The following is a 57,671-nucleotide window of genomic DNA, read 5'->3' as shown; positions in this document are numbered from 1 at the left end:
TTGTTTTGATGAGGTGAGTATCGACCTTGCCAAGTTACAGGGCTTTTCTCCTGCGCATAATTTAGCAAAAAAAATGCAAATGTTAGTCATTGGCTTTTTACAAGATAATGGCTTGCTACCTGAAGGATTATAATTAATTAGCGTAGAGTACAGCAAAAAAAGGCGATTTAATGACTATCTTTACAAAACAATGAGTTCTTTTATTTTGACTTTCAAAAGATGACTCATTTAACGGTATAACTGTATACAAGAGTTACCCTCAGTTAAATAAACCATCCCTTTTGAGCCCCAACACCAGGGGCTATTTTTTTATCTTGTCACTTTTCAGTTTATCTCAGTCATATTTAAGTCACTAACTAATTCATGCACTTTTTAAAGGTATGCCTAGAACCGTTGCGCGCTTGCCGAGGTATGGATTGGCGACTGAGTATTTACGGGGTAGTGAATTGGCTTGAACTGCTGTTGAGATGGTGGGTCGTGCAGGATTTAAATTCTGCGAATTTAGCCTGCGGCCTGAACCTGCAACCAGCTTGCCGAGGTATGGATTGCCGACTGAGTATTTACGGGGTAGTGAATTGGCTTGAACTGCTGTTAAGATGGTGGGTCGTGCAGGATTCGAACCTGCGACCAATTGATTAAAAGTCAACTGCTCTACCGACTGAGCTAACGACCCATCTGAATTGCTTGAATTGTTTGTTTCTTTTAGATGGTGGGTCGTGCAGGATTCGAACCTGCGACCAATTGATTAAAAGTCAACTGCTCTACCGACTGAGCTAACGACCCATCTATATAACTTTTCTAACTAATCACAGCTTCTTACCCTTCGGGTTGAACCTGCAACCATCTTAATAAAACTCAATCATCTACCGACTGAGCTAACGACCCATCTAAAACTATATTTCTTTTTGGTATCTCGAGGTTTTCGGCTAACCGTATTCTCGTATCAACGGCGGCTTATATTACTGATTTCTGACGATGGTGCAATGTTTTTTTTACTAAAATAGATTGAATGCGCACTTATCATACTGATAACCCCGAAATATTCGGCAATATTGCTTCGGGGTTAGTAATTAAAGTGTACTCAACTTTTTTTCTGCTAATTTTGAGCCTGCACTGTTTGGATATTGCTTTAACACCTGTTGGTAAACAGCCTTTGCTTTATCCTTTTGCCCTTTGTCTTGCATGATCAGCCCAACTTTATATAAAGCTTCACTGCTTTTCTGAGATTTAGGATATTGCTTAACTACAGTTGCAAAGTAAAAAGCCGCGTCATCTTTGCTGCCTTTGTTGTAGTTTAACTGCCCCAACCAATAGTTGGCGTTAGATTGATACCCAGACTTAGGGTAGGTTTTGATAAACCCTTGAAGCGCATTAATAGCCCCATCAATTTGGGCTTTTGATTTGCTTTCCATTGCAAGCTTAACTGCCGCATTATAATCATCTTTCTCATTTCCACCTGTATTAGCTGATGCAGCAGGTGTAGTTGAAGAAGATGCATTTGATGCACTAGTGTCAGGTGTTTCACCTGTATTGGCAGAATTGCCGTCACCCGAGCCATTTAATTGCATATACAAATCTTTTTGACGCTCAATAACTTGATTCAATTTATATTCACTTTCTTGAATCTGACCACGTAACATATCTATGTCGCGTTGGTTATCGGCAAGCTGTTGCTGGATTTGATACATAATTTGGCCTTGAGAATTAACCGCAGTCTCAAGTTGGGTAAGACGGTCTGTTGTTGAACCAGATCCGACATTGTTGATTGGCGCTTGGGCAATAGCGGCCCAAGGGGCCGCTACGCCAACCAATAACGACAGACCTACAATTAGATGTCTGAAGTTACTGTTCATAATAGATAATTTCTCTTATCTATTAGTATGCAATGACTGCACGACGGTTTTTCGCGTAGTCTGCTTCAGTGTGACCTAACACAGCTGGTTTTTCTTTACCGTAAGAAACCAGTGAAACTTGGTCACCAGAAACACCTTTGCTTTGCAGATACATTTTAACTGCATTAGCACGACGCTCGCCCAGCGCGATGTTATATTCTGGAGTACCGCGCTCATCCGCATGACCTTCAACAACAACACGTACAGATGGGTTGCTACGTAGGAATGCTGCATGCGCATCTAACATTTCCGCATACTCTGGAGATACGTTGTATTTATCGAAACCAAAGTAAACAGTGTTGTTTTGTTGCAGCTGTTCCATTTGCTGACGTGCCAGCTCTTCCGCAGACAGACCAGTGTTAGTTTGGTTAGTAGAAGTATCTACGCCATCTTGGTCATTGTTTTTGTTAGAGCTACAAGCTGCGACTGCCATGATTGGTAATGCGATCATCAGCCCTTTAAGCACTTTATTCAGTTGCATCGTTTTGATCCTTAATATTTTTTTGCCACACATTATTATTATGCATCACAGATACGGCGACCAGGCAGGGAATTTTACCTGTCCATCGGTAGCCGGAAGACGCGCTTTGAAACGCCCGTCGGTCGAAACTAGCTGCAATATAGTCCCCAAGCCTTGAGAGGAGCTATAAATTACCATAGTGCCGTTAGGTGCGATACTCGGCGTTTCATCTAGGAACGTTTTCGTTAAAAATTCAACGTTGTTCGTTGCCAGATCTTGTTTGGCGACATGTTGCTGACCGCCGCCGGAGCTGACCATCACTAAGAAAGTACCATCCGGACTAACATCAGCGTCCTGATTTTGTGTTCCTTCCCAAGAAACACGTTCAGGGCTGCCACCATTAATATTCATTTTATAAATCTGCGGACGTCCCGCCTGATCTGAAGTATAGACTAAAGTTTGGCTATCCGGCATCCAGCTTGGTTCAGTATTGTTGCTACGACCATCTGTTACTTGACGAATTTGCCCACTCGCTAAGTCCATAACATATAAATTCAAGCTGCCTGTTTTAGACAGTGCGAATGCCAGTTTTGTCCCATCAGGAGAGAATGCAGGTGCCCCATTGTGACGTGGGAATGATGCAACCTGACGGACTGCTCCTGTAGAAAGAGTTTGAATAACAAGCGCTGAACTACCGCTTTCAAAAGTGACATACGCGAGTTTTTCGCCATCTGGTGACCATGCTGGCGACATTAAAGGTTCTGGTGAACGATGAACTGTAAACTGGTTAAACCCATCGTAGTCAGAAACTCGTAATTCATATGGATACTGACCGCCTTTGTTAACCACAATATAAGCAATACGCGTGCGGAATGCACCACGAATACCGGTTAGTTTTTCAAAGACTTCGTCACTTGCAGTATGAGCTGCATAACGTAACCATTCTTTAGTGACTTTATATTGGTTCTGAGATAAAACAGCACCTGGGTTAGCTGCAACATCAACCAGTTGATAGCTGACAACAAAGCTACCATCTGCGGCTGGCTGCACTTGCCCTACAACCACTGCATTAATACCCAATGCAGTCCATGCTTCTGGAGTTACTTCAGAGGCTGTACCGGGTTGCTGAGGCATACGACTTGGTTCAATAGGGTTAAATTTCCCGCTATTACGTAAATCAGAACCTACGATTTGGCCTACTTCCTGTGGGGGTGCTCCAGCACCTGTCCATTTAAAGGGTACGACACCAATCGGTTGAGCTGAATTAACACCTTCAGTGATCTCAATACGTATTTCAGCCTGAGCCACTGTCGCCCATAGCATTAGGAACCCTAAAACTACTTTAAAAGCCTGCTTCATTCTTGTCTCCCTTACTACGGATTGTTTACCACCGCAATAATTCGCTGAATTTTAACAAAGGTATAATAACAAAACTAGATACCACACAAACTATTTATTCTAATGCGATAGATTTTTCAATACAGATAGCTCTGACTTACTTAAATCAAGGTTTAAAATCGACGACGATACCTTCCCTCTTAACCCTTTCAAAAATTTTATCTGAATCGGGTCTTGGCATCGAAGCTAACTTCGCAGCTCGAATTGCCGCATCACATAACGCAGCGTCGTTCGTCGGGTTATTTTTAGGTTTAATCCCCATCAAAGCGCCATCCCGTGCGAGCACCAATTGCAATTCGCAAGTCCGCCCACGATAAGTATCTGAATCATAGAACTTACTTTGGATTGCCGCTTTTACCTTACCTGCATAGTTATCAACATCTGCGTTTGAGGCCCCTGATTTTTTACCGCCACCAGTTCCAGCAGAAGCTTGGCCGCCCTGTTTACTTGGCCCAGAAGCAGTTAAATCGCCGAGTAAATCATCTACAGAAGCCGCATTTTTTGCCGCCTCTGCTTTCGCTTTCGCTGCTTTAGCTTTCGCTTCTTTATCTGCTTTCTCTTTCGCTTCTTTATCCGCTTTAGCCTTAGCTTCCTTGTCTGCTTTTATTTTAGCTTCTTTATCAGCCTTTTCTTTGGCTTCTTTTTCTGCTTTTTCTTGAGCTTCTTTCTCTGCTTTAGCTTTAGCCGCTTCGGCTTCTTTTTTAGCTTGAGCTTCAGCTTTCGCCTTTTCAGCTGCCTGCTCTTTAACTAATTTTTCCTTTTCAGCTTTCGCTTTCGCGGCAGCTTCTTCCGCTATTTTTTGCTCTTCCTTGGCTTTTTTAGCGGCTTCTAATGCTTTTTTCTGTTGCTCTTCAGCTTGTTTTTGTTGCTTAGCGGTATCTCGTTCAGTTTTGATACGCTCTTGTTCAAGCTGTTGCAGACGTTTTTGTTCCTTTTCTTGCTGCTCTCTTAGCTCAGCCTCTTGTTTTTGTTCTTGCTCTTTACGCTCTTTAGCTGCTTGTCTGACCATGTTTTGTTGTTTTTGCATTTGTTCATATTGCTCAACAACCACGCCAGGGTCGACCATCACCGCATCGATGACAGTCCCTTCTTCCCCGCCACCACCAAGTTTGACGACGGAAACTAAAGAGCCTATAACAATCAAGCCAATCAATATGATGTGCAATACAACAGACATCACTAATGAACGGTTTAGGTTATCTTTTTTCTCTTTTGACTTTCCCACTCTGGTATCCAAAAAAAGAATTGTGACTTATTCAAACCACAACAACCCAGCCTAGATAGGCTGAGTCATCAAGCCGACAGATTTTATCCCTGCACTGTGCAAAATATTCAGAGCCTTAATAACTTCTTCATAAGGCACCTCTTTTGCACCACCAATTAAGAAAATCGCTTTTGGGTTTTTCTCTAATTGTGATTTCGCTTCAGCAGCAATCTGTTCTGGTGGAAGCAATTCTAATACCTCACCATCGAGCCGCATATTATACTGCCCAACACCCGACACCTCTAAAATTATAGGTGGGTTGTCACTTGATGATACGGTTTGTGTATCTGTTGCATCCGGTAATTCAACTTCCACACTCTGGGAAATAATGGGTGCCGTTGCCATAAATATCAGTAACAGCACCAACAAAACGTCCAGCAGTGGAACGATGTTGATTTCGGATTTCAGCTCACGTCTGCGACTAGTGCGCGCCATTCGCTTATCTCCTCAACTTATTTCTTATCAGCAGAGAATGCTTGACGATGCAAGATGGCTAAAAACTCTTCCATAAAGTTATCGTAAGTTTGCTCTAACTTATTGACTCGTAAGTTCAAGCGGTTGAAAGCCATAACCGCAGGAATCGCTGCAAACAAACCTATCGCGGTTGCGATAAGTGCTTCGGCGATCCCCGGAGCAACCATCTGTAATGTTGCTTGTTTTACCGCACCCAAAGCAATAAACGCATGCATAATTCCCCATACTGTCCCGAATAAACCAATGTATGGGCTAATCGAACCAACAGTACCTAAAAATGGGATATGTGCTTCTACTGACTCTAATTCACGATTCATTGATATACGCATCGCGCGTGATGCACCAGTAACCACCGCATCTGGTGCGTGAATATTTGCCTGATGTAAACGAACGAACTCTTTAAAACCGGAGTGGAAAATTTGTTCAGCTCCGCTCAATTCATCACGGCGAGCTTGGCTTTCTTTATATAAGCGCGATAGCTCAATACCTGACCAAAACTTATCCTCAAATGCCTCCGCCTCACGGGTTGCAGCATTTAAAATTTTCGTTCTTTGAATAATAATGGCCCATGATGCAATAGAAAAACCGATCAAAACGAACATAATGAGCTGAACCAAAAGGCTCGCTTTAAGGAATAAATCCAGGATATTCATGTCAGTCACTGTTTAAACTCCGCGACAATAGACTTAGGAAGCGCAATCGGCTTCATTTTTGATGTGTCCACACAAGCAATTAGGGCATTAGCCCCACAAAGCAGGTTACCTTGTGAATCAACTAACCTTTGATGAAAAGTTAATGAGGCACGTTTCATTTCAACAATTTGCGTCTCAACCTCCAACAGATCATCTAGCTTTGCCCCTTTTACAAAATCAATTGTCATGCTACGCACAACAAAACCAAGGTTATCAGCAAGCATACTTTGTTGGTTGATTCCTTTATTTCGCAACATTTCGGTTCTTGCTCGCTCAAAAAATGCTAAATAACGTGCATGATAAACTACACCGCCCGCGTCTGTATCTTCATAGTACACGCGAACTGGCCAGCGAAATAACATAACAACCACTCCGTCTTAGGTTAAATTAACTAACGGTGCCACTATACGCAAGACAGTGCCAGTTTGGAATCACTTTGAAAGTAAAGATATCAAAAATAATTATGGGTCCATTGACCCACAATTAGCAATTAGAATTATCTAAAGACTTGTAAAAGTCCCCAAATAAGAATGATGGCAGCAGGTAATGGATGGAAAATCGCACGCCAAATGACTTTTTGGGGTTTGAAACCAACACCAAAAATCATCGCACTGCAAGTTGCCCAAATTAATAACAGCCCTTGCCAAATTTGGAATGAACTGGTTTTTGCAGCAAATAGAGATGGGTCCCACATCACTGCACCAGCTGTAACTAAAGCTAAAATAAGGATAAGGGCCCTTAACGGCCCCTTATCCAATAGCTGATAGGTTTTATCCACCAGCATTTTATTTACTCACCATCTTTAGCTGCTTTAGAGTCTTCAGAGTGCTCTAATGCTAGTGCTGCAATCACTGCAAAACTACAAGCTAACAGCGTGCCGAGAATCCAGGCGAAATACCACATAGTTATGCTCCTTAATACAGTGAATGCTTGTTGCCTTCGATGAAGTTTTTGTCCAGACGACCAAACATTTTGTAGTAACACCATGCGGTGTATGCCAGTACGATTGGAACAAAGATAGCCGCGACAACTGTCATGACTTGCAGTGTGAACAAGCTAGATGTTGCATCCCACATGGTCAAGCTTGCATTTGGCATAATGCTTGAAGGCATGATGAATGGGAACATTGCTACACCACAAGTTAAAATGATACAAGCGATAGTTAATGAAGAGCTCACAAACGCCCAACCATTTTTGTCTGCTTTACTGAACAGCATAGTCAGTAGTGGCAGCGCTAAACCCAGTGCAGGCAGAGCCCACAGGATTGGGTAAGTATTGAAGTTAGTCAACCAAGCCCCTGAAACAACCTCTACGGTTTTATTCAGTGGGTTTGATACCGCATGGTGATCAATCGCTGAAGTGATAACATAGCCATCGATACCCATTACTAACCAAACACCAGCACCCGCAAACGCTAACAGTGTGACTAACGCACAGATATAGGTTGCTTTACGTACACGTAGGTACAGCTCGCCAGTGGTACGCATTTGCAGATAAGTTGCACCTTGGGTAACAATCATCATTAAACCAACCACACCCGCTAACAGACCATATGGGTTCAGCAGACCAAACAGGTTACCTGTATAGGTTAAGTACTGTTGGTTATCAATTTGCAGTGGGACACCTAATAATAGGTTACCAAATGCAACACCGATAACTAATGGTGGAACGAAACCACCGATGAACAGACCCCAGTCCCACATGTTACGCCATTTTGGGTTCTCCAGTTTTGAACGGTAGTCGAAACCCACCGGACGGAAGAACAAAGCAGCTAACACTAAAATCATCGCGATATAGAAACCGGAGAATGATGCCGCATAGACTTGTGGCCATGCAGCAAACATCGCACCACCCGCAGTGATTAACCAAACTTGGTTACCATCCCAGTGCGGTGCAACGGCATTAATCATGATACGGCGTTCGGTATCTGTTTTACCTAAAATAGGTAATAAGAAGCCAACGCCCATGTCAAAGCCATCCGTGACAGCAAACCCAATCAGTAATACACCGATAAGGATCCACCACACAAACCGAAGAACTTCATAATCAAACATAAGTGGCTCCTATTTACTGAACGTCGTGTGCAGAAGTGTTTTTCTGTTCAAAGTGGTAGCGACCAGTTTTCAGGCTACTAGGCCCTTTACGAGCGAATTTGAACATTAAGAACATTTCAGCAATTAAGAACAGTGTGTACAGACCACAGATCAATACCATAGAGAAGATCAGGTCATGGGTCGTTAAATTAGAATGAGCAACCGACACCGGTAATACTTCACCAATTGCCCAAGGCTGACGACCATACTCTGCAACGAACCAACCTGATTCAATTGCAATCCATGGTAGTGGAATACCAAACAGTGCAATACGTAACAGCAGTTTGCTTTGACCAATTTTGTTACGGACTACTGACAGGAATGCCCAGCCAATAATTAATAACAACAGGAAGCCAACACCAACCATGATACGGAATGCCCAGAACAGAGGCCCTACGTTAGGAATACTGTCTTTTACTGCTTTTTGAATTTGCGCTTCTGTCGCATCAACAACATTTGGTGCGTATTGTTTTAACAGAAGACCATAACCGAGATCTTTTTTGCTAGCTTCAAATGCAGCACGCAATTCAGGATCTTTATTTCCAGCTAACAGTTCTTGTAATTGACCATATGCAACCATACCGTTACGGATACGAACTTCGTGTTGTTTCATTAGATCTTTCAGACCTAATACTGGCGTATCAACAGAACGAGTTGCAATGATACCCATCGCCCAAGGAATTGAGATAGCAAACTTGTTTTCTTGCTTCTCAGTATCTGGCCAAGCGATTAAGTTAAATGCAGCTGGAGGCGCATGGGTTTCCCACTCAGCTTCAACCGCAGCGAGTTTAGTTTTCTGAACGTCACCCATTTCGTAACCTGATTCATCACCAAGAACGATAACAGATAGAACCGCAGCAATACCAAAACTAGCAGCAATTGCAAAAGAACGCTTAGCAAAAGCAACATCACGACCTTTAAGTAGGTAGTAAGAGCTGATACCTAAGATAAACATTGCACCAGTACAATAACCTGCAGCCACTGTGTGGACAAACTTAACTTGCGCAACTGGGTTTAAGACTAGCTCAGAGAAGCTAACCATTTCCATACGCATTGTTTCAAAGTTGAAGTCAGCTGCGATCGGGTTTTGCATCCAACCATTCGCCACTAAAATCCACAAAGCAGAGAAGTTAGAACCTAAAGCAACTAACCATGTTACAGCAAGGTGTTGAGTTTTGCTTAAACGATCCCAACCAAAGAAGAATAAACCAACAAAAGTAGATTCTAAGAAGAACGCCATCAAACCTTCGATTGCCAGAGGCGCACCGAAGATATCTCCAACGTAATGAGCATAGTAAGACCAGTTAGTCCCGAATTGGAATTCCATGGTCAGACCCGTTGCAACACCTAGGGCGAAGTTAATACCAAATAACTTACCCCAGAACTTAGTCATATCTTTATAAATTTGCTTGCCAGACAGCACATATACCGTTTCCATGATCGCAAGCAAAAACGCCATACCGAGCGTTAATGGCACGAACAGGAAGTGATACATTGCAGTTAAGGCAAACTGTAATCGTGACAGTTCGACAATATCAAACATCTTGACTCCTTGCTCCTAGCAGGAAGACACCGACTTGCGGCAACCCAGCTTCCAGATTAAATTTCGAAGAAAGCCTCTTAACTACCAGCAAAAAATGCCTCAAAACAACAAATAATTAACAAAACCAAAAGAAAGAACAATACTATAATAATAGTACGCCTATCTTCACATACAATAAACTTCTTTTACGTGACTCAGATTTGAATTCTGAATTTACATCAATAATTATACCCTTTAATAGAAAATAGAGTATTTGATCGTGCACCAATTTAAGCAATTTCGACAAATAAAGCTAGAGGTAATAAATTGATTTACGTCAATTTTTTTCCTATTGTTAATTGATTTGCATACCAGTCAATTAATAGTTATTCACTTGTTAATGTACTGTTATTGGTATTGATATAAATGTTCTTATTTTTTCTAAAGATTAACAAAAAAATATAATCTTTTTATTAAGAAGTCTAAAAAAGAATATTTAATTTCTAATAGTATCTTATTTCAAAGCTATTATGAATTTTATTAATATACGAACTTATCTCAACTAAAATCATATATTCGGTTAATTAACTTTCCCCAATAATTATAAAATTGACCTGACACAACTTTCTCGTTTTTTGCTTAAAATGGGCTTTGTAGCCCACCAAAGCTATGGAGCATTTTCACAGATAGCCGTACCTGTACTCGTATCTTTTAATATTTTTAAGTATAGACACTCTTTGCCAGAAATCCTTATCCTCTCTCCAGAAATTACACTAACGGCTTTTAAAGCCATAAAAAAACCCGTACTCAAATAAGCACGGGCTTTCGTCTCTTACGGCTGCTAGTTACCTAGCGGATCATTTACTTATTCAGTAATGATTTCACGGCATCGCCGATGTCTGCAAGGCTACGAACGGTTTTCACGCCCGCAGCTTCTAATGCAGCAAATTTCTCATCCGCAGTACCTTTACCGCCAGCAATGATTGCACCAGCATGGCCCATACGTTTACCTTTCGGTGCCGTTACACCAGCGATATAACCAACTACTGGTTTAGTTACATGCTCTTTAATATAAGCCGCAGCTTCTTCTTCCGCGTTACCACCAATTTCACCGATCATGACAATCGCTTCAGTTTGTGGGTCAGCTTGGAACATTTTCAGGATATCAATAAAGTTTGAACCTGGGATTGGGTCACCACCGATACCAACACAAGTTGATTGGCCTAAACCTGCATCAGTAGTTTGTTTTACCGCTTCATAAGTCAGCGTACCTGAACGTGAAACGATACCGACTTTACCTGGCATATGAATGTGACCAGGTTGGATACCAATCTTACATTCACCTGGAGTGATAACGCCTGGGCAGTTAGGGCCGATCATGCGAACGCCAGCTTCATCCAGCTTCACTTTCACAGTCAGCATGTCCAGAGTTGGAATACCTTCAGTGATGGTGATAATCAGTTTAATGCCTGCATCGATAGCTTCTAAGATAGAGTCTTTACAAAATGGCGCTGGCACATAGATAACAGACGCAGTTGCACCTGTCGCTTCAACCGCTTCGCGAACTGTATTGAACACCGGCAGACCTAAGTGTGTTGTACCACCTTTGCCTGGTGTAACACCACCGACCATTTTTGTACCATAAGCAATCGCTTGTTCTGAATGGAATGTACCTTGACCACCAGTAAAACCTTGGCAAATCACTTTGGTGTTTTTATCGATTAAAATAGACATTATTTAGCCTCCGCTGCTGCTACTGCTTTTTTAGCTGCGTCAGTCAAGCTGTTAGCAGCGATAATGTTCAAGCCGCTGTCTGCCAGTTTCTTAGCACCTGATTCAGCATTGTTACCTTCTAAACGCACAACTACTGGTACATTTACGCCAACTTCTTCAACTGCACCAATGATGCCGTCTGCAATCAGGTCGCAACGAACGATACCACCAAAGATGTTAACAAAAACGGCTTTCACGTTTTCATCAGAAAGAATGATTTTAAATGCTTCAGTTACACGCTCTTTAGTTGCGCCGCCACCAACATCTAAGAAGTTTGCAGGTGCGCCACCGTGAAGTTTAACAATGTCCATAGTTCCCATTGCTAAGCCTGCACCGTTAACCATACAACCAATGTTACCATCTAATGCAACATAGTTGAGTTCCCACTGCGCTGCTTGAGCTTCGCGCGCATCTTCTTGAGATTCATCACGTAGTTCACGGATTTCTGGCTGACGATATAGCGCATTACTGTCGATGCCTAATTTGCCATCTAAGCAAACTAAATCACCCGCAGTACTGATAACCAGAGGGTTAATTTCTGCTAAAGCTAAGTCACGCTCAAGGAATAAAGTTGCTAGACCCATAAAAATTTTAGCAAATTGGCTAACTTGTTTACCTGTTAAGCCTAATTTAAATGCCAATTCACGGCCTTGGAAAGGCATTGGGCCAGTCAGTGGGTCGATAATTGCTTTATGAATTAATTCAGGCGTTTCTTCAGCAACTTTTTCAATTTCCACACCACCTTCAGTCGATGCCATGAAAACAACACGACGAGTGCTACGGTCAACAACCGCACCTAAATACAACTCTTTATCAATGTCAGTCGCTGTTTCAACAAGAATCTGGTTTACTGGTTGGCCGTTAGCGTCTGTTTGATAAGTCACTAAGTTTTTACCTAACCAGTTTTCTGCAAATGCTTTAACTTCGTTAATATCGCTAGTGACTTTAACGCCACCTGCTTTACCACGTCCGCCTGCATGTACTTGGCATTTAATTACCCATGGGCCATTGCCAATTTTTTTAGCAGCGTCTACGGTTTCAGCGACTGATGAACAGGCATAACCTGTTGGTGCAGGCATCCCATAACGTGCAAACAACTGTTTTGCCTGGTACTCGTGTAAATTCATGATGTTCTATCCATAATTGAGTCTGAAGAGGCGTTTATTCGCCTCCTGCAATTGTTACTGATTTAGCAACCCGCAAGCGGGTTGCATCGGTTACTTCAGACCGGGCAGGTTGTTCCTACCCTGTTATGTTGCTATACGTCCAGCAGTAAACGAGTTGGATCTTCCAGCATATCTTTGATAGCGACTAAGAAGCCCACTGACTCACTACCATCGATTAAACGGTGGTCATAAGACAGCGCTAAATACATCATCGGAAGAATCTCTACCTTACCATTTACAGCCATAGGGCGGTCTTTAATGGCATGCATGCCTAAAATTGCGCTCTGTGGTGGGTTAATGATAGGTGTAGACATCAGAGAACCAAATACGCCACCGTTAGTGATAGTGAAGTTACCACCACTTAAGTCTTCAACAGTTAATTTACCATCGCGACCTTTAACAGCCAGTTCTTTAATTTTTTTCTCGATATCTGCCATGCTCATTGCATCAACATCACGTAGAACTGGAGTTACCAGACCACGAGGCGTAGAGACGGCAATGCTGATATCAAAATAGTTGTGGTAAACCACATCGCTGCCATCAATAGAAGCGTTAACTTCTGGATAGCGTTTCAGTGCTTCTACCGCAGCTTTAACATAGAAGGACATAAAGCCTAAACGTACACCGTGGCGTTTTTCGAATGCTTCGCCATATTGTTTCCGTAAGTCTTTAATTGGTTGCATGTTAACTTCATTAAATGTTGTCAACATTGCAGTGGTGTTTTTCGCTTCTAACAGGCGCTCTGCGATACGTTTACGTAAACGTGTCATTGGTACACGTTTCTCGCTACGGTGTGCTAACGGCGCTTGTGGTGCAGCAGGTGCTGTTGCTGCTGGAGCTGCTGATTTATTTGCTGCTAAATGTTTTTCAACATCTTCACGAGTCAAACGACCACCAACACCCGTCCCTTTAATGTCAGCTGGGTTCAGGCTATGTTCTGCAATCAAGCGACGAATAGCTGGGCTCAGAGCGTCATTACTTTCAGTCTCTAGGCTTGCAGTTTGGCGTTGTGCTGGCGTTGCTTCCTGTGCATCTTTAACTTCAGCAGGAATACCTGAGCTATCACCTAAACGAATACGACCTAACAGTTGTTTAGATAATACCGTCGCGCCTTCTTCTTCAACGATAGCTTCTAACACACCTGCTTCACTTGCAGGCACTTCTAACACCACTTTATCTGTTTCGATCTCAACCAGGACTTCGTCACGCTGAACACTATCACCTGGTTTTTTATGCCATGTGGCAACCGTGGCATCTGCAACGGACTCAGGAAGATCGGGAACAAGAATTTCTACGCTACTCATTTTCTATCCTTTAATTATTCAATGTTCAAAGCGTCATTAACCAGGGCTTTTTGTTGTTCCTGGTGAACGGACGTATAGCCAACTGCTGGTGATGAAGAAGCAGCTCGACCTGCATAACGTAAAGTAGCCCCTGCTGGGATAGCTTCACGGAAATTATGTTGACTGCAATACCAAGCACCTTGGTTTAATGGCTCTTCTTGACACCATACAAAGTCTTTAACATCAGTAAATTGCGCCAACGCTTTTTGGATATCATCGTGTGGGAACGGATACAACTGCTCAATACGCACGATAGCAACGTCAGTTTGTTCATTCTTACGACGTTGTTCTAACAGATCGTAATAGACTTTCCCTGAACACAGAACGACGCGTTTCACATTTTTCGGATTGATTTCATCGATTTCACCGATAACTGGTTCGAATTTGCCATTCGCCAGTTCATCCATACTAGATACTGCTAATGGGTGACGGAGCAGAGACTTCGGTGACATCACAATCAGAGGACGACGCATGCCACGTAAGGCCTGACGACGTAACATGTGGTAAACCTGAGCTGGTGTTGATGGAACACATACTTGCATGTTTTGATCAGCACACAGTTGGAGATAACGCTCTAAACGTGCAGATGAGTGTTCTGGCCCCTGACCTTCATATCCATGTGGCAGTAACATTACAAGGCCACACATACGACCCCATTTTTGCTCACCAGAGCTAATGAATTGGTCGATAACAACCTGAGCACAGTTTGCGAAGTCACCAAATTGCGCTTCCCAAATCGTCAGAGCACGTGGTTCAGTCGTCGCATAACCATATTCAAATGCCAATACTGCGTTTTCTGTTAGGACAGAGTCCCAAACGTTGAATACGCCTTGACCGTTATGAATATTTTGTAATGGAACATAGACAGAACCGTTAGTTTGGTTATGAATAACCGCATGGCGGTGGAAGAATGTACCACGACCCGCATCTTCACCTGACAAACGAACAGGAACACCTTCATCAACCAATGTTGCATAAGCTAAAGTTTCAGCCGCACCCCAGTCGAGTAATTTTTCGCCTTTCGCCATTTCAGCGCGATCTGCATAAATTTTCTCAACACGAGACTGAGCAACAACACCTTCAGGAATAGTGCTAACTTTAGTTGCCAATTCAGTTAAACGTTTGATATCAACGGTCGATTTGTATGATTCATCCCATTCATGGTTCAAATACGGAGCCCATGTATAAGAATTGAGTCCCATTTCACGGTACTCTTCAACCACACAATTACCTGCATCTAAGGCATCACGGTACAGATTGACCATTTCAGTCACATCATTAGCACTCAACACGTTCTCTGCAATTAAACGATCCGCATAAATTTTACGTGGTGTTGGATGCTGTTTGATTTTTTGATACATCACAGGCTGAGTTGCACTTGGCTCATCCGCTTCGTTATGACCATGACGGCGATAACACACTAAATCGATCATCACATCACGTTTAAATGTATTACGGAAATCTAGCGCTAAGCGAGTCACAAATGAAACGGCTTCAGGATCATCAGCATTCACGTGGAAAATAGGCGCCTGCACCATTTTCACGATATCAGTACAGTATTCAGTTGAACGGGTATCTTTCGGATTTGAAGTAGTAAAACCAATTTGGTTGTTAATAACGATACGTACAGTACCGCCAACTTCATAACCACGAGCCTGAGACATGTTCAGTGTTTCTTGAACAACACCCTGACCGGTAACTGCGGAGTCACCATGAATAGTGATTGGTAACACCATGTTGCTGCGACCTTCGTCCAAGCGATCACGACGAGCACGCACTGAACCAATTACCACAGGGCTAACAATTTCAAGGTGAGATGGGTTAAATGCTAACGCTAAGTGAACACGAGAACCGGCGGTTTCAAAGTCAGACGAGAAACCTTGGTGATATTTAACGTCACCCGCACTTGAATGGTCTTTATGTTTACCCGCGAATTCATCGAATAATTCACCAGGTTTTTTACCTAGGATATTCACAAGAACGTTTAAACGACCACGGTGAGCCATCCCCAGAACAACTTCACGAGTATCCTGTTTGCCTGCGTGGTGAATTAAATCTTTCAGCATTGGGATCAGGGCATCACCGCCTTCCAATGAGAAACGTTTAGCCCCTGGGAATTTAGCCCCGATATAGCGCTCAAGGCCTTCAGCGGCGGTGAGTTCCGCTAAGAAACGTAATTTTTCTTCTTTAGAGAAAACTTTTGCAACATCAACTGACTCAAGACGTTGTTGAATCCAACGTTTTTCTTCAGTATTTGTGATATGCATATATTCAGCACCAATCGAACCGCAATAAATGCGTTTCAAGTGCTCATATAGCTCACTGAGTTTCATGGTTTCTTTGCCAATAGCAAATGAACCCACGTTAAAGGTTTCGTCGAAATCTTCTTTCGTCAGATTATGGAATGCTGGGTCTAAATCTGGAACAGATTCGCGTTTCCAAAGCCCTAACGGGTCAAGATTCGCATTCTGGTGCCCGCGGAAGCGGAATGCATTTATTAACTGCAAAACTTTGACTTGTTTTGCATCGATAGCTGGATCGCTAACAGAAGTGTGATAACGCGTAGAGTCTTTTGCTAAGCGGCGGAAGTAATCGCGCGCTTGGGAGTGGAATTGTTCACCACTAGTACCTAAAGTAGCACCAGGAAGTTGCTCAAAAATGGCTTTCCACTCGGCATCTACAGAGTTAGGGTCAGTCAGATAATCTTCATAAAGCTGTTCTATATATGTCTGGTTCGCGCCTGCCAGAAAGCTTGAATCCAGCCAGTCCTTCATTACGCCGTTCTGCATTGTGATCCCTTAAGCTTTAAAAGCTTTAGTTTTCGCCGTGGTTAACTAATTACCGCATTTAAGCGGCCTCGATAAAGGTTCTCTTGGACGTGCTTTATGCATGTTCTCTCTTTGGGAGGCCCTTTATCAGTAAGGGTTTCCCTTTTAAGGAACCTTTAAAAACTGGCTACGGTTTTTAAAGGCCCCTATGCTTGGGCTGTCGTCTTCATCTTTTTTTGCAGTTGGCTATTTTTTCTACTTTTTACTGTTACTTTCTTTGCTTTCACTTTTTTGCGCTTTTGTTATGACAACGTTTTATTAAGTGCTACATTTTATATATGACAATGTTACTTTCTGATGCTCGTTGTGGGTATTTCGTTTTCGCGCTTTTGTGACCTTAAGCGCTATTTAAATTAAAAACCCTACTTTACTTTACGCCCTATTTTTAAGTTATGTATTTATTTTGTGCTATTCCCATTTTAACCCGTAGCACTTAAGCACTACGGGTTAAATATTCACTATCAGGCAGTATGTTTTAGCAACATAGATTTAATATGACCGATAGCTTTTGTTGGATTTAGCCCTTTAGGGCATACATTGACACAATTCATGATGCTATGACAGCGGAAAACACTAAAAGCGTCGTTCAGATCATCTAATCTTGAATCCGTTTCAGTATCGCGGCTATCGATCAGGAAGCGGTATGCTGCCAGCAAGCCCGCAGGCCCAATAAACTTATCTGGATTCCACCAGAAAGATGGGCAAGAAGTCGAACAACAAGCACATAAGATACACTCGTATAAACCATCAAGTTTTTCACGTTGTGCAGGAGTTTGTAAATTCTCACGAGCAGGTGGGTTCTTATTATCATTAATAAGATATGGGCGGATTTTCTCGTATTGGGTATAAAACTGAGTCATGTCGATAATCAGGTCGCGCACAACAGGCAAACCTGGTAACGGACGGATAACAATTTTTTTCCCACCACGGATTAAAGCGGACAATGGTGTGATACACGCCAGCCCGTTTTTACCGTTCATATTGACACCATCAGAACCACAGACACCTTCACGACAAGAACGACGGAATGACAGTGTTGGATCCTGTTCTTTAATTTGGATCAACGCATCCAACAGCATCATGTCACGCCCTTCTGGCACTTCGAGGGTGTAATCTTGCATGCGTGGGGCGTTGTCCACATCTGGATTATAACGATAAATCGAAAATTGTAGTTTCATAGTTTATTTCTCCGCAACTGGATTAACACCACGCATTAGTAGGTACGAATTTTCGGTGGGAAGGCTTCACGCAATTTTGGCTGCATGTTGACTTCACGACGCGTCATCGTTTCAGATTGCGGTAAATATAATGAGTGACATAACCAATTCGCATCATCACGCTCTGGATAGTCAAAGCGGCTATGCGCCCCACGACTTTCTGTACGGAAGTTCGCTGCTTGTGCTGTCGCATAAGCGGTTTCCATCAGGTTATCCAGTTCTAAACACTCAATACGCTGAGTGTTGAACTCTGTTGAGGTATCATCAAGACGTGCATTTTGCAGGCGTTCACGGATCACTTTTAGCTCTTCCAGACCTTTCGCCATCGCATCACCTTCACGGAATACCGAGAAGTTATGCTGCATACAGGTTTGCAGTGCCTTGCGGATCTCAGTTGGATCTTCGCCAGTACGAGCCCCTTCCCAACGGTTAAAGCGTGTCATCGCCGCATCAATATCGGATTCAGAAGCATCACGCATTGAACCTTGTTCCATGATGGACTCTTTTAGGTGTAGACCCGCAGAACGACCAAATACGACTAAGTCGAGCAATGAGTTACCGCCTAAACGGTTAGCGCCGTGTACAGATACACACGCAATTTCACCCACAGCAAACAGACCTGGGATAACTTCGTCTTCGCCTTTTTCGTTATAGCGAATCGCTTGGCCAGTCACTTTTGTTGGAATACCACCCATCATATAGTGACAAGTTGGAATAACTGGGATTGGCTCTTTGATTGGGTCAACGTGAGCAAAGGTACGGGATAATTCAAGGATACCCGGTAAACGAGACTCGAGAACTTCTTTCCCTAAATGATCCAATTTCAGTTTGGCATGCGGACCCCAAGGACCATCACAACCACGGCCTTCACGGATTTCAATCATGATTGAACGTGCAACAACATCACGACCGGCCAAATCTTTCGCATTTGGCGCATAACGTTCCATGAAGCGCTCACCGTCTTTATTCAGCAAATAACCACCTTCACCACGGCAACCTTCTGTCACAAGAACCCCTGCGCCAGCGATACCCGTCGGGTGGAATTGCCACATTTCCATATCTTGTAAAGGAACACCAGCACGAGCTGCCATCCCAACACCATCACCGGTATTGATATGCGCATTGGTGGTCGATTGATAAATACGCCCTGCACCACCCGTAGCTAAAATGGTCGCTTTAGCTTTGAAGTAAACTAATTCGCCAGTTTCCATACAAATTGCAGTACAGCCCACCACATCGCCGTCTTGATTTTTAACTAAATCAAGGGCATACCACTCTGAAAAGATGGTTGTGTGATTTTTTAAGTTTTGCTGATACAAAGTATGTAACAGTGCGTGACCAGTCCGGTCAGCCGCAGCCGCAGTACGTGCCGCTTGCTCGCCACCGAAATTCTTAGACTGACCACCAAATGGACGCTGATAAATACTGCCATCGTCTAAGCGAGAAAAAGGTAACCCCATATGCTCTAATTCTAGGATAGCCTCGGGCCCTGTTTTACACATGTATTCGATTGCATCTTGGTCACCGATATAGTCGGAACCTTTCACGGTATCATACATATGCCATTCCCAGTTATCAGGGTGAGTGTTGCCTAAAGCAACAGTGATACCACCTTGCGCTGATACTGTATGAGAACGGGTTGGAAATACTTTTGACAGCAGAGCACAAGACAGGCCCAACTGTGAAATTTGAAGTGCTGCACGCATACCTGCGCCACCAGCACCAATAACGATAGCGTCAAACTCTCTGATTGGCAGATTCATTTATGCACCCCACACAACAATTGTTCCGTAAATTAAATAAGCCAACAGACCAACAACGATAGCCAGTTGCAGCACTAAACGAATTGCTAGCGGCTTGACATAGTCAGTTAGCACTTGCCACATGCCAATCCACGCATGCACAAGAATCGAGAACAATGTGAGGATAGTAAATACTTTCGTCACAGAAGAAGCGAAGAAACCACGCCATACTTCATAAGTAATATCATTGATAGCAACAAAACCAACAATGTAGATTACGTATAATACGATAATAATCGCAGAAGCACGGATTAACAGCCAGTCCTGGATACCAGTACGGCCTAAAGCAGAAGCATTACTTACCATACTAAGATCCCCGCCAGAATTGCCAGAATTACGGTGATAACAAATGTAATTTTTGCAGATGAGTTACCAGCAGCAAGGGTTTCATCAACACAGCCAAAATCCATCAGCATATGACGAATACCACCACAAATGTGGTAAGCCAATGCCGTTAGAATGCCCCAAAGAATGAACTTAGCAAAAAAGCCAGTCATTATTTCAGACGCGTATTGAAAACCTTCTGGAGAGGAGAGAGATGTCCCTAGCAACCAAAGCAGAATACCAACTGCGATGAGAGTAATGACGCCAGAGACACGGTGCAAGATCGAAGATATTGCAGTGATCGGGAAATGAATCGTCTGCAAATCAAGGTTGACAGGTCTTTGTTTTTTCACAATTTTGCCCACACAGCTCTTTATTATTTTCCATCCTCCGGACCTGGGGTGGAAATCAGACAGCGACAGGGGGTACAAAATGCAACTTAACACAAACTCTAATCCATCATGTTTAAATAAAGTTGCATACTGATCACGCTGGGAACTCCTACTACAGGGTAATCCGGAGACCTGCCGCTAGTATAAAGTCTTCACAATGCCATTACAATTCCCACACAAAATGTTTGGGTACATTTAGCCCGAACAGTGAGAAGGATCACGATTTAAACATTTTGTATAAATGTGCTTATCTTATTTGACAATGATTCAACATTTATCTTACATATAGGTCTAGCAGAATTATCTTAAGGTGTGGGCGTTCCCTCACTGAAAAATAAAAAACATGAATGTTGCAATGTTAAGTACCTTCCAATTTGAACTGTGACAGGTATTACTAACAAAAGTTATGAAAGTTGTTCCTCTTACCACAAATAATGATATTGTAAGTAAAACAACAAAAAGAACATAACATCTACACACTCATAAACAACCTAATTACATTGTCGTCGGTCGTCAGATTTCAGGTTTTATGTGATAGCTAGCTGATTTTCTAATCATACCGGTAGAACAATGCACGAAGAAACAGTATAACGCTGAGCTTCTGGGTTGTTGGGTGTCGATTATCAAGCGCTAAGGAGACCGTAAATGGCTGATAACAAAGCTAAGCTAACGACTGGTAGTAAGGGTGATATTGACCTCGATATTTTAAGCCCTACCATTGGTCAAGACGTTATCGATGTCCGAACTTTAGGTTCAAAAGGGTTCTTTACCTATGACCCTGGTTTTACTTCTACTGCATCCTGTGAATCAAAAATCACCTATATCGATGGTGATAAAGGCATTCTGCTGCATCGTGGTTTCCCGATCGATCAACTCGCTACCGAAGCTTCTTACCTCGAAGTTTGTTATATCCTGTTATACGGCGAAGCACCGACTCAAGAGCAATACGACACATTTAAAAATACGGTAACTCGCCACACGATGATCCACGAGCAAATCACTCGCATGCTGAATGGCTTCCGTCGTGACTCACACCCAATGGCAGTGTTATGTGGTGTAACAGGTGCACTGGCTGCGTTCTACCATGATGCATTGGACGTGAACAACCCGCGCCACCGTGAAATTACAGCTTATCGTCTGCTGTCAAAAATGCCAACTGTTGCGGCAATGTGTTATAAATACTCCATTGGCCAGCCTTTTGTTTATCCACGTAATGAACTGTCGTACGCGGGTAACTTCTTGCATATGATGTTCTCTACACCATGTGAAGAATATGTGGTAAATCCAGTTCTCGAACGTGCAATGGATCGGATTTTAATCCTACATGCTGACCACGAACAGAACGCTTCAACATCAACCGTACGTACTGCTGGGTCATCAGGTGCAAACCCATTTGCTTGTATTGCTGCGGGTATTGCGTCTCTGTGGGGGCCAGCTCACGGTGGGGCTAACGAAGCCTGTTTACGCATGTTGGAAGAAATTCAAACCGTTGAGCATATCCCTGCATTTATCGAACGTGCGAAAGACAAAAATGACTCTTTCCGCTTAATGGGCTTTGGTCACCGTGTTTATAAAAACCATGACCCACGTGCAACTGTGATGCGTGAAACTTGCCACGAAGTACTTAATGAGTTGGGCTTAAACGATAGCTTACTCGAAGTCGCTATGGAGCTAGAACGTATTGCCCTGAATGACCCGTACTTCATTAAGAAAAAACTGTATCCAAACGTTGACTTCTATTCAGGTATCATATTGAAGGCAATGGGAATTCCATCTTCAATGTTTACTGTTATTTTTGCTATTGCACGTACAATTGGTTGGATAGCCCATTGGAATGAAATGCATGATGACGGTCTGAAAATTGCTCGTCCTCGTCAGCTGTATACGGGTTACAGCCAACGTAAATTCAACTCTGGATTAGCAAAAAAATAATATTCAATTAAATCTATCCCCCTACAAATACTCAAGCCTCGGTTTATCGAGGCTTTTTCTCTTTTACTGTTGATATTCCCGCGGTGTTACCCCACTCATTTTGCGAAAAAAACTGATAAAAGCACTATCACTGGCTAAGCCAAGCTCTTGAGTAATAAAGTGATATGGGTGATTTTGTGCCAATAACTCAATCGCTTTAATAAACCGCCATTGTTGCCGCCATGTTTGATAAGTCATTCCGGTTTCTTTTAAGAAAACCCGTGTAATGGTTTTTTCACTTGCGCCAATCGTTTGAGCAAGTTGGTTTAAATTAGGTGGTAATTGCTCGATATCGAGGCCTTTAAAGCGCCTATCTTGAGGAAGTGCAAGTAATGTTGGCTCAGTCGTTGCACTTTGTAGTTCATCGATAAATACTGGTAATAAATTTGCTAAGCGCCCTTGTTGCCAATCACTGTCAAACGGGGCAATTGCAATCCGTTCAAGTACCTCTCTTAGCAGAGGTGAAATGCTCAAAATGACGACTTCATTCGCTATTTTTTTAGCATATTGTTCACTTAAATACACCGAACGATAGCCCACAGATGCGCGCATTTGTGCTCGGTGACAAACAAATGGAGGTATCCATGCCACCCTTCCAGGAGGTAATAGAGAAATTCGGTTCTCAAGTGAAATTCGTATACACCCTTGTTGTGTAAACAAAAGCTGCCCCATTTCATGGCTATGTAAACCAGAATCATGTTGCCCCATTTGAGCTGCTATTCCCAATACTGGCGCTGTATACCAGTGAGTTTGAAATTCATCTGTTTGTTCTAGCCAAGCCATAATGTCCCTTTTTTGATATTTATAGTCTTTATTTTTGTAATGGGACACTAAAAATACCATTAAACTGCTTGTCATTGAATAGTTGTATTCATCTTCACCATCTATTTTTTATTAATATAAGCAGGATAATTGGTATGAAACACCCTCTTTCATTATGGCTTGCTGTTGCCTTAATGATGTTTCCACAAATCGTGGAAACCATATACAGCCCAGCATTGACCAACATTGCTAGCGCATTTAATGTCGATGCTGAACAAGCATCACAAACATTATCATTCTATTTCTTTGCTTTTGCGCTAGGTGTCGTATTGTGGGGAAGAATGTGTGACACGCTAGGCCGCCGCCCGACTATCCTGGCAGGTCTGTTGATCTACGGTATCGCCTCTATCTGCGCGTTGTTTATCACACACTTTTATTTATTACTGTTAATGAGAATGCTTGCCGCATTTGGTGCCGCCGTCGGTTCAATTGGAACACAAACAGCAATGCGTGATAGCTATCAAGGGCATGAATTAGCTAAAGTTTTTTCAATTATGGGTATTGCCCTAGCCATTAGTCCTGCATTAGGGATGTTATTCGGTGCGGGGTTAGTTAGTTTTGGCGGATATATCGCCGTTTTTACTGGCTTGGCATTTCTCGCGGTCGTGCTTTTTATTTGGTCTACTTGCCGTTTACCAGAAACACGCCCTGAAAATGTGATCAAAGTCCCATTTATGGCGACATTTTTACGAATGATCACAGATAAAGAAATTGTTAGAAATGTGATCTTGATAGCATTTTTCAACATTAATTTATTTAGCTATTATCAGCTGGCACCTTTCAGTTTTGAACGATTAATGCTCACTCAGCAACAATTTGGTTTAACTGGAATTTTATTAGCACTTGGAGTGGGCTTAGGGTCAATCATTAATCGTCATTTATTGGCTAAAAAACACACATCTGAGCAACTTGTTAAGCTCTCTAGCATCATATCTTTGATAAGTGGTTGCTTGGTTTTTGCTCTGATGGATTCTATTTGGTTCATTTTACCGGTGATTGGTGTAGTTATTGGATATGGAATTGCTATTCCTAATATCCTTGCACATGCTTTAAATCGCTATAGTGATAGAAAAGGTACTGCTGGGGCTATTTTAGGTTTGTTTTACTATATCGGACTCGCCATTGGTTTGATGGTCGCAGGCTGGAGCCAACACTTAGGCTTGGTATTAACCATTTCAGGGTTGGTTCTTGTTCTTTCATCATTACGCTATCGAATTTATACGAGTTAACTTTTTATTTTACTAATTACACATAATTTTCTACGTATTTTATATCACAAGTATGTGACTAGGGGTCGCGAGTGTAGCCAACACCGCCAAGGTTAGAATTAGAAACTCAATGAAGATTAGCTTGAAAATTTAATTCTCTAAATAGTTCGAGTTGTGGCTAGGCGGCAAATGAGCGACTCCCTAGGAGCATAGCCAACACTGCCGAGGTTAGAATTAGAAAATCAATGAAGATTAGCTTGAAAATTTAATTCTCTAAATAGTTCGAGTTGTGGCTAGGCGGCAAATGAGCGACTCCCTAAGAGTATAGCCAACACCGCCGAGGTTAGATTTAGAAAATCAATGAAGATTAGCTTGAAAATTTAATTCTCTAAATAGTTCGAGTTGTGGCTAGGCGGCAAATGAGCGACTCCCTAAGAGCATAGCCAACACTGCCGAGGTTAGAATTAGAAAATCAATGAAGATTAGCTTGAAAATTTAATTCTCTAAATAGTTCGAGTTGTAGCTAGGCGGCAAATGAGCGACTCCCTAGGAGCATACACAAGTATGTGACTAGGGGTCGCGAGTGTAGCCAACACCGCCGAGGTTAGATTTAGAAAATCAATGAAGATTAGCTTGAAGATTTAATTCTCTAAATAGTTCGAGTTGTGGCTAGGCGGCAAATGAGCGACTCCCTAGGAGCATACACAAGTATGTGACTAGGGGTCGCGAGTGTAGCCAACACCGCCACAGCTCGAAATATGACGAGAATTAGGCTGGGTTATCGATATCGATAAACTCTGCGTCTAACCCATGGTGATCAACTAGCCACTTAGTCAGCGCTTTAATCCCATAACGCTCTGTCGCATGATGCCCTGCACTGTAGAAATGGATACCCATTTCTCTTGCTATATGGATTGTTTGCTCTGAAACTTCACCTGTCACAAATGCATCTACGCCAAACTCGGCGGCTTGTAAGATAAAGCCTTGTCCGCCCCCTGTGCACCATGCAATTTGGCGAATTTCATCTTTAGCATTGTCACCACAATGCAACACTTTGCGACCAAGGCGGGACTCTAAGCGCTGGGTTAATTCCTGTGGTGTAATCGGTTGATCAAAGAAACCGAATGGCATTAATGGATCAATTTGGCCATTTACTTGCACACCCATGATATACGCAAGCTGAGTATTATTACCTAATTGATGATGAGCATCTAAAGGAAGATGGTAACCATAAAGGTTAATATCATTCGCTAATAATGTTTTTAAGCGATTTTTTTTCATACCTTTAATAATTGCGGGCTCATTTTTCCAAAAATAGCCATGGTGAACAATCACAGCATCCGCTTTCTTTTCAACTGCCACGTCCAGTAGTGCTTGGCAGGCTGTTACACCGGTGATGATTTTATGCACATGAGGGCGCCCCTCAACCTGCAATCCATTTGGTGCAAAATCTTGGAATTCACTAATTTTCAGCTCATCATTAATGATTTCTTCTAATCTTAAATTATGCATTATGTGGTCCTTTTTACTACACCGCTATAGGGTCAACCCCATCATTTTGAATGTAATTTACTGATAATCAATAAGCATAAACGGAAACATGCTTTTTTTCTGTGTTATTTTCTGTAAATAAGGATGCTAACCAAAAAGAAAGGCAATAAGGAAAAGAAAAACAGGATGAGGGATAAAAAAAACAATATCCCCACAATAGGTCATTGCAGGGATATGGCATTACCACTTAAAAGCAAAGCAATTATTAATGATGGCTTTCAAACGTGGCTTCTGAACGCTCTAACCAAACGGGCTTATCGCTGGTTTTAGCCCATACTTTGTGTAAATGGCTATAAAATTTTGCTCGTTGCGGATGAAAAACCATAACCGGAAACGCAATAATGCCAGCTGTAACAGCAGCAGTGCGGCGTGCAAGTACCTGATTACGGGAATATTCGCGATATGTGGACATCGGTATCCTCCTTCAGTTGCCACTCTATTTGTCGATTCCAGAATTGCTCTAAAACCCCAAATAATGACTGTTTAGAAGAGCGACTAAAACCGAACAGATAATATAAAAATTAACTGTCAATATCATAGCTCAAACTGTGTAATAAAACTACTCATCTGACCACTATAAATTAAAATTTACATAATAAAATGATAAATTCCGTTGTTTTATTACATTATTTAACCTGGTTGCGTCAAAAACAAACAAATCAGCAACATTTACATAACAATTATTCGCTTTAACTCGCCATCTCTGTTTTATTTTATTCCCTCGTATAAAAATACATTTTTATACTTTTTTTACACCGAAGGTCTATTTTTTATCAGCTTCTTTACAACGGAAGTTTTAGCCTTATTGCATGGAAATAATAAGGAGAAAATACTGTGTCATTACTTTCCATTATTGGGGCAGTTCTCGTTGTGTTACTGCTGGTTTATCTGGTCTATGCCCTGCTAAGCGCGGAGGATTTTTAATATGACCACTACCACAATTTTAATTATCGGTAGCTTTTTACTCGTGCTGTTTATTTTGGCAAAACCATTAGGCAATGGTATTGCTCGGTTAATTGATAGCGATATACCGAGTACGCTAATAAAAAGCGAAGCCCTTCTTTGGCGCTTAGGCGGCGTAAAAAAGCCAGGGCGAGAAATGGCGGAAATGACTTGGCTACAATATGCCTTATCGATTTTACTGTTCAATATTTTAGGCTTTATATTGCTGTTTTCTATATTAATATTCCAAGGTCATTTGCCCCTTAACCCACAACAATTTCCGGGAATGAGTTGGGATTTAGCCTTTAACACCGCAATTAGCTTTGTCACAAATACTAATTGGCAATCCTATAGCGGTGAAAACACATTAAGTTATCTAAGCCAGATGTCTGGGTTAACAGTACAAAATTTCCTTTCCGCTGCAACAGGGATTGCCGTTGTTTTCGCCCTTATCCGAGCATTTTCACGCCATGGTCGTAAAACGGTTGGTAATGCATGGGTGGATATCTACCGTATTACTGTGTATCTACTTTTCCCATTAGCGATTATTTTTGCTCTATTTTTTGTTAGCCAAGGTGTTATCCAAAACTTCTCAGATTACCTATTAGTTAATAACCTAAATAATAGCAACCAGTTATTACCAATGGGGCCTGTCGCCTCTCAAGAAGCAATTAAGCTACTCGGTACTAACGGAGGCGGTTTCTTTGGAGCTAATTCTTCACACCCATTTGAAAACCCAACGGCATTAAGCAATTTCGTACAAATGTTAGCCATTTTTCTAATTCCAACAGCGTTATGTTTTGCTTTTGGGCGTGTCGTTGGCAACAACAAGCAAGGTCACACTCTGCTATGGGTGATGGGGATTATTTTTGTCGTTGCTGCCATAGCGGTTATCAAAGCAGAGTATGTTGGTAATCCATTTTTAAGTGAATTCCATGCGACTACCACTGCCAATATGGAAGGAAAAGAAAGCCGCTTTGGTATCTTAGGCTCCGCATTATTCGCTGTTGTAACAACAGCTGCCTCTTGTGGTGCTGTTAATGCGATGCATGATTCCTTTACTGCGATGGGTGGCATGGTGCCGATGTGGTTAATGCAAATCGGTGAAGTGGTTTTCGGCGGTGTGGGATCTGGCTTATATGGCATGTTGCTATTTGTTTTACTCGCCGTATTCCTTGCTGGGCTAATGATTGGTCGTACTCCTGAATATCTCGGTAAAAAAATCGAGGTGCGCGAAATGAAAATGGTTGCACTCGCTATTTTAGTGACTCCCACTTTAGTACTACTGGGTACCACACTTTCATTAATGACTGAAGCAGGGCGTGCAGGGATCTTAAACCCAGGCGCTCACGGGTTTAGTGAAGTGTTATACGCTTTTTCCTCCGCAGCGAATAATAACGGTAGCGCGTTTGCTGGACTTAGCGCAAATACACCGTTTTACAACCTGCTATTGGCGGTCACCATGTTCTTAGGACGTTTTGGCGTCATTCTGCCAGTTCTCGCCATTGCAGGTTCGATGGCAAGCAAGAAACCTCAAGCGCAAAGTAATGCAACATTACCCACAACAGGTCCGTTATTTATTGGTCTGCTTGTATTCACTGTACTTCTCATTGGTGCGCTGACCTTTGTACCTGCCCTTGCGTTAGGTCCAATTGCAGAGCAACTACACATCGGTTTCGCGGGATAATGAGGGGAAGAAAATGAAAAGTAATAACATCAAATTATTTGATAATAAATTAATCAAACAATCTATCTTTGAAGCATTCAAAAAATGCACACCGCAAGCACAATGGCGAAATCCCGTGATGTTCGTGGTGTATATCGGCAGTATTATCACCACCCTTTTATGGTTAGCAATGGTAACTCATTACACTGAGGGTAACGCTTGGTTTAGTGGAATGGTGACACTATGGCTATGGTTTACACTGCTCTTTGCTAATTTTGCCGAGGCGCTAGCTGAAGGGCGAAGTAAGGCACAAGCCCAAAGTTTAAAAGGGGTAAAACAGCAAAGTAACGCAACTCGTTTGGCTTCTGCATCAATGGATGCGGCTCAAGAAATCGTGGTTTCAAGCCAGTTACGTAAAGGGGATATCGTGCTTATCCATGCTGGAGAAACAATCCCTTGCGATGGTGAAGTGCTTGAAGGTGGTGCATCTGTCGATGAAAGTGCAATTACTGGTGAGTCAGCTCCTGTGATCCGTGAATCCGGTGGTGACTTTTCCTCAGTCACCGGAGGGACTCGCGTTCTTTCTGATTGGTTAATTGTTGAATGTACCGTAAACCCCGGTGAAACATTCTTAGACCGAATGATTTCAATGGTTGAAGGCGCACAACGTCGTAAAACCCCCAATGAAATCGCTTTAACGATCCTGTTAACCGCCCTGACGATTATTTTCGTGTTGGTATGCGCCACCTTGTACCCATTCACGGTTTTTGCTGCCGATTATGCAGGCGCAGGTAGTGCGGTCTCTATTCTAGTCCTTATAGCTTTATTAATTTGCTTAATTCCAACCACTATTGGCGGGTTACTCTCTTCTATTGGTGTGGCAGGGATGAGCCGTATGTTAGGTGCAAATGTGATTGCCACCAGCGGTCGTGCAGTGGAGGCTGCGGGTGATGTCGACGTCTTATTACTCGATAAAACCGGTACTATCACCCTTGGTAACCGACAAGCATCTGAGTTTTTGCCTTTAACGGGTGTGACTGAACAGCAACTAGCAGATGCTGCTCAACTTTCTTCTTTAGCCGATGAAACCCCTGAAGGGCGTAGTATTGTCGTGTTGGCGAAACAAAAGTTTAATTTACGTGAAAGAGATATTCATGGCCTGAATGCTACCTTTGTTCCGTTCTCTGCAATGACTCGTATGAGCGGTGTCAACATTGGAGAAAGAATGATCCGCAAAGGTTCTGCGGATGCGATACGCCGCTACGTTGAAGCAAACCACAGTAAATTCCCGATAGAAGCCGACCAATTAGTTGAAAAAGTCGCTCATTTAGGGGGAACCCCTCTTGTTGTTGTGGACGACCAAACAGTACTCGGTGTTGTAGCATTAAAAGATATTGTTAAAGGGGGAATGAAAGAGCGATTTGCTCAAATGCGTAGCATGGGGATCAAAACAGTTATGATCACCGGAGATAACCACTTAACAGCCGCCGCTATTGCTGCAGAAGCCGGTGTCGATGACTTCCTCGCTGAGGCAACCCCCGAAGCCAAGCTCGCATTAATCCGCCAATATCAATCAGAAGGCCGACTAGTTGCCATGACGGGTGATGGTACCAACGATGCCCCAGCATTAGCGCAAGCGGATGTGGCTGTAGCGATGAACTCAGGGACACAAGCGGCCAAAGAAGCAGGTAACATGGTTGATTTAGACTCTAACCCAACCAAATTAATTGAGGTCGTCCATATTGGTAAACAAATGTTGATGACACGAGGCTCATTAACAACCTTTAGTATAGCCAATGATATTGCAAAATACTTTGCCATCATTCCAGCCGCTTTTGCTGTCACTTGGCCTCAACTTAATGCATTAAATATTATGCAGTTACATTCACCTGCATCTGCGATTCTCTCAGCGGTGATCTTTAACGCTTTAATTATAATTTTCTTGATCCCATTGGCGATTAAAGGGGTCAATTATCGCCCTATGAGCTCCCAATCATTGTTGCAACGTAACTTAAGCCTCTATGGTTTAGGTGGGTTAATAGTGCCATTTGTTGGGATTAAATTAATTGATATGTTTATTCGCTTATTTGGGATATAAGGAATTGATAATGAACATGATCCGCTCTTCTATTATTATGTTAATAATTCTCACTTTATTCACAGGGATCGCCTACCCATTGATGGTGACAGGGCTTGCTAATGTCTTTTTCCCTTGGCAAGCTCATGGCTCCTTACTCACTCAAGATGATCAGGTTATCGGTTCTGAACTGATTGGACAAAATATACAAAGTGAAAATTACTTTCATGGGCGTCCCTCTGCAACCGCTGAAGCCCCTTATAATACATTAGCATCTGGCGGTAGTAATTTAGCCGTTAGCAACCCATTACTATTACAAACAATGGAACAACGAAGTGCCCAACTTCGCTCAGAAAACCCAGCGGCTGACAAGAGCATCCCTGTTGATTTATTAACAGCCTCTGCCAGTGGATTAGACCCCAATATTTCTGTTGATGCGGCGTTATATCAAGCCCCGCGAATTGCTAAACACAGACAGATCCCACTAGAAGAGGTAAAATCATTAATTAATACTCATACTGAAAATAGTGTATTCGCTTTTTTAGGCGAGCCTGTTATTAATGTCTTAAAGTTAAACCTTGCTCTTGATGAATATCAGCAACAAGCCAATAGCCAAACTCACTAAGGCCTATTATGAAAAATCAGGAACCTAGTCGCCCTAATCCCGACGATTTATTGGTAAAGGCCAATGAAACAGGCCGTGGCAAATTAAAAATTTTTTTCGGCGCCTGTGCTGGCGTCGGGAAAACCTATGCCATGCTTCAAGAAGCCCAAAGACTAAGGTCACAAGGATTAGATGTGCTTATTGGTGTAGTAGAAACCCATGAACGCGAAGAAACAGCTGCGTTACTTGAAGGTCTCTCACAGTTACCACCAAAGCGTATCCAACATAGGGGACGCCGTTTAACTGCTTTTGATATTGACGCCGCAATTGCTAGGCACCCAGCCATTATTTTAATGGATGAATTAGCATTTAGTAATCCTAATGGCAGCCTACACCCTAAACGCTGGCAGGATGTCGAAGAGCTATTAAATGCTGGTATTGATGTCCTTACGACCATTAACGTTCAACATATTGAAAGTTTAAATGATATCGTCGGAAGCATTACTGGTATTCGAGTGCGTGAAACGGTTCCTGATCATATTTTTGATGCCGCAGATGAAGTCGTATTAGTTGACTTGCCTCCTGATGACTTACGGCAACGCCTAAAAGAAGGCAAAGTTTATATCTCTGGGCAAGCAGAGCGAGCAATCGAACATTTTTTCCGTAAAGGGAATCTCATCGCGCTACGTGAGCTGGCTCTACGTCGAACTGCCGATCGCGTTGATGACCAGATGCGGGAATTTCGTGATGGTAAGGGGCAAGCCCCTGTCTGGCATACCCGGGATGGCCTTCTATTATGTATTGGTCATAATATGGGTAATGAAAAGTTGGTTCGCACCGCGGCTCGCCTTGCCGCAAAGTTTGGCAGTGTATGGCATGCTGTATATGTGGAAACTCCTGCGCTCCATCAATTACCCGAGGCTCGGCGCAGAGCCATTTTAAAGGCATTACGTCTTGCTCAAGATTTAGGCGCTGAAACCGCCACGTTATCTGACCCTTCTGAAGAAAAAGCCATATTACGTTATGCTCGAGAACATAATTTGGGCAAAATACTGATTGGTCGTCGCGATAAGCAACGTAAATGGCCCATATTTAATTTACGTCCTGGCTTTGCTGACCGTCTTGGCAAATTAGGGCCAGACCTTGACTTGGTGATCGTCGCGCTAGAAGAAAAAAGCGAATGGGATAAAGAACCAGAGAGAAAACCTTTCTCTGAAAAATGGCGTTCAGACATGAACGGTTATTTGATGGCGATTGTGATGTGTGCTGCAATTACCGTGTTCTCACGCACATTTTTGTTAGCGTTAGATAAAGCCAACTTAGTCACGCTCTATCTACTCGGCGTGGTACTTATCGCGCTATTTTATGGCAGGCGCCCTTCTGTCTTTGCGGCACTAATTAATGTTATTAGCTTTGATTTATTCTTTGTTCAGCCCCATTTTTCCCTTGCTATCATGGATATGCAATATTTAGTCACCTTTACGGTTATGCTAATTGTTGGCGTCGTTGTGGGGAATTTAACTGCTGGCATGCGCTATCAAGCCCGAATTGCCCGTTATCGTGAACAACGAACGCGACATTTATATGAAATGACAAAAGAATTAGGGCAAGCACTCAGCACCGATGACATCGGCAGAACAGGCTATCACTTCCTTAATAACGCGTTCCAAGCCAAAAGCTGTTTATTAATACCCAATGCTGAGGGGCAATTATTGCCCTTAAAATGTGAGGGGCACAGTGCAATGCAAATTGATAATGCAATTGCCAAATGGAGCTTTGATAAACGCCAACCCGCAGGAGCTGGCACCGATACTCTTCCCAGCGTCCCCTATCAATTGCAACCTATAACAACCGCAGATCAAACACTTGCCGTCTTAGCGATTGAACCTAGAAATATGCGCCAGTTGTTGATCCCAGAACAACAACGTATGTTACAAACCTTCACTGGGTTAATTGCCAGTGCCCTTGCTCGGTTAGAGCTAACCAAACAAGCCGAATCCGCAAAATTAGATATTGAACGTGAGCAATTGCGTAATTCATTACTCGCGGCCCTTTCACACGACCTAAAAACACCATTAACCGTTTTATTTGGGCAAACTGAAATATTAATGTTGAATTTGTCTGCTGAAAACTCACCACTTACTGAGCAAGTTAATAAAATGCGCCAACAAGTTCTGAGTACTTCGCGATTAGTCAATAATTTACTTGATATGGCACGGCTGCAATCTGGTGGTATTCAACCTAATTTAGAGTGGCAATCACTACAAGAAATTACCAGTAGCGCTGTCAGAACATTAGACTATACTTTACATAGTCATCCTTTAGATATTGATATCCCAGCTGATTTATTACTCTATTGTGATGCCAATTTGATAGAGCGGGTGCTTATCAACCTATTAGAAAATGCCGTAAAATATAGCCATGAAGATACCCCAATTGGTATTAAGGCGAGGGTTGAAAGGCAAAAAATTCATATTGAAATTTGGGATGCCAGCAATGCAATCCCTGATGGACAAGAAAAAACTATTTTCGATAAATTCTCTCGAGCGCAAAAAGAATCAGCCATTCCCGGAGTTGGCTTAGGCCTTGCTATTTGTCGTGCCATTATTCAATTACATGAAGGGGAAATATGGGCTCAGAACAATAATAAAGGTGGAGCCAGCTTCCACTTTGTTTTACCTTTAAAACAACTACCTGATATTGAAACCGAAATTTAGGAGAACAACCACTATTGTGAGTACTCATCAAATCCTGATCGTTGAAGATGAAAAAGAGATCCGCCGCTTTGTTCGCCTTGCGCTGGAAGGTGAAGGCTGGAAAGTTTTTGAAGCAGAAAACTACCAACGCGGGTTGATTGAATCTGGGACACGGCAACCCGACTTGCTTATCTTAGACCTTGGGTTGCCTGATGGCGATGGGCTTGATTTAATTCATGATTTACGCAAATGGAGCAGTATTCCTATCATCGTTTTATCCGCTCGAGAAGACGAATCTCAAAAGGTTGCCGCCCTTGATGCAGGTGCTGATGATTATCTGACTAAGCCTTTTGGCATCAGCGAATTACTCGCACGAGTCCGTGTCGCCTTGCGTCGTTTTGGCAAAGCGGCACAAGAAAACTCACAATTTCAATTTGGTGATATTACGGTCGATTTTATTAATCGGGTTGTCACTAAGCAAAATGAAGAATTACACCTTACTCCCATTGAATTCCGCTTGCTCAGCGAGTTAGTTGCTAACAGCGGCAAAGTATTAACCCAACGGCATTTATTATTACAAGTATGGGGGCCGAGCTATATTGAGCATAACCATTATTTGCGAATTTATATGGGCCATTTGCGGCAAAAATTAGAAAATGACCCAACTCGCCCAATTCATTTACTTACAGAAACAGGTATTGGTTATCGCTTTATGCCTTAAATTGAATTCTAGGAATCTTACCGATAGTTTAAATTAAACGGCTGCTTATAATTTACTCACCTTTTTTCTATGGAGAGAAATTCGTGCAATCACTTACAGCCCAACTATCAAACCGCTTTTCCTCTGCTTTAGTGCTTTTTTTAAGTGTTTTTGTCACCACTCAAGCTCTAGCATTAAGCCCTGAAGAAAAAATTCGTACTGAATCATTATTAGCAGAACTCGGTAAACAACAAAACCTGACTTTTACTCGTAATGGTACGGAGCATTCTGCAACTGATGCTGAATCTCACTTGAGATTAAAACTGCGTAAAACTGAGAAACGCCTCAATACTACTGAACAATTTATCGATAACGTTGCTTCAAAATCATCGGTTACAGGGGAAGAATACCAAGTCAAGGATGCACAAGGTAATGTTTTCTCTGCCAATCAATATTTACATGATTTATTGAAAAACAGTGTGGATAAAAATTAAGAAGTCACAGTAGGTGTTTTTAACCATAAATAAAAACACCTACTGGATGATTGACTAGTTTGCTATCATCTCCCCGACTTTAACAGCCACCCAACCTGCTGGTGTTGTTGCCCCACCGACAATGTTTGTCATTTCAGAAATACCTTCTGGGACAGGGATATTTGAATTAACTGCCGCCTGTGTATACCCTTTAGAAATATCTGTCCCAACATAATAAATAGATGTAAGGACAAGTGTTCCACAAATAAACATTCTAAACATATTACGCTTACAGAAAGGCGTAACCATTGCTAATAAAAACATTAATGAAGCAAGGTCAACGAAAGGTAATACTTTATTACCCGGTAAAATAAATGCGAGCACAATTGCCATTGGGATGAGTAAAAGCCCTGTCGCTAATACTGATGGCTCCCCAATTAATAAAGCGGTATCCATTCCTATATAGAAGTCTCGATTAGGAAATACTTTTTTCAATTTAGCTTCAACGGCATCTCGTACAATTAATAAACCTTGAACTAATATTTCGATCATTTTAGGTAGCAATAACATTGCAGCAGATACAGTAACGGCCAACGCAACAGACTCACTAATGCTATAACCTGCCATTAATGCTAAAACTAAACCAAGAATAAACCCGAGTGTTAATGGCTCGCCAAAAACACCAAATTTTTTATTGATCGTTTCGGGTTCTAAATTAATTTTAGAAACCCCCGGTATTTTTTCAATAATATAATTAGTTGCTATTCCAAAGGGAACATACATGATACAAGTTAAATGCGGGAACGAAATTCCTTTTAAATTATAGTTTCGCTGTAAATAAGGCGCAGTAATATCCGCAGCAACTAATGTTAAAATAAAAATAACATAGGTGATACCAATTGAGAGCCAATAACTTTCAGTACCTGCGTAAACGACTGAACCAACAAGTAAGAAGATCCAATAATTAAAAATATCGATATTAATGGTTTTTGTCATTTTAAAAACAACCATTAATAGGTTTATCACAATAAAGCCTACGACTACCGGTAACATAATCGGAGAGCCCCACCCAATCGTTGATGCCGTAGGCCAACCTGTATCAACAACCGTTAGGTTTAATCCCATTTTCTCTACCATTGATTGCGATGCAGGGCCAAGATTAGATAATAATAAATTAATTACCAATCCAACGCCGACGAAGCCAATTCCCACAAGCATCCCTGCTTTAAATGCTGTACCTACTCTTACGCCAAAACATAATGCAATAATAAAGAAAATAATGGGCATCATGACAGATGCACCAAGGCCTATAATACTATTGATAATATCCATAGCATTTTCTCACGTAAAAGGATTTGAAATAGAATGCATGGTAATAGCACGCATTCTATCGTTTAATATTAAATTTTTATTTTAATTTAATAACTCTATTTTATTTCCTTCAGAAATAACTCTGAAAATAATTTTGGTGTATTGCTAAATGCATCAAGAGTACTCCCCGCCATATGAGGTGTGATAGTGATATTGTCTAATAAATAAAATTCACTATTATCTTTTAGTGGTTCATCATCAAAGGTATCAATTGCCGCCCCCATGATTCTTCCATTCTTTAATGCTTCAATCAAATCACTTTCATTAATTAAACCTGACCGCGCCGTATTAATAATAGTGGTGGTCTTTTTCATTAAATCAAAATGTTTTTTATTAATTAAATTTTGTGTTTCGCTGGATAGCCTTGCATGTAAGGAAATAATATCCGCTTGGGAAACTAATTCTTCTAAGGTTTCAACTTTAGTAAACCCAGCAATATCGCTCACATATTTATCATAATATAAAATTGTACACCCAAAACCGGATAAAAATTTAGCAACTAACTGTGCAATATGCCCAAAACCGACTAACCCTATTATTTTCCCGCCTATTTCGGGAATAACATCTGCATTAGGAAAATCTTTACGCCAATGCTTATCTTTAAGTGCGTCATGTGCTCGGGCAATATTACGCGTCTCAGATAACATTAACCCGACAGTAAACTCAGCGACACTACGCGCATTACGCCCTGGTGTATTGAACACCTTAATTCCCTTGCTTTTCGCATATTCAACATTAATATTTTCAATACCTCCACGCAGTACCCCGATATATTTTAGTTTTGGCAAACTATCAATCACCGCTTTATTTATTGGCGCAAATTGGGTGACCACTAATTCAGCATCTTGTGCACTTGTATACAGTTCAACGGGTAAAATTACCGCTTCTGAACCATGCTGCTCAATTTGTAAGTTATCTTCTTGAAGCTTTTCGATGGAGCTGTGTGTCCACTGATTAACCGTCACATCAATACCGTTATTACGTAATTTCTCTAAGCCTAAATCCATCGTATTCTTTTTAATGAATAAATCGGCAATCGCAAGGCATTTCATTTTCTTTCCCCTTTTACTTAACGCATTAACATGCCACCGGTCACATCAATGGTTGCACCAGTCATATAACTCGCTTTTTGTGAAACTAAAAATACCCCGATATCTGCAATTTCGGATGGAGAAGCGACGCGACCATTTGGTATACGATTAAGATAATATTCCGCATTATTGCGCAAATTCTCACGGATCATCTCCGTATCCATAATGCCTACTGCAATGTTATTCACATTAATATTTTGTTTTGCCACTTCTCTAGCTAATGAGATTGAAAAAGCCACTAACCCTGCTTTACTGGCCGCATAATGAGAATGCCCAGTTGTTGAGCCATGAAAAGCTGCTTGTGAGGTGATATTCAAAATCGAACCTGTTATTTCCTTAGCTAAACATTGGTTAACAAATAGCTTGCTTAGATGAAAAACTGATTTCAAATTCACATTCATCACCTTATCCCAATCCTCCAATGAGATTTCGCTCACTTTACCTGATAGCCAGACAGCCGCATTATTGACCAAAATATTAAACTGCCCGAACTCACTTAACCCACTATCGAATAGGGTATCGATAGCTTCGCTATCACTTAAGTCGGTTCTAATGGCTTGGACTTTTACACCACTTTTCCCATTGATTTCTTTCACTAATGACTCTGCATCGTCAGGATGACTGCGGTAAGTAAAACAGACATTAACGCCTTCTTGTGCTAATGAACGAACAAACTCACGTCCAAGCCCTGTCGCCCCACCTGTCACTAATGCGTTTTTTCCTTGTAAGTGAAGTTTCATAATTAATTCCTTTTATTATTCAGTAGCTAGCATATGCATTGGTGAACGACTATGGGATTTCCATGTAGCTTGCATATCATCAAGCATGCATTTATACAGTGCGTACTTTTGCTGATAAACGGTTTTATTCGCTGTATCCGGCTTGATGATATCGGCTACTTTGACCATCACTTCACAGGCAGCAAATACATCTGGGAAATGCCCTTCCATCACGGCCGCTGTCATGGCCGCACCCAGTGTGCCGTGTTCTTGAACATCTACAATTTCAAGCTGGCACTGGAAGATATCAGCAAAAATTTGTAGCCAAACTGGGGAATGCGTTATCCCTCCAGCAATACGAACCACATCACTGAGTTGTGGGTTAATCTTTCTTAACCTTTCAACGTGATAAAGATGACTAAACGCGACCCCTTCATAGATAGCACGCAAAAAGTGCCCACGATGATGAAAACTAGTGACACCAACAAACCCTGCTGTTGCATCTGGAATGGTATTGGAACCAAAAACAAAAGGAAAAAACATGAGTTGGCTTTCGCTTGGTGTTGTTGCAGCAACGAGTTGATTACAAAGCTCATAAACTGAACCGCCCTTCGATTCTTCGAGTTGTTTGTCCGCTGCCATAAAATGTGTAATAAACCACTCTAAATTACTGGCAGAGGTTGGGCTGGCTTCTGTAATTTGCCATCTATTTTCCATTGGATAAATAGATGTCATAAATAGGTTTTTATCAACGACTGGCTTGTCTGTTACGTATTCATTAATACTCCACGTCCCCGCCACAATCGCTAATTTATTAATTTGGTTAACACCCGATGCTAAAGATGATGCTGAAATATCAAATATCCCCCCTGATACAGGAGTACCCGCACTTAGCCCCGTCAACTCAGCAATTTCGGGGGTGATATACCCACAACAATCCGTTGATAATTTGATTGGTGGCAGCTTGTCTTTCCACTCTAAACCGCCCCAAAATTCAAGAATTTCATCGTCATAACAACGGTCACGTACATTAATTAAGTTAGTCCCTGAAATATCTGTCAGCTCTTGGTATGCCTCACCTGTTAAATAAAAACGGATCAGGTCTTTGACCATAAAAATATAACGGGCTTTTTGTAAGCTCTCAGGTTCATGATCACGCAACCATGCAAGCAACGCAACAGGCTGCCCTGCCCAGATGGACTGCATCGTTTTTGGCAAAATATCACTTTCAAATCGAGGTGACCGATACCAGTTTTCGACATATTGTTTTGCTCGATTATCTGTGGATACGATACCATTACGCGTCGCATTTCCCTGTTCATCAACGAGGTACAACCCATTTCCGTGACCTGTCACAGATATACCAATAATATCCTCAGCATCTATAGCGGATTTTTTTAGCACCTCTTTAATAACTAAAAGATTTGATTGCCAAAGTTCTGCAATATCCCTTTCAGTGAAAAAAGGTTTTGGAGTGATCATTCGTGTCGTATTTGAAGCAATAGAGACGACCTGGCCTTCTAGGTTATAGATAGCTGCTTTGGTGACGGTTCCACCATTATCAATGCCCATGACATATTGTGTTTTCATTATGAGCCTCTTTGTAATCGGATTTTTATAATTGTTGTTTACCAAAGGGTATGTTCACTGGTTGTAATTCCGTTAAAGCCGGTATAGAAAATTTTATCGACAATATATTTTCTTTTTACAAATCCACCTGCAATGAATGGTTTATTACTTTGATTAAAGCTTCTTTTTAATAAATCAAAACAACTACAGGCATATTCAGCTGGTAATAATTCAATAGCATCAACATCAACTGAATTGTTTTTAACCATATTACTTGCTTGCTCTAATGAACGAGAATCCACTAGTAATACTCTGAATATTGTGTCTAACCCTTCTTTTTTTGCATAACGTAGAGCTGTAAAATTTGAAGAAATAACACCGTCAACTTTATAAAAGTTTTTAAGCACCGTAATACCTGATTGGTCAGGTTTAAATCCACCTAATAATTCTAAATGGACTAAAACTTTTTTCCCTGCCTTATGGCATTTTCCAATCATAGATTGCAAATTACCAATATCGGCATCTGGTAATAAAATATATTCAGAACGACAATTTAATGCCTTCTCAAAATATTTGTAATTTCTGACTGATGGAATAACGGTGTTATTTAAATTCATTATTTAATTCCAATTATTTTGTATTTTGATATAGAGCATAAGCTTCTTCAGGTGATGCCCCTTGGTGAATAATGGCATTTAAACCTGCAACCATTGCGATAGGTTTAGGGTCTTGTGTAATGTTACGCCCAACCGCAACACCTTTAGCCCCCATATTCATGCAATGCTCTACAAATTTAAAGTAGCCAAGTGTATCTGTTTTTGGTCCACCCAAAGCTAAAACAGGGACCATCGAAGCTTCAACAATCAGATAGTCGTCTTCGGTACCTGAAAAACGCGTTTTGATCACATCTGCACCCAGCTCTACGGCAATACGGGCGGCATCCGCAATAACTTTGGCTTCATTGGATTCTGGACTAGTCACTGGGTAACCATAAGGCAATGATTCTACAATGAAAGGCATATTCCATTGTTCTGCTTCTTTTACCAATCTAGCGACCATAGCGTGGGTTTTTTCTTCATTAAATGCGCCAGGAAAGGTCATACAAACCATGCCATCAGCATCTATTTTTAGTGCGTCCTCTGTCGTAAATACCTGTTGCGTGTCAGGTACACTGTTATCATATACATTCACCGTTGAATCAACACGCAGCACAATCGAAATGTCTTTAAACTCCTTCTGGTAATTCCTTGCCATACCGTAAGTTACCAGCGCACAATCCAACCCATTAGCGACTAATTCTGGCATTTGTTTTATTGTATTATCGATACCTTCTGTTTTTGTCGAGAAAAAATAACCATCTAATGCTAGCGTAACGGATTTCCCATCCTGAGCAAAAATCTTAGATAAACGACGTTGTTTTGACATAATATTTCCTTAGAATAAAAACAAAAAAAGCCCTCAGAGATCTGATTAAGATCTCTGAGGGCTTTCAGTTCACTGACCCTGTTATTTATATTTTTAATTATTAAAACCAAGTAATAGATTATTTGATCTTTTTTAAAAATATAAATTTAATTTATATTTAACCTAACTAATGGTTTTTCAATTTAACCTGAAAAAACATTAGTTATTAAGATTAATAAAAACAAATTAATCACTTTGTGTGTTATATATCTTTATTAATCTTAACTGGAGTATATCTTTATCATACAATCTTTCAAACTGTCTAACCGATTTTATTGTTTTGTGATTTAAATCCCGTAATCAATTTTTGATTTCAGTATTTTCAGATATTATTGGTTAATAACCACAAGAAACCATAATTAATTTAGCGTAGTTCTTTCTATACAGCAATAAACCACTTTATTTACAAGGGTAATAACTGATTAAATAACCTCATTTTCTGTTGATTATTTTTTATTATTCTCTATTCAATATCACAGAGAAAACAAAAAATCCCCCCTAGAAATATACATATGTATGTGACTAGGGTTAGAGGGTAAAGCCAATGCACCTAATGTGCATTGGCTTACAACATTTTTTAGTTAGACTCTATTTTAGCCCAAGTATCACGCAACCCTACCGTCCTATTAAAGACCAAGTTATCCGCGCTACTTAAACGGTTATCTGCACAAAAATACCCTTCACGCTCAAACTGATATGCTTTTTCAGGGGCAGCATCTTTTAAGCTTGGTTCAACAAACCCTTGGCGAATAACCAATGACTCTGGGTTGATTACCGACAGGAAATCCTCTTCTGCACCTGGGTTTGGTACTGTAAATAAGCGGTCGTACAAACGAATTTCCGCTGGCAGTGCGTGTGCTACGCTAACCCAGTGAATAACCCCTCTGACTTTACGCCCATCCGCAGGGTCTTTATTTAATGTACCTGCATCGTAGGTACAATAAATAGTCGTGATATTGCCCTCTGCGTCTTTCTCAACACGCTCAGCTTTGATGATATAAGCGTTACGTAAGCGAACTTCTTTACCTAAAACTAAACGTTTATATTGACGATTTGCTTCCTCGCGAAAATCTGCACGGTCAATATAAATTTCATTGCTAAATGGCACTTGGCGAGTGCCCATCTCAGGTTTATTTGGGTGATTTGGTGCCGTTAAGATTTCTTCACCAGCAGGCATGTTTTCAATCACCACACGCACTGGATCAATAACCGCCATTGCACGCGGAGCTGACTCATTCAGGTCATCACGAATACAGGACTCTAATGATGCCATTTCAACGTTGTTGTCTTGCTTAGTGACACCAATACGTTGGCAGAACTCGCGGATAGAAGCTGCGGTATAACCACGACGGCGCAAACCTGAAATGGTTAACATGCGTGGATCGTCCCAACCATTGACATGTTTTTCTGTCACTAATTGGTTCAGTTTACGCTTAGACATCACCGTATATTCCAAATTCAGACGAGAAAACTCGTACTGACGTGGATGACAATCAATCGTGATGTTATCTAATACCCAATCATATAAACGACGGTTATCTTGGAACTCAAGTGTACATAAAGAATGTGTAATACCTTCTAACGCATCAGAAATACAATGTGTGAAGTCATACATCGGATAAATGCACCACTTATTACCAGATTGGTGATGTTCCGCAAACTTAATACGATATAAAACCGGGTCGCGCATCACCATAAATGGGGATGCCATGTCAATTTTAGCACGTAAACACGCTTTACCTTCCTCAAAGCCACCTGCACGCATTTTTTCAAATAATGCTAAGTTATCTTCAATTAAACGCTCACGGTATGGGCTATTTTTACCCGGCTCTTTCAAAGTCCCGCGATATTCACGGATTTCATCAGGGCTGAGCTCATCAACATAAGCAAGACCTTTGTTGATCAGTTCAATTGCGTATTGATACAAAGTATCAAAATAATCAGAGGAATAACGAACATTCCCCGTCCATTCAAAACCTAGCCATTTAACGTCTTCTTGAATGGAGTTAACGTATTCGACATCTTCTTTTACAGGGTTGGTATCATCAAAACGTAAATTACATTGTCCCTGATAGTCCTTGGCAATGCCAAAATTCAAGCAGATTGATTTCGCATGACCAATATGTAAATAGCCATTCGGTTCTGGTGGAAAACGTGTATGCACTGATGTGTGTTTTCCGCTCGCCAGATCTTCATCTATGATCTGACGGATAAAATTTGTTGGGCGAGCATCTGCCTCATTCATTGTCATCATTCCTCAATGCCAAAAGCGCGCTAAAAGCGTGTAGTATCTGAATATATTCTATCATAATCAATCAGGAAACAACCGTTTGATTGCGCTTAGCCACCAAAAGGTGCAACAAACTGGAATTTAGGGCAAAAAACTCCCGACATCAGCCCAATTCATTTTTAAGTGAACAACATCACCATTAACACCACTAGCAATAATAGCGGATAACTTTGTGCATGACGTTTATCACTAAGATAAGGCATTAGTAAACCAGCAAAGCGAATTCCCAGCCATGATGCTGCGATTAAAATCAATGCACCTTTAATGTAGATCATCCCAAGGAAACCCGCGCCAAGGTCAATGTGTTGGTCGATAGCAAAAAAGAAGTACGTCAATGTTCCTGTAATCGCCATTGGTAATGTCAATGGATTGGCAAATGCAGCCGCTTGGATCATACTCGCGCCTCTACGTCGCATTAAAGGGACTGTCATCACGCTCCCACCGACCCCAAGAAATGCAGCCACAGCACCAATCACCACCCCAATGGGGGTATCTGCAAAAATGCCCCCTTGTGATGCGGTTACACCATTTGCCTGTGTATTCATAAAACCAGGGCGGATAAAGCAATCTAAAATAGTAATAACTAAGTAACCTATAAATATCCAACGGATCAACGCACTATCTATTGATAGCGCCACTATTGCCCCTAAAATTCCACCAATTGAAATAGGGATAACAAAGGGACGTATAATCGGCCAACTCAGGTTGCCTTTAAGGTAATGAGCACGGCTAGAAAGCGCCGATGAAAAGATCATTACACAGGTTGATGTTGCTACCGCAATTTGCATTGCTACACTGCTTGCCTCGCTTTGCGGCCCCCACACTAAAGTAATCAAAGCATATAACAGTGGAACCGTAATAAAACCGCCACCAAAACCGAATAATGCCGTTGTTATTCCTGAAATAAATCCAAACAAACACAGTAGCCAATCCACAGATAAGTCCTCATGAGTCATTGAAAAGTTATCTTATCGATGAAAAAAGCCCCTTGCTTATGCAAATTAGACAACCTAGTTTGAGATTTCGCCAAAATAATTAACAAATTTAATTTTTTAACACGAAAAAAAATAGAGTATTTTTATTACTCTATTTTAGGGTATTATTCACAGTTACCTTTCATACTAGTCATAAATTAACCAATCGCATTTTTCTGATTATCTCTATATTTTTTTAGGTATGCCTTTATTTGTTTTTCTACTTTATCATTACATTCATTTACCCAAGTGCGGTTATTAGGATTTTGTTGCTTACATTTATCGCCCTCATTTGATATTTTGAGTAAATCAACATAAGTATCAAAATTCTTGAGGTAATATGCATCTTGCCCCTTTGGATTATCTCTTGCTACCATTTCTAAGTAGTACTTAGCTTTATTAAAGTCCTGAGGGACCCCTCCGAGTCCATGTAAATAAATCGTCGAAAGGTTTTTACCTGCGGTAAGTACCTTATTACCATAAAGGTGGTAAGCTTATTCATAATATAAAATTGCTTCTGGCATATTTATTTCCCCCCCATTACCATGCTGATAGTTTACCCCTGTAAATAACAGAGCTAATCCATTGTTAGAATTAATTTCTAGCACCCTCTTCAAAAAGAAATTTGCCAGTGCACACTCTTCTTTTGTAACTTTCACATTATGTAAATGCTTAAAATCGGTGCAACCAATTCTGAAAAAAGAAAACAAAGCATAGTTATCATCTTCCTTATTAGATTTTAATGCCCGATGATATAATTCAACCACTTGTTGTTGATTTTTGGGATAAGGTACTCGTTTAGGTAGATCTGAGTCATAACGTAGCTCTGTTTCATTATACCCAATGGTATATAGACGATCCCTTACAGTTGGAATTAAAGGAGGGGTTGTATTTCCTCCCCACGTTGGAGTCCCCATCATGAACGCTCCTATAACGATAGACCATGAAATCAACCTCACGAAATTTCTCCTAAATCAATGGTAGGGAGTGAAACTGTATGAGAATAGCTTGTTATGGTACCTGCTATTAAAGAATGACTAAAAAACTGTTGATTATTTGATGTAATCGTCAATGTAGAAGCACTTTTATAGCGAACATGGTCATTAAAAGACAAATTATCTTTTGATGTGCCCCAATCTTCCCCTAGACTAAGCCCCATGCTAATCTGTTCATAATTATGTGTCACTGGGCTAACGCCTCGAATACTAATATAGGTGTGTCCCCATTGAGATGTATTCCCTATATCTTCTCCTAAATGATTGTAAATTGGACTTCCTTTAGGCGCGACATGAATGGTTATACTGGGTGGCCCTATCTGCATCGGGTTATGACTTGCACCTAAGTTTCTGTGTATATTCATATCTTCTAGCTTATGAATCTGTAGATGCTTCACTGATTCCGTCATATTACATATTCCTTATGTTATTACTTTAAATAAATCCCTAACATTGCCACAATCTTTTACTTTTATTTTAAATAATAACAATGAATTATTTACCACTTATTTTATTATTTTTTTAAATAGTTAATCCATCTTTATAGAAAAATATTAATCTGTATAAAAAAAAGTGAATTATATTATTAATAATATAATTAATTATCATCCATCTAGATAATCGAATGAAACTTGGCAATCATATTTACTAAAATCAATTTTACGTTTTATATAATATTGAAGATTAGAACCCCAATCAGAAACCACATCAAAACAACCATTAATTAATAATGTTTTTCAGGGTTAATAGTTGCTTCTATAATGCTACCGTCATTCTCTAAGTCAATAGAATACTCTTCACCAACATATTCTTCTGTTTGTTTATCAAACCAGATGAGTTTTAACCCCATAATTTTCTCCTTATAGACACCTTCTTATATTGCTTTTAGATGCTTTGATTTTAATTATTCGCGTATTTCAGCCCCAAAAAAGCTAAAAATTAATTATGTTTTTTTATAAACCAAACTCAATTAATACTGATTATCATTATTTGTTATACCCTGTATGGTTCTCTTTTCCTTATTAAATATCATAAAAAAGGGTGGCCTAAGCCACCCTTTTACTAACTTATAATATTAAACTGAATTATTTCAGCACATTATAAATAACCGTTTCGCCTGCTTTCACGTCGCCTTCAACTAAAATCTCGACACCCGCGAAATCATCGATATTGCTGATGATAACTGGGCTAATCATTGATTTAGCATTAGCTTCAAGGAACGGTAAATCTAATTTCAGGATAGGTGTACCCGCAGTCACTTCTGCACCTTCTTCCACTAAACGAGCACAACCTTCGCCTTTCAGTGCAACCGTATCAATCCCCATATGAACGATGAGTTCGACACCGTTTTCTGTTTCAAGGCAGAATGCGTGGTTAGTTTCGAAAATTTTCACCACCGTACCTGATGCCGGCGCTAACACTTCGCTGCTTGTTGGTTTGATAGCAATACCATCACCCACAATGCGGCTAGAGAATGCTTCATCTGGTACGTCGTCAAGGGAGAAAACTTGACCACTTACTGGCGCAACTAAGGATAGAATCGCATTACCTTTTGCTTTCTCAGGCTCTGCGGCTTTTTTCTCTTCTGCTGCTGCAACTGGCGCAGAACCTGCAATTGGGCCTTTTGCAATCACTTCAGTCATTGCTTTTGCGACCAATTCAGCTCGAGTCCCCACAATCACTTGAACATTCTGTTTGCTTAAACGGATAACACCTGAAGCGCCCAAACGTTTGGTCATGGCATCATTAACAACTGCTGAATCTTTAACGCCTAAACGTAAACGCGTAATACAGGCATCAATACTGACGATATTGTCGCTACCACCTACTGCGGCAACATATTGGCGCGCTTCTTTTTGGATATCGCTGTCACTGCTATCAGCAGGGCTAATGCTTTCGTCATAACCGTCAATGGTTTCGTCACCCGCACTTTCTTCACGACCTGGCGTTAACAGGTTAAATTTGCGGATCATAAAGCGGAAAATGACATAGTAAATACAGAAGAATACTAAACCTTGGACAATCAACATATACCACTGAACAGCTAATGGGTTACGTGATTGCAACAGCATATCGACTAAACCTGCACTGAAACCGAACCCAGAAATCCACTCCATGGTGGCTGCGATATATACCGAAATACCCGTTAATAATGCATGAACAACATACAGTATTGGCGCCACGAACATAAATGAGAATTCAAGAGGTTCAGTGATACCAGTAAAGAATGCCGCGAATGCACCCGCGATCATGATACCCGCTACTTTTGCTTTGTTTTCTGGACGTGCACAGTGGTAAATCGCTAATGCTGCACCCGGCAAACCGAACATCATGATTGGGAAGAAACCAGCTTGGTAGCGGCCAGTAATACCCACAGTTGCAAGACCTGCTTCAATAGACTTAGCACCGCCTAAGAAGTTTGGAATATCATTGATCCCTGCAACGTCAAACCAGAACACAGAGTTAAGTGCATGGTGCAAACCAACAGGAATTAATAAACGGTTGAAGAAGGCATAAATACCGGCACCAACTGAGCCTAAATCTTTAATGCTTTCACCGAAAGACACTAAACCGTTATACACCACCGGCCAAACATACATCAGTATGAAGGCTAAGATGATCATTAAGAAAGAAGTTAAAATCGGGACAAGGCGACGACCACTGAAAAACGACAATGCTTTCGGTAGCTCAACACCACTGTAACGATTGTACAATTCAGCAGACAGTACCCCAACTAAGATACCGACGAACTGGTTATTAATTTTACCAAATGCCGCAGGAACCGTTTCCAACGGAACATTCATAATCATGGAATAAGATGCAGGAGAACACAGTGTTGTCACCACTAAGAAGCCGACAAAACCGGTCAGTGCAGCTGCACCATCCTTATCTTTTGACATTCCATAAGCAACACCAATTGCAAACAGTACGGACATATTATCAATAATTGCCGCACCAGATTTAATCAGTAACGCCGCGATTGCACTATTCGCTCCCCAACCATCTGGGTCGATCCAATAGCCAATCCCCATAAGGATTGCTGCGGCTGGTAGTACAGCAACTGGCACCATAAGTGCCCTACCAATCCGCTGTAAGTAGCTAAGAATATTCACAAACTCCCCCTTTATCGCCCTATTTTTGCCCCATTTACGGGATCTTCTTGTTCACACACCTAAATCATAATTTAGGTTATTGAGAGTATCAATTTCATAGTCTAAATTAATTGTTTCGCGATGCAAAATAAATAGGTGTGATTTGTGATAAATGTCAACGAAAGAGTTCCTGATATGACTAAATTAGTAGCTATTATTGAAAACTTATTTTATGATTAAAAATAACTTATTTAAGCCATTAACCTGTATATTCTCAGCACACTTGAAACGATGTTATGAGATAAAAATAACATGGCAACCAAGTGATAACGCACAATAAATTTGAAGTATAACGAGTATTCCTATATCTAATGAATAACATCAGGGATACATATATACATGAAGGATTTCACAGACTTATTAGAGGTAATAGAGACATGAGGCTAATCCCACTTAACAATGCACATGATGTCGGAATCTGGTCCGCACAGTACATCGCTGATAAAATCAATGCATTCAACCCAACTGCAGAGAAACCTTTTGTACTTGGGTTGCCAACAGGTGGTACCCCCCTAGCAACATATAAGGCACTGATTGCTTTATACAAAGCGGGTAAAGTGAGTTTTAAGCACGTAGTAACATTCAATATGGATGAATATATTGGTATTCCAGCTAATCATCCTCAAAGCTACCATACCTTTATGCATGAAAATTTTTTCAATCATATTGATATCCAAGCTGAAAATATCAACTTACTTAATGGCAATGCCCCTGATGTTGATGCCGAATGTCAACGCTACGAAGATAAAATTAAATCTTTTGGTAAAATAAACCTGTTTATGGGCGGCGTTGGCAATGATGGCCACATTGCTTTTAATGAACCCGGTTCATCTTTGAATTCTCGCACGCGAATTAAAACGTTAACACCAGAAACTCGCCAAGCAAATTCGCGCTTTTTTGACAATGATATTAACCAAGTACCTAAGTTTGCATTAACCGTAGGTGTTGCCACATTAATGGATGCCCAAGAACTGATGGTCTTAGCTACTGGTGCCAATAAAGCGAATGCCGTACACGCTGCCGTTGAGGGCTCTGTTAACCATATGTGGACAATCAGTTGTGTGCAAATGCACCCGAAAGCACTGATTGTTTGTGATGAACCCGCAACACTCGAATTGAAAGTCAAAACACTTAAATATTTCAAACAGCTAGAATCTGAAATCCTTGAGAAGTTTAACTAAGATTATATTTATCAATCACCCGATCAGCGAAAGCTGGTCGGTGACCCAAATCCCCAGAGGTCAGGAGTTTTAAGCCATGTATGCACTAACTAATTGCATTATTTATACAGGTCATGAAAGACTGGATAACCATGCTGTCATCATTGATGGTGAAATCATCAAGGATGTTTGTCCTGTCGCTGAACTGCCTGCCAATATTCCACAGCATGATTTACAAGGGGCTATTCTCTCCCCTGGTTTTATTGACTTGCAGGTCAATGGCTGTGGCGGTGTCCAATTCAATGATAATAAAGAAAATGTTACATTGAAAAACTTGGATATCATGCAAAAAGCCAACGAGCGCACAGGCTGCACAAGTTATTTACCGACATTGATCACTTGTTCCGATGAGCTAATGAAACATGGCGTTGAAGTCATGACTGAATACTTAAAAGAACATAAAAACCAAGCGCTTGGGCTTCATTTAGAAGGCCCTTACATTAATGTCATCAAAAAAGGCACACATAACCCCGAGTTTATTCGTCAACCAACAGCACAAATGATTGATTACTTAGCTTCTCACGCAGACGCTATCACTAAAATCACCTTAGCACCTGAAATGGTTGAACAGGGTTATATCCGTCAATTAAAAAACGCGGGTATCGTTATTTCAGCGGGGCACTCTAATGCCACATATGAAGAAGCCAGACTAGGCTTTAAAGCGGGTATAAATTTCTCAACCCACCTTTTCAATGCTATGCCATATATTTCAGGCCGAGGACCAGGGTTAGTCGGTGCCATTTATGACACACCGGAAGTGTATGCTGGAATTATTGCTGACGGTTTACATGTACAATGGGCAAATATTCGCAACAGTAAGCATTTAAAAGGTGATAAATTAATTTTAGTCACAGATGCAACTGCACCAGCAGGGATTGATCCGCAAACTGGTGAAATGGATCATTTTATCTTTGCAGGTAAAACCATATACTACCGTAATGGATTATGTGTGGATGAAAATGGCACACTCAGCGGTTCATCACTGACTATGATTGATGCAGTCAAAAACAGTGTAGAACACGTCGGCATTGCATTGGATGAAACACTTAGAATGGCAACGCTCTACCCCGCAAGAGCCATTGGAGTTGATAACACCTTAGGGTCGATTGCTCCTGGTAAAATTGCGAATTTGACCGCGTTTAACCACGACTTCAACGTCCTCGCAACCTACGTTAACGGAGACGAAGTCTACAAAAAATGAGTAACTAGCTAATGAATCAAAGCCACTCGCTAAAGCAAATTGGTAATATTGATCTCGTCAAACAATTAAATAGTGCCGTCGTTTATAGCTTGATTGACCAACAAGGTCCGATATCAAGAATTCAAATAGCGGAGCAAAGCCAGCTTGCCCCAGCCAGTGTCACTAAGATCACTCGCCAACTACTCGAACGTGGTTTAATCAAGGAAGTTGACCAGCAGGCCTCCACTGGGGGCCGCCGTGCCATTTCAATTGTTTCTGAACATAAAAATTTCCATACTATTGGTGTCCGTTTAGGGCGCTATGATGCCACCATAGCCTTATACGACTTAGGTGGTAAAATGATTATTGATGGTCATTATCCTATTACAGCGCCTTCTCAGCAGGCTGTCGAAGAAAAGTTAATTGCTGCCCTTGAAGACTTTATTGATAAAAACCATCGTCGCCTTAAAGAGTTAATCGCAATTTCTGTTATCCTTCCGGGGTTGGTTAACCCTCACAGCGGTATTGTCTATTACATGCCGCATATTAAAGTTGATAACTGGCACCTTATTGATAATTTACAATCACATTTTAATATCACTTGCTATGCTGGCCACGATATTCGCAGCCTAGCCCTTGCTGAGAGCTATTTTGGTGCAACCCGTGATTGTGAGGACTCACTTCTAGTACGTATCCACAGAGGCGCTGGAGCAGGCTTAGTTATTAACAAAGAAATCCTGCTCAATCACCGTGGGAACTTAGGGGAGATTGGTCACATCCAAGTAGACCCACTGGGTGAACTATGCCACTGTGGTAATTTTGGTTGCTTAGAAACCATTGCCTCAAACCAAGCTATCGAAGCCCGCGTAAGACAGCGCCTAGAACAAGGTTATTCAAGTTCTCTGACCGCAGAAACCTGTACAATTTCTCATATCTGCCAAGCGGCCAACAAAAGTGACCCGCTAGCGACTGAAGTCATCCAACATGTCGGTCGTCAGATCGGTAAAGCCATTGCTATTTCAATAAACCTCTTCAACCCTGAAAAAGTGGTTATTGCAGGTGACATCACAGAAGCCGAACTGGTTCTTATTCCGGCGATCCAAAGCTGCATTGACACTCAAGCCCTTAAAGGGTTTAGAGAAAACTTACCTATTGTCACATCACAACTTGTCCATAACTCAGCAATAGGCGCATTTGCCCTCACCAAACGAGCTATGCTTAATGGTGAGTTACTGCAAAAATTATTTGAAAATTAATTTCTCCGTTTATTTTTCATAAAAGCAGGTTTTATGCCTGCTTTTTTGTTTTCCCCTAACGCGAAAACTCAGCAATTCATTGGATTGATTAAACTTAAATAACTTAAATTTTAAAGCTGGGTTCCACTCTGTTTTCACTAAGTATACGTTTTCAACGCTGCTATCATTCGAATAATTCCCCTTCCATCTTGATCCTCCCGAAAAAGATTTTTTCAAATATGGGCTTGTTTTTTGCTGGCTTTATCGACAAAATGATTATTCATCAGACAAACAGACGCATTTTCTGAAAAATAGTGCAAAAAGCTGTTGACTGTCGTGTCTGTAATTAGCATAATGCGCCCCGCAACGCCGACGAAGGTTATGCAAAAAAAGATGGCTATGTAGCTCAGCTGGTTAGAGCACAACACTCATAATGTTGGGGTCACAGGTTCGAATCCCGTCATAGCCACCATTATTTGCGGGAGTGGCGAAATTGGTAGACGCACCAGATTTAGGTTCTGGCGCCGCAAGGTGTGCAAGTTCAAGTCTTGTCTCCCGCACCATTTTCCTTCTCGGTAGCATTGAATTTAAGATTGGGGTATCGCCAAGCGGTAAGGCACCAGGTTTTGATCCTGGCATTCCCAGGTTCGAATCCTGGTACCCCAGCCATCTTAATACAATCTGTAGTAGAATTCCCGGATGGGGTATCGCCAAGCGGTAAGGCACCAGGTTTTGATCCTGGCATTCCCAGGTTCGAATCCTGGTACCCCAGCCATCTACTACCCTATCTAGATTGTCGAAAACTTCATTTTGAAAAACATAAAATGGCTATGTAGCTCAGCTGGTTAGAGCACAACACTCATAATGTTGGGGTCACAGGTTCGAATCCCGTCATAGCCACCATTGTTTGCGGGAGTGGCGAAATTGGTAGACGCACCAGATTTAGGTTCTGGCGCCGCAAGGTGTGCAAGTTCAAGTCTTGTCTCCCGCACCATCTACCTTCTTGGTAGAACAAAATTTAAGATTGGGGTATCGCCAAGCGGTAAGGCACCAGGTTTTGATCCTGGCATTCCCAGGTTCGAATCCTGGTACCCCAGCCATCTTTCTTCACTTCCTTCTTTCATTTTTCCTATCTCAGTTTACTGATTGATTTTCTCCTATAATATCAACGCGATGCCATGCTATTTTGGTTTATTATTTTTATTAAAAACTTAAATAGAAACAATTTGGCATTCCACGAATAAATCCATACATCTCTCTCTACACGCGCTATTTTTATAAATTTTCCATATTTTCATGCTGGTTATTAGCTGAAAAATTTCTTTTCATTGCCTGCCTTTTACAAATCATCATTATCCGACAAATAACAAATTTAGCTCCTTACAGTTAAAATAGGTCAACATTTAACGCATAAAATTTACCTTTGTTTAACTTTTATATCAGATATGTGACTTAAGTCGTTTTTTATTAACCAGTGAAAGTGGTAATCTTCCGACGAATTGTAGTTAGGTGTGATTAATGGCGGGTAAGATCCTTTCTAGCTGCGGTCATTAGTACATTCAATCCCATCTTCCATTCCAATTGATTAGCTCTCAAAAACTCTAATAAAAGTTTTAAAACCTAATAATTATAAATTGCCAAACGTAACATTTTTACAGAGAAAATTTATGCGAAACATGATAAAGCAACCAATATATAAGATTTTATATGTTCAAGTGATCGTAGCCATCTTGCTCGGTATTGCACTTGGTCACTTTTTCCCTGAGGCCGGAGAATCATTAAAACCACTTGGTGATGGGTTCATCAAAATCGTAAAAATGATCATCGCACCTGTCATCTTTTTAACCGTAGTAACCGGTATTTCAGGGATGTCTAATATGAAAGCGGTCGGCAGTGTCGCAGGTAAAGCTATGCTGTACTTTCTGACTTTCTCAACCATTGCATTATTTATCGGCCTTATTGTCGCGAATGTCATCCGCCCAGGTTCTGGGCTTAATATCGACCCAGCAACGCTCGATAGCACAAAAGTTGCTAGCTATGTCGAAAAAGCCCATGAGTCTTCCATTGTTGGCTTTTTGATGAACATCATTCCAGATACGGTCATTAGCCCATTAGTGAATGGTAATATCCTACAAGTCTTATTTATTGCGATTATTTTCGGGTTAGCATTAGCCGCAACAGGTAAACATGGTGAGCCAATAGTTAAATTGCTGCAAAACTTTTCTGAACCTGTGTTCAAAATGGTTGCGATGCTAATGAAACTAGCACCTATCGGGGCATTTGGGGCAATGGCATTTACCATTGGTAAATATGGTATTTCATCTATCGGTAACTTAATGATGCTGATAGTAACTTTCTACATTACCTCCCTGCTCTTTGTCTTAGTTGTTCTTGGCGCTGTCGCAAAATACAACGGCTTCTCAATCATCGAACTCATTAAATACATCAAGGATGAACTTTGGCTCGTTTTAGGGACTTCTTCTTCTGAAGCTGCACTACCAAGTTTGATGAGAAAAATGGAACGGGCTGGCTGTGAAAAATCAGTTGTAGGTTTAGTGATCCCAACAGGTTATTCATTCAACCTTGATGGTACCAATATCTATATGACCATGGCTGCACTGTTTATTGCCCAAGCCACTAATATTGAACTCACAATTTGGCAGCAACTTTCTATACTGCTTGTCGCAATGATCAGCTCAAAAGGAGCTGCAGGGGTGACTGGCGCAGGGTTTATTACTCTCGCAGCAACATTAATGGTAGTACCAAGCATCCCTGTTGCAGGTATGGCATTAATCCTCGGTATCGACCGTTTTATGTCAGAATGCCGTGCTTTAACTAATTTAGTTGGTAACGCATGCGCCTGTATTGTCGTCGCCCGTTGGGAAAAAGAATTAGATACCGAAAAGTTAGCACATGCATTTTCAGATAAAAATGCGACATTTGACCCAGAGGTAACTGAAGGTGATAGCATTATCAATATCAATAAATCAAATGATATACAACCTATTGATCTAGTTAACAATAAACCACATTTATTACCTTAAATAAAATAGGCCGCTGGTAGCGGCCTATTTTATTGTCCATTTCACATCAACGTTATAACCCTAAGGCATATTTCAATGCCAGTTTTTTAGCTTCTCCAGCGCGCTGAGCTGCCATTAACCCGAGGTTTCTTAACATTTTCAACCCCGGTAAACTTTCACTAAATGCCATATAGAAAACATCCATCCCTGCTTGCATAACTAAGTTGTCAGGTAAACGACGACGCTGATAACGTTTTAATACCTCAATGGAGCACCAAGGCTGTAGATATTCACGTGCATAAATGACTTCTTTTAACAACGCATCTACATCACGGTACCCAAGATTGACGCCTTGCCCCGCTAATGGATTAATGGTGTGCGCCGCATCGCCAATCAGTGCTAGACCATCAAGAACATAGCGGTTCGCGTGATGACGTGTTAATGGGAAAGCCCCTGAAGCCACTGCGGTTATTGGCCCTAAACGTTCAGGGAAGGCCTCTGAAACCGCCCCTGTTAACTGTTCCATCGACATCCCTTGCAGACGCCTAATTTTGTCAGGGCTATCATACCAAACCAAAGAAGCCCAGTGATCATATAAAGGCAAAAATGCTCTAGGGCCCGATGGAAAAAACTGTTGCCATGTTTTATCTTGCTGAGGTTGCTGTGTTTGAATAGTAATTAACATACATGATTGGCGATATTGCCAACCACGGTTGCCAATCCCCGCCATTTTACGCACTTGGGAGTTAGCGCCATCGGCTCCCACAACAAGTTGCGCTTCTATAGTTCGGTTATCATCTAATTCAATACACCACGTTTTTTGGTTCTGAGGCCGATATAAATTAACCAACTGCGCAGGGCAAACCAATTCTAAATTGTCGTATTTTTCACACTCACGCCATAGTGCAAGTTGCAGTACGCGGTTTTCAACCATAAACCCGAGTTCTGGCAACCCAAGGCTTTGAGCGTCAAAAAGAACATTGCTACCCGGTTCTTCCCATGTTTCTAGCTGCCTGTAAGGGGCACTCCTCATGGCCTCTACATGCTGCCAAGCACCTAATTGTTGCAATAATTCAACGGATGCACGGCTAATCGCAGAAATACGGACATCAGGTGCGCTTTGTGGATCGAATGCCGCTGGTTTTGCCTTTTCAAGCAAAGCGACTCGCATGCCTTCTTGGGCAAAGCCCAATGCTGCCGCGGCACCCGTCATACCGGCTCCCACCACGACAACATCATAAGATTCGATTAATTTATTCATCACATTAGCTACACTATTCATTGTTTGATGGGATTATTATTTGATTAAGCTATTGTACCCAATATTTGCGGCTCTCACAGAAAATATCCATGTTAGAAACCCATAAGAGTGCTACATTGAGTGAATACCGCGACGCCATAAGTGGCCTGTTTTGCTTAAAAGCCGTTAATTTGCATAAAAATTAACCACAAATACTCAACATCCTCTAGTCACTGATGCCTCAAATGAATACAATACGCCCTAACTTTAAAACAATAGGCAAATTGCCTGCCCTTAAATTTGGTGTAGTGATATTATTTTAAATATCTTTGCATTTATCCCATCATACAATGATGTTCTTCATCAAAATGCATGCAAGTTCCCAAAAAGAGGGTAGGACTTTGGATTTACAACGCGTTTCGAGGTCCATTACACTAGCCGCTTCGAAAACACCGGATATACGACATGTCGACGAATAAAAAGCTATACATTAAAACTTGGGGTTGCCAAATGAATGAGTATGACTCATCCAAAATGGTTTCTTTATTGGAAAATACCCATGGTTACCAACTCACTGAAGTTGCAGAAGAAGCTGATTTATTACTGCTAAATACCTGCTCAATTCGTGAAAAAGCGCAAGAAAAGGTTTTCCATCAACTCGGGCGTTGGAAAACGTTTAAGGATAAAAACCCAGATATCATTATTGGTGTCGGCGGTTGCGTAGCCTCACAAGAAGGGGACTTTATCCGTCAGCGTGCACCAAGTGTTGATATTGTTTTCGGTCCACAGACCTTACAC

52 protein-coding genes and 9 tRNA genes (2 of these 61 cut by a window edge) are annotated in these 57,671 nt (G+C 41.3%); 22 read left to right on the top strand and 39 right to left on the bottom strand.

What is annotated here, in order from left to right; translation table 11 throughout:
• A protein-coding gene (locus ACPEH5_RS04325) for an aminoglycoside 6-adenylyltransferase (protein ID WP_129466779.1) crosses the window boundary here: on the top strand, positions 1 to 133 show its end. The gene continues 737 nt to the left of window position 1, outside the view; the window shows 133 of its 870 coding nt (coding positions 738-870); its start codon lies beyond the left edge, outside the window; its stop codon occupies positions 131 to 133.
• A gap of 464 nt (positions 134 to 597) precedes the next feature.
• Here ACPEH5_RS04325 and ACPEH5_RS04320 read toward each other — a convergent pair.
• From ACPEH5_RS04320 to sdhC, 21 genes are all read right to left on the bottom strand, one after another.
• Positions 598 to 673 (bottom strand) — tRNA-Lys (locus ACPEH5_RS04320).
• A gap of 34 nt (positions 674 to 707) precedes the next feature.
• A tRNA-Lys gene (locus ACPEH5_RS04315) sits at positions 708 to 783 on the bottom strand.
• A 287-nt stretch (positions 784 to 1,070) separates the two neighbouring features.
• The gene (gene cpoB / locus ACPEH5_RS04310) at positions 1,071 to 1,853 is read right to left on the bottom strand and encodes a cell division protein CpoB (protein WP_042848272.1); all 783 of its coding nucleotides are present in this window, start codon (positions 1,851 to 1,853) and stop codon (positions 1,071 to 1,073) included.
• A 22-nt stretch (positions 1,854 to 1,875) separates the two neighbouring features.
• Complete coding sequence (gene pal / locus ACPEH5_RS04305) at positions 1,876 to 2,373, bottom strand: peptidoglycan-associated lipoprotein Pal (RefSeq protein WP_004909091.1); 498 nt, start codon at positions 2,371 to 2,373, stop codon at positions 1,876 to 1,878.
• 45 nt (positions 2,374 to 2,418) lie between these two features.
• Positions 2,419 to 3,711, bottom strand: coding sequence for a Tol-Pal system beta propeller repeat protein TolB (gene tolB / locus ACPEH5_RS04300; protein WP_042848275.1), 1,293 nt, complete (start codon positions 3,709 to 3,711; stop codon positions 2,419 to 2,421).
• Positions 3,712 to 3,856: 145 nt separating this feature from the next.
• Entirely contained in the window at positions 3,857 to 4,975 is a 1,119-nt protein-coding gene (gene tolA / locus ACPEH5_RS04295; RefSeq protein WP_042848278.1) for a cell envelope integrity protein TolA, read from the bottom strand.
• A gap of 51 nt (positions 4,976 to 5,026) precedes the next feature.
• Positions 5,027 to 5,449: a colicin uptake protein TolR gene (gene tolR / locus ACPEH5_RS04290; RefSeq protein ID WP_004256786.1), complete on the bottom strand. Its 423-nt coding sequence runs from the start codon at positions 5,447 to 5,449 to the stop codon at positions 5,027 to 5,029.
• Between the two features lie 17 nt (positions 5,450 to 5,466).
• A complete protein-coding gene (gene tolQ / locus ACPEH5_RS04285; RefSeq protein WP_042848280.1) occupies positions 5,467 to 6,150 on the bottom strand; it encodes a Tol-Pal system protein TolQ in 684 nt (227 codons plus the stop codon).
• A complete protein-coding gene (ybgC, locus tag ACPEH5_RS04280; protein WP_042848281.1) occupies positions 6,147 to 6,542 on the bottom strand; it encodes a tol-pal system-associated acyl-CoA thioesterase in 396 nt (131 codons plus the stop codon). The genes tolQ and ybgC overlap by 4 nt, the downstream gene beginning before the upstream one ends.
• Before the next feature lie 134 nt (positions 6,543 to 6,676).
• A complete protein-coding gene (gene ybgE, locus ACPEH5_RS04275) occupies positions 6,677 to 6,964 on the bottom strand; it encodes a cyd operon protein YbgE (protein ID WP_042848283.1) in 288 nt (95 codons plus the stop codon).
• Between the two features lie 5 nt (positions 6,965 to 6,969).
• Positions 6,970 to 7,083, bottom strand: coding sequence for a cytochrome bd-I oxidase subunit CydX (gene cydX / locus ACPEH5_RS04270; protein WP_004909083.1), 114 nt, complete (start codon positions 7,081 to 7,083; stop codon positions 6,970 to 6,972).
• 11 nt (positions 7,084 to 7,094) lie between these two features.
• Positions 7,095 to 8,234: a cytochrome d ubiquinol oxidase subunit II gene (cydB, locus tag ACPEH5_RS04265; RefSeq protein WP_042848285.1), complete on the bottom strand. Its 1,140-nt coding sequence runs from the start codon at positions 8,232 to 8,234 to the stop codon at positions 7,095 to 7,097.
• A 13-nt stretch (positions 8,235 to 8,247) separates the two neighbouring features.
• Positions 8,248 to 9,816, bottom strand: a complete 1,569-nt coding sequence (gene cydA, locus ACPEH5_RS04260; RefSeq protein WP_042848286.1) for a cytochrome ubiquinol oxidase subunit I — start codon at positions 9,814 to 9,816, stop codon at positions 8,248 to 8,250.
• Positions 9,817 to 10,656: 840 nt separating this feature from the next.
• A complete protein-coding gene (sucD, locus tag ACPEH5_RS04255) occupies positions 10,657 to 11,529 on the bottom strand; it encodes a succinate--CoA ligase subunit alpha (protein ID WP_042848287.1) in 873 nt (290 codons plus the stop codon).
• Complete coding sequence (gene sucC / locus ACPEH5_RS04250; protein WP_281110671.1) at positions 11,529 to 12,695, bottom strand: ADP-forming succinate--CoA ligase subunit beta; 1,167 nt, start codon at positions 12,693 to 12,695, stop codon at positions 11,529 to 11,531. The genes sucD and sucC overlap by 1 nt, the downstream gene beginning before the upstream one ends.
• A 131-nt stretch (positions 12,696 to 12,826) precedes the next feature.
• Entirely contained in the window at positions 12,827 to 14,038 is a 1,212-nt protein-coding gene (gene odhB / locus ACPEH5_RS04245; protein ID WP_042848291.1) for a 2-oxoglutarate dehydrogenase complex dihydrolipoyllysine-residue succinyltransferase, read from the bottom strand.
• A gap of 14 nt (positions 14,039 to 14,052) precedes the next feature.
• A complete protein-coding gene (gene sucA, locus ACPEH5_RS04240) occupies positions 14,053 to 16,866 on the bottom strand; it encodes a 2-oxoglutarate dehydrogenase E1 component (RefSeq protein WP_042848293.1) in 2,814 nt (937 codons plus the stop codon).
• A gap of 500 nt (positions 16,867 to 17,366) precedes the next feature.
• Positions 17,367 to 18,083, bottom strand: coding sequence for a succinate dehydrogenase iron-sulfur subunit (locus tag ACPEH5_RS04235; RefSeq protein ID WP_042848294.1), 717 nt, complete (start codon positions 18,081 to 18,083; stop codon positions 17,367 to 17,369).
• 35 nt (positions 18,084 to 18,118) lie between these two features.
• Positions 18,119 to 19,885: a succinate dehydrogenase flavoprotein subunit gene (gene sdhA, locus ACPEH5_RS04230; protein WP_042848296.1), complete on the bottom strand. Its 1,767-nt coding sequence runs from the start codon at positions 19,883 to 19,885 to the stop codon at positions 18,119 to 18,121.
• Positions 19,886 to 20,230 (bottom strand): succinate dehydrogenase membrane anchor subunit, encoded by a 345-nt coding sequence (gene sdhD / locus ACPEH5_RS04225; RefSeq protein ID WP_042848297.1) that lies wholly within the window; start codon positions 20,228 to 20,230, stop codon positions 19,886 to 19,888.
• On the bottom strand, positions 20,224 to 20,613 hold the full coding sequence (sdhC, locus tag ACPEH5_RS04220; RefSeq protein ID WP_004909059.1) for a succinate dehydrogenase cytochrome b556 subunit: 390 nt from the start codon (positions 20,611 to 20,613) through the stop codon (positions 20,224 to 20,226). Before sdhC ends, sdhD begins: the two co-directional genes overlap by 7 nt.
• A 672-nt stretch (positions 20,614 to 21,285) precedes the next feature.
• Here sdhC and ACPEH5_RS04215 point away from each other — a divergent pair.
• Positions 21,286 to 22,572, top strand: a complete 1,287-nt coding sequence (locus ACPEH5_RS04215; RefSeq protein WP_281110673.1) for a citrate synthase — start codon at positions 21,286 to 21,288, stop codon at positions 22,570 to 22,572.
• Positions 22,573 to 22,635: 63 nt separating this feature from the next.
• Here the strand turns inward: ACPEH5_RS04215 and ACPEH5_RS04210 are convergent, their stop codons facing one another.
• Positions 22,636 to 23,394 carry an AraC family transcriptional regulator gene (locus ACPEH5_RS04210; protein WP_129466784.1) on the bottom strand — a complete coding sequence of 253 codons (759 nt, stop codon included), beginning with the start codon at positions 23,392 to 23,394 and terminating at the stop codon, positions 22,636 to 22,638.
• Between the two features lie 134 nt (positions 23,395 to 23,528).
• Between ACPEH5_RS04210 and ACPEH5_RS04205 the strand changes: the two genes are divergently transcribed.
• Complete coding sequence (locus tag ACPEH5_RS04205) at positions 23,529 to 24,662, top strand: multidrug effflux MFS transporter (RefSeq protein ID WP_166696855.1); 1,134 nt, start codon at positions 23,529 to 23,531, stop codon at positions 24,660 to 24,662.
• Between the two features lie 747 nt (positions 24,663 to 25,409).
• Here the strand turns inward: ACPEH5_RS04205 and ACPEH5_RS04200 are convergent.
• Together ACPEH5_RS04200 and ACPEH5_RS04195 are read right to left on the bottom strand one after the other, a co-directional pair.
• Positions 25,410 to 26,153, bottom strand: a complete 744-nt coding sequence (locus ACPEH5_RS04200; protein ID WP_042848301.1) for a type 2 GTP cyclohydrolase I — start codon at positions 26,151 to 26,153, stop codon at positions 25,410 to 25,412.
• 244 nt (positions 26,154 to 26,397) lie between these two features.
• Complete coding sequence (locus ACPEH5_RS04195) at positions 26,398 to 26,604, bottom strand: YbfA family protein (RefSeq protein ID WP_042848302.1); 207 nt, start codon at positions 26,602 to 26,604, stop codon at positions 26,398 to 26,400.
• Between the two features lie 422 nt (positions 26,605 to 27,026).
• Between ACPEH5_RS04195 and kdpF the strand changes: the two genes are divergently transcribed.
• The 7 genes from kdpF to ACPEH5_RS04160 all read left to right on the top strand — a co-directional run bounded on the left by kdpF (position 27,027) and on the right by ACPEH5_RS04160 (position 35,371).
• Positions 27,027 to 27,116: a K(+)-transporting ATPase subunit F gene (kdpF, locus tag ACPEH5_RS04190; RefSeq protein ID WP_042848304.1), complete on the top strand. Its 90-nt coding sequence runs from the start codon at positions 27,027 to 27,029 to the stop codon at positions 27,114 to 27,116.
• Position 27,117: 1 nt separating this feature from the next.
• Positions 27,118 to 28,821, top strand: coding sequence for a potassium-transporting ATPase subunit KdpA (gene kdpA, locus ACPEH5_RS04185; protein ID WP_042848305.1), 1,704 nt, complete (start codon positions 27,118 to 27,120; stop codon positions 28,819 to 28,821).
• A gap of 13 nt (positions 28,822 to 28,834) precedes the next feature.
• Positions 28,835 to 30,898 carry a potassium-transporting ATPase subunit KdpB gene (gene kdpB / locus ACPEH5_RS04180; protein ID WP_071547833.1) on the top strand — a complete coding sequence of 688 codons (2,064 nt, stop codon included), beginning with the start codon at positions 28,835 to 28,837 and terminating at the stop codon, positions 30,896 to 30,898.
• Between the two features lie 10 nt (positions 30,899 to 30,908).
• On the top strand, positions 30,909 to 31,502 hold the full coding sequence (kdpC, locus tag ACPEH5_RS04175; RefSeq protein WP_042848309.1) for a potassium-transporting ATPase subunit KdpC: 594 nt from the start codon (positions 30,909 to 30,911) through the stop codon (positions 31,500 to 31,502).
• A gap of 8 nt (positions 31,503 to 31,510) precedes the next feature.
• Entirely contained in the window at positions 31,511 to 34,198 is a 2,688-nt protein-coding gene (gene kdpD / locus ACPEH5_RS04170; RefSeq protein WP_166696858.1) for a two-component system sensor histidine kinase KdpD, read from the top strand.
• Positions 34,199 to 34,214: 16 nt separating this feature from the next.
• The gene (gene kdpE, locus ACPEH5_RS04165) at positions 34,215 to 34,898 is read left to right on the top strand and encodes a two-component system response regulator KdpE (RefSeq protein WP_166687360.1); all 684 of its coding nucleotides are present in this window, start codon (positions 34,215 to 34,217) and stop codon (positions 34,896 to 34,898) included.
• A gap of 83 nt (positions 34,899 to 34,981) precedes the next feature.
• On the top strand, positions 34,982 to 35,371 hold the full coding sequence (locus ACPEH5_RS04160; RefSeq protein WP_042848315.1) for a DUF5329 family protein: 390 nt from the start codon (positions 34,982 to 34,984) through the stop codon (positions 35,369 to 35,371).
• A 54-nt stretch (positions 35,372 to 35,425) separates the two neighbouring features.
• Here ACPEH5_RS04160 and ACPEH5_RS04155 read toward each other — a convergent pair whose 3' ends face one another.
• The 14 genes from ACPEH5_RS04155 to nagE all read right to left on the bottom strand — a co-directional run bounded on the left by ACPEH5_RS04155 (position 35,426) and on the right by nagE (position 48,936).
• On the bottom strand, positions 35,426 to 36,682 hold the full coding sequence (locus ACPEH5_RS04155; RefSeq protein WP_240133387.1) for a PTS galactitol transporter subunit IIC: 1,257 nt from the start codon (positions 36,680 to 36,682) through the stop codon (positions 35,426 to 35,428).
• Positions 36,683 to 36,777: 95 nt separating this feature from the next.
• The gene (locus ACPEH5_RS04150) at positions 36,778 to 37,773 is read right to left on the bottom strand and encodes a 2-hydroxyacid dehydrogenase (protein ID WP_129466787.1); all 996 of its coding nucleotides are present in this window, start codon (positions 37,771 to 37,773) and stop codon (positions 36,778 to 36,780) included.
• A gap of 17 nt (positions 37,774 to 37,790) precedes the next feature.
• The gene (locus ACPEH5_RS04145; RefSeq protein ID WP_281110674.1) at positions 37,791 to 38,552 is read right to left on the bottom strand and encodes an SDR family NAD(P)-dependent oxidoreductase; all 762 of its coding nucleotides are present in this window, start codon (positions 38,550 to 38,552) and stop codon (positions 37,791 to 37,793) included.
• A gap of 15 nt (positions 38,553 to 38,567) precedes the next feature.
• A complete protein-coding gene (locus tag ACPEH5_RS04140) occupies positions 38,568 to 40,121 on the bottom strand; it encodes an FGGY-family carbohydrate kinase (RefSeq protein WP_166696859.1) in 1,554 nt (517 codons plus the stop codon).
• A 38-nt stretch (positions 40,122 to 40,159) separates the two neighbouring features.
• Positions 40,160 to 40,717 (bottom strand): glycerol-3-phosphate responsive antiterminator, encoded by a 558-nt coding sequence (locus ACPEH5_RS04135; protein ID WP_042848322.1) that lies wholly within the window; start codon positions 40,715 to 40,717, stop codon positions 40,160 to 40,162.
• A 13-nt stretch (positions 40,718 to 40,730) separates the two neighbouring features.
• On the bottom strand, positions 40,731 to 41,525 hold the full coding sequence (locus ACPEH5_RS04130) for a class I fructose-bisphosphate aldolase (protein ID WP_042848324.1): 795 nt from the start codon (positions 41,523 to 41,525) through the stop codon (positions 40,731 to 40,733).
• Between the two features lie 616 nt (positions 41,526 to 42,141).
• The gene (gene glnS, locus ACPEH5_RS04125; protein ID WP_042848325.1) at positions 42,142 to 43,809 is read right to left on the bottom strand and encodes a glutamine--tRNA ligase; all 1,668 of its coding nucleotides are present in this window, start codon (positions 43,807 to 43,809) and stop codon (positions 42,142 to 42,144) included.
• A gap of 164 nt (positions 43,810 to 43,973) precedes the next feature.
• The gene (locus tag ACPEH5_RS04120; RefSeq protein ID WP_129466803.1) at positions 43,974 to 44,789 is read right to left on the bottom strand and encodes a sulfite exporter TauE/SafE family protein; all 816 of its coding nucleotides are present in this window, start codon (positions 44,787 to 44,789) and stop codon (positions 43,974 to 43,976) included.
• Between the two features lie 197 nt (positions 44,790 to 44,986).
• Positions 44,987 to 45,205, bottom strand: a complete 219-nt coding sequence (locus ACPEH5_RS04115; RefSeq protein ID WP_247606828.1) for a hypothetical protein — start codon at positions 45,203 to 45,205, stop codon at positions 44,987 to 44,989.
• 117 nt (positions 45,206 to 45,322) lie between these two features.
• Positions 45,323 to 45,748: a hypothetical protein gene (locus ACPEH5_RS04110; protein WP_272663764.1), complete on the bottom strand. Its 426-nt coding sequence runs from the start codon at positions 45,746 to 45,748 to the stop codon at positions 45,323 to 45,325.
• 35 nt (positions 45,749 to 45,783) lie between these two features.
• Positions 45,784 to 46,233, bottom strand: coding sequence for a hypothetical protein (locus ACPEH5_RS04105; protein WP_166686084.1), 450 nt, complete (start codon positions 46,231 to 46,233; stop codon positions 45,784 to 45,786).
• A gap of 195 nt (positions 46,234 to 46,428) precedes the next feature.
• Complete coding sequence (locus ACPEH5_RS04100; RefSeq protein WP_370661215.1) at positions 46,429 to 46,530, bottom strand: hypothetical protein; 102 nt, start codon at positions 46,528 to 46,530, stop codon at positions 46,429 to 46,431.
• 17 nt (positions 46,531 to 46,547) lie between these two features.
• Positions 46,548 to 46,673, bottom strand: a complete 126-nt coding sequence (locus ACPEH5_RS04095) for a colicin E3-like toxin immunity protein (RefSeq protein ID WP_210845989.1) — start codon at positions 46,671 to 46,673, stop codon at positions 46,548 to 46,550.
• A gap of 235 nt (positions 46,674 to 46,908) precedes the next feature.
• The gene (gene nagE, locus ACPEH5_RS04090; protein WP_048606367.1) at positions 46,909 to 48,936 is read right to left on the bottom strand and encodes an N-acetylglucosamine-specific PTS transporter subunit IIBC; all 2,028 of its coding nucleotides are present in this window, start codon (positions 48,934 to 48,936) and stop codon (positions 46,909 to 46,911) included.
• Between the two features lie 416 nt (positions 48,937 to 49,352).
• On the opposite strand from nagE, the gene nagB reads away from it, so the two are divergent.
• The 11 genes from nagB to ACPEH5_RS04035 all read left to right on the top strand — a co-directional run bounded on the left by nagB (position 49,353) and on the right by ACPEH5_RS04035 (position 55,654).
• On the top strand, positions 49,353 to 50,156 hold the full coding sequence (nagB, locus tag ACPEH5_RS04085) for a glucosamine-6-phosphate deaminase (RefSeq protein WP_042848332.1): 804 nt from the start codon (positions 49,353 to 49,355) through the stop codon (positions 50,154 to 50,156).
• Positions 50,157 to 50,232: 76 nt separating this feature from the next.
• Positions 50,233 to 51,396: an N-acetylglucosamine-6-phosphate deacetylase gene (nagA, locus tag ACPEH5_RS04080; protein WP_042848333.1), complete on the top strand. Its 1,164-nt coding sequence runs from the start codon at positions 50,233 to 50,235 to the stop codon at positions 51,394 to 51,396.
• Positions 51,397 to 51,407: 11 nt separating this feature from the next.
• Positions 51,408 to 52,631, top strand: coding sequence for a DNA-binding transcriptional regulator NagC (nagC, locus tag ACPEH5_RS04075; RefSeq protein ID WP_042848335.1), 1,224 nt, complete (start codon positions 51,408 to 51,410; stop codon positions 52,629 to 52,631).
• Between the two features lie 374 nt (positions 52,632 to 53,005).
• Positions 53,006 to 53,082, top strand: a tRNA-Met gene (locus ACPEH5_RS04070).
• Positions 53,083 to 53,088: 6 nt separating this feature from the next.
• Positions 53,089 to 53,173 (top strand) — tRNA-Leu (locus ACPEH5_RS04065).
• 31 nt (positions 53,174 to 53,204) lie between these two features.
• A tRNA-Gln gene (locus tag ACPEH5_RS04060) sits at positions 53,205 to 53,279 on the top strand.
• Positions 53,280 to 53,310: 31 nt separating this feature from the next.
• Positions 53,311 to 53,385, top strand: a tRNA-Gln gene (locus tag ACPEH5_RS04055).
• A gap of 51 nt (positions 53,386 to 53,436) precedes the next feature.
• A tRNA-Met gene (locus tag ACPEH5_RS04050) sits at positions 53,437 to 53,513 on the top strand.
• A gap of 6 nt (positions 53,514 to 53,519) precedes the next feature.
• Positions 53,520 to 53,604: transfer RNA gene (locus ACPEH5_RS04045), tRNA-Leu, on the top strand.
• Between the two features lie 31 nt (positions 53,605 to 53,635).
• Positions 53,636 to 53,710, top strand: a tRNA-Gln gene (locus tag ACPEH5_RS04040).
• A 567-nt stretch (positions 53,711 to 54,277) separates the two neighbouring features.
• A complete protein-coding gene (locus ACPEH5_RS04035; RefSeq protein WP_071547829.1) occupies positions 54,278 to 55,654 on the top strand; it encodes a dicarboxylate/amino acid:cation symporter in 1,377 nt (458 codons plus the stop codon).
• 52 nt (positions 55,655 to 55,706) lie between these two features.
• Here ACPEH5_RS04035 and ubiF read toward each other — a convergent pair whose 3' ends face one another.
• On the bottom strand, positions 55,707 to 56,894 hold the full coding sequence (gene ubiF, locus ACPEH5_RS04030; protein ID WP_042848339.1) for a 3-demethoxyubiquinol 3-hydroxylase: 1,188 nt from the start codon (positions 56,892 to 56,894) through the stop codon (positions 55,707 to 55,709).
• Between the two features lie 444 nt (positions 56,895 to 57,338).
• Here ubiF and miaB point away from each other — a divergent pair, with 444 nt between their 5' ends.
• Positions 57,339 to 57,671 carry the 5' end (the start) of a tRNA (N6-isopentenyl adenosine(37)-C2)-methylthiotransferase MiaB gene (gene miaB, locus ACPEH5_RS04025; protein ID WP_042848340.1) on the top strand. The gene runs 1,098 nt beyond the window's last position, so only the first 333 of its 1,431 coding nucleotides appear in the window; its start codon is at positions 57,339 to 57,341; its stop codon lies beyond the right edge, outside the window.

It is taken from the genome of Providencia sp. NPDC089933 (assembly GCF_049545585.1).
GTDB lineage: Bacteria > Pseudomonadota > Gammaproteobacteria > Enterobacterales > Enterobacteriaceae > Providencia > Providencia huashanensis.
The sequence above is the reverse complement of the archived record's forward strand: the minus strand, read 5'-3'. Positions and strand labels throughout refer to the sequence as shown.

Coding starts and splice junctions, on each gene's coding strand:
- cpoB (WP_042848272.1), bottom strand. CDS start 1,853: ATGAACAGTAACTTCAGACATCTAATTGTAGGTCTGTCGTTATTGGTT.
- pal (WP_004909091.1), bottom strand. CDS start 2,373: ATGCAACTGAATAAAGTGCTTAAAGGGCTGATGATCGCATTACCAATC.
- tolB (WP_042848275.1), bottom strand. CDS start 3,711: ATGAAGCAGGCTTTTAAAGTAGTTTTAGGGTTCCTAATGCTATGGGCG.
- tolR (WP_004256786.1), bottom strand. CDS start 5,449: ATGGCGCGCACTAGTCGCAGACGTGAGCTGAAATCCGAAATCAACATC.
- ybgC (WP_042848281.1), bottom strand. CDS start 6,542: ATGTTATTTCGCTGGCCAGTTCGCGTGTACTATGAAGATACAGACGCG.
- ybgE (WP_042848283.1), bottom strand. CDS start 6,964: ATGCTGGTGGATAAAACCTATCAGCTATTGGATAAGGGGCCGTTAAGG.
- cydX (WP_004909083.1), bottom strand. CDS start 7,083: ATGTGGTATTTCGCCTGGATTCTCGGCACGCTGTTAGCTTGTAGTTTT.
- cydB (WP_042848285.1), bottom strand. CDS start 8,234: ATGTTTGATTATGAAGTTCTTCGGTTTGTGTGGTGGATCCTTATCGGT.
- cydA (WP_042848286.1), bottom strand. CDS start 9,816: ATGTTTGATATTGTCGAACTGTCACGATTACAGTTTGCCTTAACTGCA.
- sucD (WP_042848287.1), bottom strand. CDS start 11,529: ATGTCTATTTTAATCGATAAAAACACCAAAGTGATTTGCCAAGGTTTT.
- sucC (WP_281110671.1), bottom strand. CDS start 12,695: ATGAATTTACACGAGTACCAGGCAAAACAGTTGTTTGCACGTTATGGG.
- odhB (WP_042848291.1), bottom strand. CDS start 14,038: ATGAGTAGCGTAGAAATTCTTGTTCCCGATCTTCCTGAGTCCGTTGCA.
- sucA (WP_042848293.1), bottom strand. CDS start 16,866: ATGCAGAACGGCGTAATGAAGGACTGGCTGGATTCAAGCTTTCTGGCA.
- ACPEH5_RS04235 (WP_042848294.1), bottom strand. CDS start 18,083: ATGAAACTACAATTTTCGATTTATCGTTATAATCCAGATGTGGACAAC.
- sdhA (WP_042848296.1), bottom strand. CDS start 19,885: ATGAATCTGCCAATCAGAGAGTTTGACGCTATCGTTATTGGTGCTGGT.
- sdhD (WP_042848297.1), bottom strand. CDS start 20,230: ATGGTAAGTAATGCTTCTGCTTTAGGCCGTACTGGTATCCAGGACTGG.
- ACPEH5_RS04215 (WP_281110673.1), top strand. CDS start 21,286: ATGGCTGATAACAAAGCTAAGCTAACGACTGGTAGTAAGGGTGATATT.
- ACPEH5_RS04210 (WP_129466784.1), bottom strand. CDS start 23,394: ATGGCTTGGCTAGAACAAACAGATGAATTTCAAACTCACTGGTATACA.
- ACPEH5_RS04205 (WP_166696855.1), top strand. CDS start 23,529: ATGAAACACCCTCTTTCATTATGGCTTGCTGTTGCCTTAATGATGTTT.
- ACPEH5_RS04200 (WP_042848301.1), bottom strand. CDS start 26,153: ATGCATAATTTAAGATTAGAAGAAATCATTAATGATGAGCTGAAAATT.
- ACPEH5_RS04195 (WP_042848302.1), bottom strand. CDS start 26,604: ATGTCCACATATCGCGAATATTCCCGTAATCAGGTACTTGCACGCCGC.
- kdpA (WP_042848305.1), top strand. CDS start 27,118: ATGACCACTACCACAATTTTAATTATCGGTAGCTTTTTACTCGTGCTG.
- kdpB (WP_071547833.1), top strand. CDS start 28,835: ATGAAAAGTAATAACATCAAATTATTTGATAATAAATTAATCAAACAA.
- kdpC (WP_042848309.1), top strand. CDS start 30,909: ATGAACATGATCCGCTCTTCTATTATTATGTTAATAATTCTCACTTTA.
- kdpD (WP_166696858.1), top strand. CDS start 31,511: ATGAAAAATCAGGAACCTAGTCGCCCTAATCCCGACGATTTATTGGTA.
- ACPEH5_RS04155 (WP_240133387.1), bottom strand. CDS start 36,682: ATGGATATTATCAATAGTATTATAGGCCTTGGTGCATCTGTCATGATG.
- ACPEH5_RS04150 (WP_129466787.1), bottom strand. CDS start 37,773: ATGAAATGCCTTGCGATTGCCGATTTATTCATTAAAAAGAATACGATG.
- ACPEH5_RS04145 (WP_281110674.1), bottom strand. CDS start 38,552: ATGAAACTTCACTTACAAGGAAAAAACGCATTAGTGACAGGTGGGGCG.
- ACPEH5_RS04140 (WP_166696859.1), bottom strand. CDS start 40,121: ATGAAAACACAATATGTCATGGGCATTGATAATGGTGGAACCGTCACC.
- ACPEH5_RS04135 (WP_042848322.1), bottom strand. CDS start 40,717: ATGAATTTAAATAACACCGTTATTCCATCAGTCAGAAATTACAAATAT.
- ACPEH5_RS04130 (WP_042848324.1), bottom strand. CDS start 41,525: ATGTCAAAACAACGTCGTTTATCTAAGATTTTTGCTCAGGATGGGAAA.
- glnS (WP_042848325.1), bottom strand. CDS start 43,809: ATGAATGAGGCAGATGCTCGCCCAACAAATTTTATCCGTCAGATCATA.
- ACPEH5_RS04115 (WP_247606828.1), bottom strand. CDS start 45,205: ATGGTAGCAAGAGATAATCCAAAGGGGCAAGATGCATATTACCTCAAG.
- ACPEH5_RS04110 (WP_272663764.1), bottom strand. CDS start 45,748: ATGATGGGGACTCCAACGTGGGGAGGAAATACAACCCCTCCTTTAATT.
- ACPEH5_RS04105 (WP_166686084.1), bottom strand. CDS start 46,233: ATGACGGAATCAGTGAAGCATCTACAGATTCATAAGCTAGAAGATATG.
- ACPEH5_RS04095 (WP_210845989.1), bottom strand. CDS start 46,673: ATGGGGTTAAAACTCATCTGGTTTGATAAACAAACAGAAGAATATGTT.
- nagB (WP_042848332.1), top strand. CDS start 49,353: ATGAGGCTAATCCCACTTAACAATGCACATGATGTCGGAATCTGGTCC.
- nagA (WP_042848333.1), top strand. CDS start 50,233: ATGTATGCACTAACTAATTGCATTATTTATACAGGTCATGAAAGACTG.
- nagC (WP_042848335.1), top strand. CDS start 51,408: ATGAATCAAAGCCACTCGCTAAAGCAAATTGGTAATATTGATCTCGTC.
- ACPEH5_RS04035 (WP_071547829.1), top strand. CDS start 54,278: ATGCGAAACATGATAAAGCAACCAATATATAAGATTTTATATGTTCAA.
- ubiF (WP_042848339.1), bottom strand. CDS start 56,894: ATGAATAAATTAATCGAATCTTATGATGTTGTCGTGGTGGGAGCCGGT.